Source organism: Dyella japonica, assembly GCF_040545895.1.
Lineage (GTDB): Bacteria > Pseudomonadota > Gammaproteobacteria > Xanthomonadales > Rhodanobacteraceae > Dyella > Dyella japonica_D.
Map to the genome: position 1 here is coordinate 342,089 of NZ_JBEPMU010000004.1, position 56,033 is coordinate 398,121.

Annotated in this window: 52 protein-coding genes and 1 riboswitch (2 of these 53 running past the window's edge); of the genes, 22 read left to right on the top strand and 30 right to left on the bottom strand. The window is 64.7% G+C overall.

Features of this window, described 5'->3' with window-relative positions:
- A protein-coding gene (locus tag ABIC75_RS14815; protein ID WP_354014647.1) for a hypothetical protein crosses the window boundary here: on the bottom strand, positions 1-297 show its beginning. Its footprint begins 1,386 nt before the window's first position; only the first 297 of its 1,683 coding nucleotides appear in the window; the start codon lies at positions 295-297; its stop codon lies off the left edge, out of view.
- Positions 298-605: 308 nt separating this feature from the next.
- Between ABIC75_RS14815 and ABIC75_RS14820 the strand changes: the two genes are divergently transcribed.
- The 10 genes from ABIC75_RS14820 (at position 606) to ABIC75_RS14865 (ending at position 10,868) form a co-directional block, all read left to right on the top strand.
- The gene (locus ABIC75_RS14820; RefSeq protein ID WP_354014648.1) at positions 606-2,813 is read left to right on the top strand and encodes a toll/interleukin-1 receptor domain-containing protein; all 2,208 of its coding nucleotides are present in this window, start codon (positions 606-608) and stop codon (positions 2,811-2,813) included.
- A gap of 79 nt (positions 2,814-2,892) precedes the next feature.
- Complete coding sequence (locus ABIC75_RS14825; protein ID WP_354014649.1) at positions 2,893-3,336, top strand: hypothetical protein; 444 nt, start codon at positions 2,893-2,895, stop codon at positions 3,334-3,336.
- 247 nt (positions 3,337-3,583) lie between these two features.
- Positions 3,584-3,730 (top strand): hypothetical protein, encoded by a 147-nt coding sequence (locus ABIC75_RS14830; RefSeq protein WP_354014650.1) that lies wholly within the window; start codon positions 3,584-3,586, stop codon positions 3,728-3,730.
- Between the two features lie 17 nt (positions 3,731-3,747).
- A complete protein-coding gene (locus ABIC75_RS14835; RefSeq protein WP_354014651.1) occupies positions 3,748-4,572 on the top strand; it encodes a hypothetical protein in 825 nt (274 codons plus the stop codon).
- A gap of 145 nt (positions 4,573-4,717) precedes the next feature.
- Positions 4,718-4,870, top strand: coding sequence for a DUF3309 family protein (locus ABIC75_RS14840; protein ID WP_204636844.1), 153 nt, complete (start codon positions 4,718-4,720; stop codon positions 4,868-4,870).
- Between the two features lie 126 nt (positions 4,871-4,996).
- Positions 4,997-7,099: a catalase gene (locus tag ABIC75_RS14845; RefSeq protein ID WP_354014652.1), complete on the top strand. Its 2,103-nt coding sequence runs from the start codon at positions 4,997-4,999 to the stop codon at positions 7,097-7,099.
- Between the two features lie 203 nt (positions 7,100-7,302).
- Positions 7,303-8,484: a glycosyltransferase family A protein gene (locus ABIC75_RS14850; RefSeq protein WP_354014653.1), complete on the top strand. Its 1,182-nt coding sequence runs from the start codon at positions 7,303-7,305 to the stop codon at positions 8,482-8,484.
- On the top strand, positions 8,481-9,605 hold the full coding sequence (locus ABIC75_RS14855; protein ID WP_354014654.1) for an acyl-CoA dehydrogenase family protein: 1,125 nt from the start codon (positions 8,481-8,483) through the stop codon (positions 9,603-9,605). Before ABIC75_RS14850 ends, ABIC75_RS14855 begins: the two co-directional genes overlap by 4 nt.
- On the top strand, positions 9,602-10,309 hold the full coding sequence (locus ABIC75_RS14860) for a PIG-L deacetylase family protein (RefSeq protein WP_354014655.1): 708 nt from the start codon (positions 9,602-9,604) through the stop codon (positions 10,307-10,309). Before ABIC75_RS14855 ends, ABIC75_RS14860 begins: the two co-directional genes overlap by 4 nt.
- Positions 10,266-10,868 (top strand): class I SAM-dependent methyltransferase, encoded by a 603-nt coding sequence (locus ABIC75_RS14865; protein WP_354014656.1) that lies wholly within the window; start codon positions 10,266-10,268, stop codon positions 10,866-10,868. The genes ABIC75_RS14860 and ABIC75_RS14865 overlap by 44 nt, the downstream gene beginning before the upstream one ends.
- A gap of 25 nt (positions 10,869-10,893) precedes the next feature.
- On the opposite strand, the gene ABIC75_RS14870 is transcribed toward ABIC75_RS14865, so the two are convergent.
- The 8 genes from ABIC75_RS14870 to ABIC75_RS14905 all read right to left on the bottom strand — a co-directional run bounded on the left by ABIC75_RS14870 (position 10,894) and on the right by ABIC75_RS14905 (position 17,015).
- Positions 10,894-12,834 (bottom strand): hybrid sensor histidine kinase/response regulator, encoded by a 1,941-nt coding sequence (locus ABIC75_RS14870; RefSeq protein ID WP_354014657.1) that lies wholly within the window; start codon positions 12,832-12,834, stop codon positions 10,894-10,896.
- A 181-nt stretch (positions 12,835-13,015) separates the two neighbouring features.
- Entirely contained in the window at positions 13,016-13,768 is a 753-nt protein-coding gene (locus ABIC75_RS14875) for a DNA-binding domain-containing protein (protein ID WP_354014658.1), read from the bottom strand.
- Positions 13,765-14,610, bottom strand: coding sequence for an MNIO family bufferin maturase (gene bufB / locus ABIC75_RS14880; protein WP_354014659.1), 846 nt, complete (start codon positions 14,608-14,610; stop codon positions 13,765-13,767). The genes ABIC75_RS14875 and bufB overlap by 4 nt, the downstream gene beginning before the upstream one ends.
- A 58-nt stretch (positions 14,611-14,668) precedes the next feature.
- On the bottom strand, positions 14,669-14,950 hold the full coding sequence (gene bufA2, locus ABIC75_RS14885; protein WP_354014660.1) for a BufA2 family periplasmic bufferin-type metallophore: 282 nt from the start codon (positions 14,948-14,950) through the stop codon (positions 14,669-14,671).
- Between the two features lie 38 nt (positions 14,951-14,988).
- Positions 14,989-15,771, bottom strand: coding sequence for an alpha/beta fold hydrolase (locus tag ABIC75_RS14890; RefSeq protein WP_354014661.1), 783 nt, complete (start codon positions 15,769-15,771; stop codon positions 14,989-14,991).
- 45 nt (positions 15,772-15,816) lie between these two features.
- A complete protein-coding gene (locus ABIC75_RS14895) occupies positions 15,817-16,296 on the bottom strand; it encodes a DoxX family protein (RefSeq protein ID WP_354014662.1) in 480 nt (159 codons plus the stop codon).
- Positions 16,293-16,568 carry a BufA1 family periplasmic bufferin-type metallophore gene (locus tag ABIC75_RS14900; RefSeq protein WP_354014663.1) on the bottom strand — a complete coding sequence of 92 codons (276 nt, stop codon included), beginning with the start codon at positions 16,566-16,568 and terminating at the stop codon, positions 16,293-16,295. The genes ABIC75_RS14895 and ABIC75_RS14900 overlap by 4 nt, the downstream gene beginning before the upstream one ends.
- Before the next feature lie 33 nt (positions 16,569-16,601).
- On the bottom strand, positions 16,602-17,015 hold the full coding sequence (locus tag ABIC75_RS14905) for an organic hydroperoxide resistance protein (protein WP_354014664.1): 414 nt from the start codon (positions 17,013-17,015) through the stop codon (positions 16,602-16,604).
- Between the two features lie 299 nt (positions 17,016-17,314).
- Between ABIC75_RS14905 and ABIC75_RS14910 the strand changes: the two genes are divergently transcribed.
- The 3 genes from ABIC75_RS14910 to ABIC75_RS14920 are packed head-to-tail and all read left to right on the top strand — an operon-like array spanning position 17,315 to position 19,947.
- Positions 17,315-17,857, top strand: a complete 543-nt coding sequence (locus ABIC75_RS14910; RefSeq protein ID WP_354014665.1) for a redoxin domain-containing protein — start codon at positions 17,315-17,317, stop codon at positions 17,855-17,857.
- A gap of 36 nt (positions 17,858-17,893) precedes the next feature.
- On the top strand, positions 17,894-18,634 hold the full coding sequence (locus tag ABIC75_RS14915; protein WP_354014666.1) for a response regulator: 741 nt from the start codon (positions 17,894-17,896) through the stop codon (positions 18,632-18,634).
- A complete protein-coding gene (locus ABIC75_RS14920) occupies positions 18,631-19,947 on the top strand; it encodes a sensor histidine kinase (protein WP_354014667.1) in 1,317 nt (438 codons plus the stop codon). The genes ABIC75_RS14915 and ABIC75_RS14920 overlap by 4 nt, the downstream gene beginning before the upstream one ends.
- A gap of 79 nt (positions 19,948-20,026) precedes the next feature.
- On the opposite strand, the gene ABIC75_RS14925 is transcribed toward ABIC75_RS14920, so the two are convergent.
- The 6 genes from ABIC75_RS14925 to ABIC75_RS14950 form a co-directional block, all read right to left on the bottom strand.
- The gene (locus ABIC75_RS14925) at positions 20,027-20,512 is read right to left on the bottom strand and encodes a hypothetical protein (protein ID WP_354014668.1); all 486 of its coding nucleotides are present in this window, start codon (positions 20,510-20,512) and stop codon (positions 20,027-20,029) included.
- A 198-nt stretch (positions 20,513-20,710) separates the two neighbouring features.
- Entirely contained in the window at positions 20,711-22,102 is a 1,392-nt protein-coding gene (locus ABIC75_RS14930) for a sensor histidine kinase (protein ID WP_354014669.1), read from the bottom strand.
- Complete coding sequence (locus ABIC75_RS14935; protein WP_354014670.1) at positions 22,099-22,764, bottom strand: response regulator; 666 nt, start codon at positions 22,762-22,764, stop codon at positions 22,099-22,101. The genes ABIC75_RS14930 and ABIC75_RS14935 overlap by 4 nt, the downstream gene beginning before the upstream one ends.
- Before the next feature lie 147 nt (positions 22,765-22,911).
- Entirely contained in the window at positions 22,912-23,634 is a 723-nt protein-coding gene (locus ABIC75_RS14940; protein ID WP_354014671.1) for a phosphatase PAP2 family protein, read from the bottom strand.
- A gap of 17 nt (positions 23,635-23,651) precedes the next feature.
- Positions 23,652-25,961: a TonB-dependent receptor gene (locus tag ABIC75_RS14945; RefSeq protein WP_354014672.1), complete on the bottom strand. Its 2,310-nt coding sequence runs from the start codon at positions 25,959-25,961 to the stop codon at positions 23,652-23,654.
- A gap of 160 nt (positions 25,962-26,121) precedes the next feature.
- Complete coding sequence (locus ABIC75_RS14950; RefSeq protein ID WP_354014673.1) at positions 26,122-26,541, bottom strand: cupin domain-containing protein; 420 nt, start codon at positions 26,539-26,541, stop codon at positions 26,122-26,124.
- 134 nt (positions 26,542-26,675) lie between these two features.
- Here ABIC75_RS14950 and ABIC75_RS14955 point away from each other — a divergent pair, with 134 nt between their 5' ends.
- A complete protein-coding gene (locus tag ABIC75_RS14955) occupies positions 26,676-27,758 on the top strand; it encodes an oxidoreductase (RefSeq protein WP_354014674.1) in 1,083 nt (360 codons plus the stop codon).
- A gap of 223 nt (positions 27,759-27,981) precedes the next feature.
- Here the strand turns inward: ABIC75_RS14955 and ABIC75_RS14960 are convergent, their stop codons facing one another.
- Positions 27,982-28,977 carry an aldo/keto reductase gene (locus ABIC75_RS14960; RefSeq protein ID WP_354014675.1) on the bottom strand — a complete coding sequence of 332 codons (996 nt, stop codon included), beginning with the start codon at positions 28,975-28,977 and terminating at the stop codon, positions 27,982-27,984.
- Between the two features lie 108 nt (positions 28,978-29,085).
- On the opposite strand from ABIC75_RS14960, the gene ABIC75_RS14965 reads away from it, so the two are divergent.
- Positions 29,086-29,985, top strand: a complete 900-nt coding sequence (locus ABIC75_RS14965) for a LysR family transcriptional regulator (protein WP_354014676.1) — start codon at positions 29,086-29,088, stop codon at positions 29,983-29,985.
- Between the two features lie 3 nt (positions 29,986-29,988).
- Here ABIC75_RS14965 and ABIC75_RS14970 read toward each other — a convergent pair whose 3' ends face one another.
- Positions 29,989-30,753, bottom strand: a complete 765-nt coding sequence (locus tag ABIC75_RS14970; RefSeq protein WP_354014677.1) for a hypothetical protein — start codon at positions 30,751-30,753, stop codon at positions 29,989-29,991.
- 10 nt (positions 30,754-30,763) lie between these two features.
- Positions 30,764-32,806 (bottom strand): amidohydrolase family protein, encoded by a 2,043-nt coding sequence (locus tag ABIC75_RS14975; RefSeq protein ID WP_354014678.1) that lies wholly within the window; start codon positions 32,804-32,806, stop codon positions 30,764-30,766.
- A 164-nt stretch (positions 32,807-32,970) separates the two neighbouring features.
- Here ABIC75_RS14975 and ABIC75_RS14980 point away from each other — a divergent pair, with 164 nt between their 5' ends.
- Positions 32,971-34,098 (top strand): FAD-dependent oxidoreductase, encoded by a 1,128-nt coding sequence (locus ABIC75_RS14980; protein WP_354014679.1) that lies wholly within the window; start codon positions 32,971-32,973, stop codon positions 34,096-34,098.
- Positions 34,099-34,243: 145 nt separating this feature from the next.
- Positions 34,244-34,612 (top strand): hypothetical protein, encoded by a 369-nt coding sequence (locus tag ABIC75_RS14985; protein WP_354014680.1) that lies wholly within the window; start codon positions 34,244-34,246, stop codon positions 34,610-34,612.
- 14 nt (positions 34,613-34,626) lie between these two features.
- Here the strand turns inward: ABIC75_RS14985 and ABIC75_RS14990 are convergent, their stop codons facing one another.
- Both ABIC75_RS14990 and ABIC75_RS14995 read right to left on the bottom strand, forming a co-directional pair.
- Entirely contained in the window at positions 34,627-35,379 is a 753-nt protein-coding gene (locus tag ABIC75_RS14990) for a glutathione S-transferase family protein (RefSeq protein ID WP_354014681.1), read from the bottom strand.
- A 110-nt stretch (positions 35,380-35,489) separates the two neighbouring features.
- Entirely contained in the window at positions 35,490-35,906 is a 417-nt protein-coding gene (locus ABIC75_RS14995) for an acyl-CoA thioesterase (RefSeq protein WP_354014682.1), read from the bottom strand.
- Between the two features lie 195 nt (positions 35,907-36,101).
- Here ABIC75_RS14995 and ABIC75_RS15000 point away from each other — a divergent pair, with 195 nt between their 5' ends.
- Positions 36,102-38,438, top strand: coding sequence for a S9 family peptidase (locus tag ABIC75_RS15000; protein WP_354014683.1), 2,337 nt, complete (start codon positions 36,102-36,104; stop codon positions 38,436-38,438).
- Positions 38,439-39,381: 943 nt separating this feature from the next.
- Here the strand turns inward: ABIC75_RS15000 and ABIC75_RS15005 are convergent.
- The 4 genes from ABIC75_RS15005 to ABIC75_RS15020 form a co-directional block, all read right to left on the bottom strand.
- Positions 39,382-40,593 (bottom strand): ABC transporter permease, encoded by a 1,212-nt coding sequence (locus ABIC75_RS15005; protein ID WP_354014684.1) that lies wholly within the window; start codon positions 40,591-40,593, stop codon positions 39,382-39,384.
- An 8-nt stretch (positions 40,594-40,601) separates the two neighbouring features.
- A complete protein-coding gene (locus ABIC75_RS15010) occupies positions 40,602-41,903 on the bottom strand; it encodes an ABC transporter permease (protein ID WP_354014685.1) in 1,302 nt (433 codons plus the stop codon).
- A gap of 133 nt (positions 41,904-42,036) precedes the next feature.
- Positions 42,037-43,956, bottom strand: a complete 1,920-nt coding sequence (locus ABIC75_RS15015; protein ID WP_354014686.1) for a M56 family metallopeptidase — start codon at positions 43,954-43,956, stop codon at positions 42,037-42,039.
- 1 nt (position 43,957) lies between these two features.
- Complete coding sequence (locus ABIC75_RS15020) at positions 43,958-44,344, bottom strand: BlaI/MecI/CopY family transcriptional regulator (RefSeq protein ID WP_354014687.1); 387 nt, start codon at positions 44,342-44,344, stop codon at positions 43,958-43,960.
- A 355-nt stretch (positions 44,345-44,699) separates the two neighbouring features.
- On the opposite strand from ABIC75_RS15020, the gene ABIC75_RS15025 reads away from it, so the two are divergent.
- Positions 44,700-44,897, top strand: coding sequence for a hypothetical protein (locus ABIC75_RS15025; RefSeq protein ID WP_354014688.1), 198 nt, complete (start codon positions 44,700-44,702; stop codon positions 44,895-44,897).
- Between the two features lie 5 nt (positions 44,898-44,902).
- A complete protein-coding gene (locus ABIC75_RS15030) occupies positions 44,903-45,769 on the top strand; it encodes an SPFH domain-containing protein (RefSeq protein ID WP_354014689.1) in 867 nt (288 codons plus the stop codon).
- A 101-nt stretch (positions 45,770-45,870) separates the two neighbouring features.
- Here the strand turns inward: ABIC75_RS15030 and ABIC75_RS15035 are convergent, their stop codons facing one another.
- On the bottom strand, positions 45,871-46,830 hold the full coding sequence (locus tag ABIC75_RS15035) for a ribonucleotide-diphosphate reductase subunit beta (RefSeq protein ID WP_354014860.1): 960 nt from the start codon (positions 46,828-46,830) through the stop codon (positions 45,871-45,873).
- A 102-nt stretch (positions 46,831-46,932) separates the two neighbouring features.
- Here ABIC75_RS15035 and ABIC75_RS15040 point away from each other — a divergent pair, with 102 nt between their 5' ends.
- Positions 46,933-47,286, top strand: a complete 354-nt coding sequence (locus ABIC75_RS15040) for a four helix bundle protein (protein ID WP_354014690.1) — start codon at positions 46,933-46,935, stop codon at positions 47,284-47,286.
- Positions 47,287-47,330: 44 nt separating this feature from the next.
- Here the strand turns inward: ABIC75_RS15040 and ABIC75_RS15045 are convergent, their stop codons facing one another.
- Both ABIC75_RS15045 and ABIC75_RS15050 read right to left on the bottom strand, forming a co-directional pair.
- Positions 47,331-49,817, bottom strand: coding sequence for a ribonucleoside-diphosphate reductase subunit alpha (locus tag ABIC75_RS15045; protein WP_354014691.1), 2,487 nt, complete (start codon positions 49,815-49,817; stop codon positions 47,331-47,333).
- 150 nt (positions 49,818-49,967) lie between these two features.
- Positions 49,968-50,186, bottom strand: a riboswitch (cobalamin riboswitch).
- Positions 50,187-50,355: 169 nt separating this feature from the next.
- Positions 50,356-51,228: a type 1 glutamine amidotransferase domain-containing protein gene (locus tag ABIC75_RS15050; RefSeq protein ID WP_354014692.1), complete on the bottom strand. Its 873-nt coding sequence runs from the start codon at positions 51,226-51,228 to the stop codon at positions 50,356-50,358.
- A gap of 140 nt (positions 51,229-51,368) precedes the next feature.
- Here ABIC75_RS15050 and ABIC75_RS15055 point away from each other — a divergent pair, with 140 nt between their 5' ends.
- Positions 51,369-52,616, top strand: a complete 1,248-nt coding sequence (locus ABIC75_RS15055) for a cation:proton antiporter (RefSeq protein ID WP_354014693.1) — start codon at positions 51,369-51,371, stop codon at positions 52,614-52,616.
- 53 nt (positions 52,617-52,669) lie between these two features.
- Here the strand turns inward: ABIC75_RS15055 and ABIC75_RS15060 are convergent, their stop codons facing one another.
- The 3 genes from ABIC75_RS15060 to ABIC75_RS15070 all read right to left on the bottom strand — a co-directional run.
- Positions 52,670-53,524, bottom strand: a complete 855-nt coding sequence (locus ABIC75_RS15060; RefSeq protein WP_354014694.1) for a hypothetical protein — start codon at positions 53,522-53,524, stop codon at positions 52,670-52,672.
- A gap of 72 nt (positions 53,525-53,596) precedes the next feature.
- Positions 53,597-55,669 carry a M13 family metallopeptidase gene (locus ABIC75_RS15065; protein ID WP_354014695.1) on the bottom strand — a complete coding sequence of 691 codons (2,073 nt, stop codon included), beginning with the start codon at positions 55,667-55,669 and terminating at the stop codon, positions 53,597-53,599.
- Between the two features lie 134 nt (positions 55,670-55,803).
- Positions 55,804-56,033 carry the 3' portion of a hypothetical protein gene (locus ABIC75_RS15070; protein WP_354014696.1) on the bottom strand. Its footprint extends 127 nt past the window's final position, so only the last 230 of its 357 coding nucleotides appear in the window; its start codon lies beyond the right edge, outside the window; its stop codon occupies positions 55,804-55,806.

The following is a 56,033-nucleotide window of genomic DNA, read 5'->3' on the forward strand; positions in this document are numbered from 1 at the left end:
GTCGGCGCGCTGCAATAGTTCCTCGAAGCGCGCGCGCACGGCGGGATCGTGGAAGTCGTCCACGTACATGTCGCGGGGCAATGGCAAGGGAACGATCAGGCGCGCACCGGCGGCGAGCGCCTCGGTGGCGAACAATTGGTCGCCGCCCTCGGCCAGCGCGGACAGCGCGACGAGCGGCAGCGACGGGTATTCGGTCTTGAGCCAGGCGAAGAACGCGCGCAGGCGTTCCCGGATCGGTTCGATCTCGGCGGCCGCAATGTTGCGATGGCTGGTGACGCCGACCACCAAAGGTGTCATGGCAACCTCCGCGCAATGGCAGGAACCGGCATCGAACGCCTCGCGCACCTTTCGCAGGGATGCCGCACCGAACGATGGGACGAGCCTCGCGGGCAGGATGTGCGGGACCCTGGCGCGCTCCCCGCGTCGCCAGGCTGGGCCAGCCTAGCATCAAAAATGTGATGTACATCACATTTTGGTACCATCCGCGGAACGGCAGAGGGGGATGCCACGGTTGCCGGGCCGGGCCATCACGCGCCGGAGAACCCGACGTCACGGAACGTTCCTGGCCAGGAAGGCCTCAGCCTTCTTCGGGAGTGCGAGGCGTCATGAGGCAGCCCCCGGCCACGCCGGAATTTCGGTATCGCGCCTTTATCAGCTATAGCCACCGGGACGCGGCCTGGGCCGGCTGGCTGCACCGGACGCTGGAAACCTACCGCGTGCCCGCACGCCTGGTGGGCCGGCAGACCACGGCCGGCGTGGTGCCGCGGCGTCTGGCACCGATCTTCCGCGACCGCGACGAACTGGCCAGTGCTATCGATCTTGGCAGCAAGGTTCGCGAGGCGCTCGCGCAATCGGCCAACCTGATCGTGATCTGTTCGCCGGCATCGGCCACGTCGCACTGGGTGCAGGAAGAAGTGCTGGCGTACAAGCGCCTCGGCCGCAGCGGCAACATCTTCTGCCTGATCGTGGAAGGCGAACCGCATGCCAGCGGGATCGCCGGCATGGAGGATCAGGAATGCTTCGCGCCCGCCCTGCGCTTTCAGCTCGCCGCGAACGGAGAGCCCAGCGCCGAACCCACCGAACCCATCGCCGCCGATGCGCGCGCGAACAAGGACGGGCGCCGCAACGCGAAACTCAAACTCATCGCCGGCATGCTCGACGTGAGTTTCGACAGCCTCAAGCAGCGCGAGCTGCAGCGACGCAATCGACGACTCACCGTGATCACTGCCGCAGCCTTGCTCATCGCCGCCGTGACGGCATCGCTGGCCATCGTGGCCATGCGTGCACGACACGAAGCCGACGTGGCGCGCGTGGCGGCGGAGCGTCGACAGCGACAGGCGGAAGACCTGATCGACTTCATGCTGGGCGACCTCAACGACAAGCTGCATCGCGTCGAGCACCTGAACATCATGGAGGAGGTCGACAACAAGGCGATGAAGTATTTCGCCGCCATGCCCACCACCGACGTCACGGAACAGGCGCTGGCGCAGCGGGCGAAAGCGCTGGAACGCATCGGTGCCGTGCGCGAGGAACAAGGACATCTTGCCGATGCCATAGCGTCGTACCAGGCGGCCGCCACACTCGCATCGTCCCTCGCCAGGAAATCGCCCACCGATGCGGCGAAACAGCTGCAATACGCGCGCATCCTGGAGTTCATCGGCCGTGCGCATTGGTATGAGGGCGAACTCGACGCGGCCCAGGCCAGCTTTGAGGAAGCGCAGCGCGTGCTGCTGCGCGCCGAGCCGTATGCCCGGCAGGACCTCGAACTGCTGTTCGAGTTAGAGATCGTCGACAACAACATGGGCCACGTACTCGAAGCGCGCGGCCGCCTCGACGAAGCACTGGTCAGCTACCGAAGCGCGCTTGCGCTGTCGGGCAAGCTCGTGGCGGCCAAGCCTGATCGGGCGGATTGGGCCGCCGAACTGGGCGGCGCGCACAACAACATCGGAAAGCTGGCGTTGCTGCACGGCGACCTGGCGAGTGCCATTGCCGAATACGGTTCGGACAATGCCATCGAATCGGCGTTGGCCGCGCGTGATCCCAAGGATTTCAGCCAGCGCGATTCGATGCTCACGGTGCGCGCCATTCTCGGCCGCACCATGGCCCTGGTCGGCGAGGACGAGACCGGCATGCATCACATGCAACAGGCCGTGGACATGGCTGACGGCCTGGTGAAGAGCAATCCGGACAACAGCGGCTTCCAGGGCGACCTGGCCCGCTATTCGGCGCAACTGGCACGGCTCAAGCGCATCAATAGCGACCTGCCCGCCGCAGGCGCGCTCATCGCACGCTCGCTTTCCATCGTCGGCGCGATGGTGGAGCAGAATCCCACCGAAAACGACTCGCGGCGTCTTCAGGCCGAAGCCCAGACCGAGCGCGCGGCACAGCTTCTCGCCGCAGGGCAGGTGGAGAGCGCGCACGCGCAAGTGCTCGTGGCGATGGAGGCGCTCCGTCCCATGCTGGCCAAGCAGCCGCACGAACGCGCCACCGTGCTGGCGAACATGGCCGCGCAACTGTTGCTCGCCACTACGACCACCGACAAGGAAAGGGCCGCGGAACTGCTGCGCGGCGTGGTGGCGATCGCGCAGGCACAACCCAGCGGCCAGGCCGATCCACGCCTGTTGTCGATGCAGGCGCGGGCGCTGCTTGCGCTGGGCAACGACGCGAGCGCGCAGCCGCTCATACAACAACTGTGGAGCAGCGGCTATCGCGATGCGGAATGGCTGGCGGTGCTGCGCCGCGAGCACGTGGCCTATCCCATCAACACCGACTTCCAGAAAAAGCTGCTGGCGCAGAACAGCGGCGATCACTGATCAGGCTGACCGGGGCAGTCCAGAGCAAGGGAGCACCATCGAGTAGGGAACCGCAACCTGTTACCGACGGGAGATCATCATGAAGCACAGCGACCCCAAGAACATCGAGATCGAGGTGGAGCTTTATCGCGACCCCAAGCCAGGACGGGAGGAAAACCTGCTGGTGGTCAATGCCGGAAAACATCACCACGCCTTCGACAAGGTAGCGAACGACCACCAGCCCCACACGATCACCTGGAAGCTGACAGGCAACGCCAGCCACGGCGAATTCTGCGGGCCCGACGACGCGGATAGCCCCGGTTTCAGCTGGCTGGTGCGCAGGCCGAGCGAAAAGGTCTTTCGTAACCTGCGCTACGAAGGAAAGAACAAGATCAGCATCGAGAACTATCACTGCGACAAGAACAGCGAAGGCACCTGGCATTACCAACTGTTCGCCCGCTTTGGCAACAAGGTCTACGGCGTTCCGCTCACCTTCGTCTGCGGCGATTCGAACAGCCCTCATCCGTCCATCAAGAACACCTGAATCAGGTGCAGACAGGCTGCGCAAGGTCGCACAGGGACGTGGCGACCTTGGCCGCAGCGACAACGCTGGCGATGCGATCACCGCGCCTGAAGGCGGTCCCCCTGTCGTCATGACGACAGGGAAGGCCAGTTAACTCGTGGCACGCCAACCACGTCGAACTCTCGCATTTCTCACATGTTGCACACGGAATCGGTCGCATGGTCGGCCCACTTGCGGCATGCCCGCATTCGACCTGCAGGAACCGACCATGAGCGACATTCTCGAAAGTCAGGCCAAGAAAACGGCCGAACCTTCCCAGCGACAACGGGGCGGCATCGGCTATGTGCTCTTGTGGATCCTCGGCGTACCCATTCCGGTGTTGATCCTCATCGCGCTGGTTCGTGGCTGCGCCTGACTCCAGGGAGAATCCTCATGGCTACGACCGCATACAGCAGTGCCATCGAAAACGACCCGTTCGCGCAGATGCGCTGGAGTGCCGTTTTCGCAGGCTGGTTCGTCGCGACGGGCATCGCCATTCTTCTCTACGGCGCCGGCCTTGCGCTCGGTTTTACCGCATTCGATCCGCACAACGTGCCGGCCGCCGCGAAGGGCATCGGCATCGGTACCTTCATCTGGATGATCCTCACCTGGGCGGCATCGCTCTACGTGGGCGGCCTGTTTGCAAGCTGGTTCGACGGGCGCGCGGACGAGACCATGGGCAGCCTGCACGGCATCGCCGTATGGGGCCTGGCCATCACTGCCAGCGCGCTCTGGCTTGCGCTCGCGCTGGGGCACATGAGCCATGAGCACAAGCCCATGCATGACGACGCTTCCGACGGTGGCATGGTGGCAGTCAGCAATGAACCGCTGGCCATCTTGCGCGCTGACGTACATCGCACACTCGCCATGCAGCGCGACAGCCGGTCCGACAGCCAGACGGAAAAGGCGCTGATTGCTGCACTGTTGGCGGGCCACACCGACACCGCACGCGCCATGCTGATTGCGCAAACCGAGATGCCCGCCGATGTGGCCACCGCGCGCGTCACGACCTGGCTTCCCATCGTCAATGCCGCGAGCGACCAGCTCAAGAGCGATGCCGAACGCGCGAAGCATTACGCAGCGGCGGGCATGCTCGGCTTGTTGCTGAGCGGGTTGGCCGGCCTCATCGCCGCGGCGTTGGGCGGCTGGAACGGTGCGCGGCACATCCATCGCGTGTACCACTTGCGGCGCTATGAAGGGCGTCCCTACCGCGAATAAGCCGAGCAAGTGAATGCGGGCGGCAGCAGCGGGAAGTTGCTGTCGCCTGCTGTTCGTGGATCAGGGCGCCGTCGGAATGCCATGCGCGCGGCAACCAGAGTCAACCATTTCATTGCCGGCACAGCGGTGCCGAGACGGAGCAACCATGTCACTCATTCTTCTGATCATTGTGCTCGTGCTGGTCATCGGTGCCTTGCCGTCCTGGCCGTACAGTCGCGGTTGGGGCTATTACCCCAGCGGCGGCCTGGGACTCATTTTGCTGATCCTGCTGATCCTGTTGTTGATGGGCCGCATCTGACCGACCGGATCGCGGCTGGGTGCGAATGGCGAACGCAAGTACGACAGCGGGTTCACGTCGTGCGGAACAGCATGACTCTCCCATTCGTCATTCGACACCCAGCCGAGTTCTGCCGGAGGTACCACCATGGCTTCGAAAAAGCCCACACCCAAGCCCGCCAAGGCAAGGTCATCGGACGAGTGCCGGGAAGCAGAACGCGGTTCGGGCGACGAACTCCATGAGCATGCCGGTGGCAAGCATCCGGCGTTGACCACCAACCAGGGCATTCCTGTTTCGGACAACCAGAACTCGCTGCGCGCGTCGCCGCGCGGGCCGACGCTGCTGGAAGATTTCGTCCTCCGCGAGAAGATCACCCACTTCGATCACGAACGCATTCCCGAGCGCATCGTGCATGCACGCGGCACGGCGGCGCACGGCTATTTCGAACTGACGACGTCGCTGGCGAAGTACACGAAGGCACGCATACTCACCGAAGTGGGCGAGAAAACGCCCGTTTTCACGCGATTCTCGACCGTGGCCGGAGGCGCCGGTTCGGTCGATACGCCGCGCGACGTGCGGGGATTTGCCGTGAAGTTCTACACCAAGGAAGGCAACTGGGATCTGGTGGGAAACAACATTCCGGTGTTCTTCATCCAGGACGCGATCAAGTTCCCCGACCTTGTCCACTCGGTGAAGATGGAGCCCGACCGTGCGTTTCCGCAGGCGGCCTCGGCGCATGACACCTTCTGGGATTTCATCTCGCTCACGCCCGAAGCCATGCACATGATCATGTGGGCGATGAGCGATCGCACCATTCCCCGCTCGCTGCGCATGATCGAGGGTTTCGGCGTGCACAGCTTCCGCCTCGTGAATGCCGATGGTGCCTCCACCTTCGTCAAGTTCCACTGGCGCCCCAAGCTCGGCATCCAGTCCACGGTGTGGGACGAGGCCGTGAAGCTGCAGGCGGCGGACAACGATTTCCATCGACGCGACTTGTTCGAAGCCATCGAAAGCGGCCGCTACCCCGAGTGGAACCTGGCCGTGCAGCTCTTTACGGAAGAAGACGCGGCGGCGTTTCCGTTCGATCACCTCGACCCGACCAAGCTGATTCCCGAGGAGTTGGTGCCGCTCAAGGTGATCGGTCGCATGGTGCTCGATCGGTGGCCGGACAATTTCTTCGCCGAGACGGAGCAGGTGGCGTACTGCCCAGCGAACGTACCGCCAGGCATCGATTTCTCCAACGATCCGTTGCTGCAGGGACGGCTGTTCTCGTATCTCGATACGCAGCTGTCGCGCCTGGGATCGCCCAATTTCCACCAGATTCCCGTCAATGCGCCCAAGTGTCCGTTCGCCAATATGCAACGCGATGGCCATATGCAGATGCAGGTGCCGAAGGGGCGCGTGAATTACGAACCAAGTTCGTTGCAGGAGGATTCGCCTCGCGAAACGCGCGCGGGCTTTCGCAGTGCGGCAGTGACAGGCGACGATAGTGCCAAGGGTCGCGTACGCGCGGAGAGCTTTGCCGATCACTACAGCCAGGCGCGGCTGTTCTTCCGCAGCCAGAGCAAGCCGGAGCAGGCGCATATGGCTTCCGCCCTGACGTTTGAGTTGTCCAAGGTGGCCACGATGCATGTGCGCGAAGCCATCGTGGGTCATCTTCGTCACATCGATGCGGATCTCGCGCAGCGCGTTGCGAATGGACTGGGGCTCGCGTCGCTGCCGCCGGCACCGCCCGCGGCCGTGTCTCCCATCGACATGCCGCCATCGCCGGCGCTGCAGATCATTGGCAAGATGAAGGACACGCTGGAAGGCCGCGCCGTGGGCATTCTCGTCGACGACGGCTCCGATGCCGCCACGATCAGGGCGCTGCGCAAGGCGGCCTTGGATGCCGGCGCTTCCGTGAAACTGGTGGCGCCCAGGCTGGGCATCGCGTTGAGCGATGGCAAGCCCATGTACGCCGATGGTCAGCTCGCCGGCACGCCTTCGACGGTGTTCGACGCCGTGGCGCTCGTGCTTACCGAAGAAGCCGGCAAGCGCCTCGCCAGGAACGGCTCCGCCGTGGATTTTGCCCGCGATGCGTTTGGTCATCTCAAGGGCATCGCCGTCGATGGGGGAGGGCAAGCGATCCTCAAGGCCGGCCATGTGGGCAGGGACGCGGGCGTTGTCGACGCGAGCGATGTGAAAGCCTTCATCAAGGCCGCCAAGACGCGCCAGTGGGACCGCGAGCCAAAGGTGCGGCTGCTTGCGTGATGCCGAACGCGGCGGAACCACGGCGCCGCGCACGGGCCGCCGCGATGCGCAGGCCAGTACATGGGACGTGATGCTGTTTTGTCGGCACATCACCTCCTGATCTCAACGGTTCGACAGGCGGTTCACTGCGCGGCACGCAGGATCGTTTTGCACACATGGCGAAGTTCCGTCGCTTGGGGTGCGATGCGATGAACGAGGTTTGCATGCCGGTCGAGATAACCCTTGGCGAGATCCCCGCGGGAGTGAGCACGCTTCGCTCCTGGAGCAACGCCGCGTGGACGGACGCGGCCTTGCGCTGCGTGGTTGCGATTCCCGCCCGCAACGAGGCCCATCGCATCGGCCGCTGCCTCGACGGCCTGGCGCGACAACAGACATGGCTGCCATTCGGCGTGCTGGTGCTGGTCAACGATTCCACCGACGACACCTTCGTCGAAGTCGTGAGTCGTGGTCGTCGCCGGGGTTGCGGGCCGCTGATGGCGGTGGAGGCGGCGCTTCCCGCGGGGCGTTGCGATGCCGGCGCCGCTCGTTGCGTGGCGATGCATCTGGCCGGCCGCGAGCTGCGAGGTGAGGGCGCAGTTTTCACCACCGATGCGGACAGCGTGCCGCCGCCGCATTGGATCGCACGCTACAGCGCCCTGATCGACGCTGGCTACGATGCCGTGGCTGGTCTGGCGCGCCTGCTGCCAGCCGATATGGAAGATATCCCGCGCTCGCTGTTGCATCGGCGCATGTGTGAAGACCGCTATGAGATCTGCCTGGACGCGATCGAGTCGTGGCTCGATCCGGTGGACCACAATCCCTGGCCGCGTCATTACCAGGCGAGTGGCGCCAACCTCGCCCTGAGCTTGGCCGCGATGCGCCGCGTAAGCAGCATGGCTTGGCCGGCATGCGGGGAGGACAAGGCGTTGGTGCGCGCACTCGAAGCAAGCGACTGTCGTGTGCGGCACGACACGGCGCAACCGGTGCTGACGTCAGGGCGTCTGTTCGGACGTGCGCGTGGCGGCATGGCCGATACCATGCGAAAGCGGATACTCGAGCCGGACTCGCCGTGCGACGAGCGCCTGGAAACCGTGGAGCGGGCGTATTTCCGCGCCCGCACACGACGCCTGCTGCGTGAGCTTCATGCGGGGCCTCGCCACGCCGAACATCTGCACGCCTGTTCCGCACGTCTTCGCCTCACGCTGCGCATGCTTGGCGATGCCCTGGATGCGGGCGGGTTCGGCGCCGCCTGGCGCGTGATCGAGAGTGCATCGCCACGACTTGCCCGGCAGCCCATCCTTCCGTCGCAACTGCTCGCCCAGTGTGCCCGTGGCGAAGCCTTGCTGGCGCGCATGCATATTCCCTCCGCATGGCGCGCCGACCTTTCCACCGGGACCACGCCATGAACGCCATTCCCCTGAGACGCCACACATCGCGACAGCACCCGATGGTGGCGATACCTGCCGAACTCGAAGCCACGCTCGACGCATTCGCCATGGAGGACGATCGCGTCGATGGCGCGCCGCTCGATGCGTTGAAGTACCTGGTGCGTTGCGGTGCATCCACCGCCGTGCTGCCGGCGTCGCTGGGCGGCGCGGAGTTTGGCTGGTCGCCTGGCGCATCGCGCAGCCTCTGCGAGTGGCTGCGTCGTCTCGGCGCCTCGCATCTTTCGGTGGCTCGCCTGTATGAGGGACACGTCAACGCCTTCCAGTTGATATGGACCTGTGGCGATGCGGCACAGCGCGAGGCGCTATGCCGTTACGTGGCCGAAGGTGGCTGGCTGGGCGTGTGGAATGCGCCGCATCCGTCGGGGCCGCTTGCGCTGCACGACGCGCACGTTGGGTATGTGCTCGACGGAAGCAAGGCGTATGCGTCGGGAGCGGGTTTGATCAATCGGCCGCTGGTGACGGCGCAACACGCGCGACTCGGCTACGTGATGGTCTGGCCTTCCACCGGCTGTGAGGTGGGTGCGAGAAGCGAGTGGGAAATGCATGGCATGCGCGCCTCGGTGACGTTGCCGGTTCATTACCGCGGGGCGCACGTCGATGCGTCGGAAATCATCGGCGCCGACAACGCGTACCACAGCGAACCACAGTTCACCGCCGGCGCCTGGCGCTTTCTCGCCGCTCAGCTCGGTGCGGGCCAGCGCCTGGGGCAACTGGCGTCGAGTGCCCTGGTTCGTGCGGGGCGCGATGGCGATGCGCATCAACGGGCGCGCATGGCCGATATCGCCATCGCCCTGGAAACGGCGGCGATGTGGGTCGAGCACGCGCGACGCGCGGCGGACGGCGGTGGCGAGTGCACGCAGGTCATCCATGTGGTTCGCATGGCGCGGCTGGCGGTGGAACAGCAACTGCTGGCCGTGATGCAGTGGGTGCATCGCTCGGTGGGTCTTTCCGCGTTTCGCCGCGACCATCCCATCGAGCGCATCACGCGTGATCTGGAAACCTATCTGCGGCAACCCGTGCCGGATCTGGTGAGGGACAAGGTGGGCGAACACATGCTCGCCTCGGCGGTGCGCGCATGACTTACGCCCAGGCCATGCGGCAACTGCCCCTCGCTACGCCCGAGACCTTGCTGGCCCATCGCGGCCTGATCATCGTCGCGCCGCATCCCGATGACGAGACACTCGGTTGCGGCGGACTGCTGGCATGGGCGGCACGTGGCGATGTGCTCAGGCATGTGGTGTTCCTCACCAACGGGGAGGGTTCGCATCCCGATACCACGCGCGACATCGCCGCCATTCGACGTGGCGAGGCCATGCTTGCCGCCTCTCACCTGGGCCTGACGCCGGCGCACCTGAGCTTCATGGGCTTGCCCGATACCGGCCTGCCCGCGCTGGGAGGCGAGCAGCGCCTGTGGGCGACGCATTGGCTGCGCTGCCTCGCTGCCGAACGCAGCCCGTGCCTGATCGTGGTCACGGCCGACACCGATCCCCACGGTGATCACCGCGCCGCCTGCGCATTGATCCAGGAGTCCACGCGCGGACTGCCCGGCGTAGAAGTGATGACCTATCCGATCTGGAGCTGGCTGCTGCTCGACGAGCCCGTGGCGGTGAACGGCATGCGTATCGACATCACGGCACAACGTTCCATCAAGGCATCGGCGATCGAGGCTTACGCCAGTCAACAGGGCCGCCTCTCGCTCGATGTCGACGGTTTCAGAATACCCGAGGAGTTATTGCGTCATGTCCATGCCGACACCGAAGTTTTCCTCCGCCCCGCAGTATGACCACGAGTTCTTCGAGCGGCTCTACACCGGACAGGTCGATCCGTGGTCCGTGCTGACCAGCAGCTACGAGCGCGACAAATACGAGGCGACCATGCAGGCGCTTGCGCGGCAGCGCTATCGCCACGCCCTGGAACTTGGCTGCTCCATCGGGGGGCTCACGCGCCTGCTTGCCGGACGTTGCGATGCCGTCACCGCCATCGACACCAGCACCATGGCGCTGCAGCGCGCCAGGGAGTTGTGCACGGCCTCCAACGTCACGTTCGTGCAGGCCCATCTGCCCGATGGCGATTGGGATGGCCCCTTCGATCTCGTCGTATTGTCCGAAGTGCTCTACTACTTCTCCATACCCGCGCTGGTGCGTCTGGCCGACCGGCTCTCGAAAGTGGTGACTGAGGGCACCGAATTCATCGTCGTGCATTGGACTGGCGAAACGAACTATCCGCTCACCGGCGATCGCGCCACCGAACTGTTCCAATGCCTGATGCGGGCCGATCTGCGCACACGCACCCGCCATCCGCAGTATCGGTTGGAGAGCTGGACCTCAGGCGGCATGTCCTGAGTTCGCAGGCAGGTGGGCGACGTGTTCAGACGGTGGTCTTGCGGCTCGCCGACCACGCGACCGCGGCTTCGACGACGCGCACCAGATCCGCACGGCCGAATGGCTTGGGCAGGCGAAGGACGTCCCTCGCCGAGCCCCCGGGCAGCTCCGCATAACCGGAAGCGAGAATGATCGGCAGATCCGGCCAGCGCGCCTGCACTTCCTCGATCAACTGCAGGCCATTCATGACGGGCATGGCGTAGTCGGTGATCATCAGGTCGAAAAACGTCTTCTGCGAAAGTTGCTCAAGCGCTTCCTGTGCCGAGTTCGCTTCGACGGTGACGTGACCCAGGTCGTTGAGGACGGCGGTCATCGTCATGGCGATCAACGGATCGTCATCGACCACCAGGATGCTTTGCGCACTCGACGCTTCAGCCTCTGGTGCGGCCTGTTCCGGCGCGCGCGAAGGCGCGACCTGTTCCGTGAAGGCCATCGGCAGCCACAACTCCGCGGTGGTGCCGCGTCCGGCTTCGCTGCGCAATACGAGACGACCACCCGATTGCTCGGCCAGGCCGTGCACCATCGAGAGGCCAAGGCCGGTGCCCTTGCCGATGCCCTTGGTGGTGAAGAATGGTTCGGTGGCGCGTTCGAGTGTGGCAGCGTCCATGCCCTGGCCGTTGTCGGTGATCGACAGGCTCACGTAGTCACCCGGCGGCAGCGCGGTTCGATGCCCGGATAGTTCGATCGATTCGTTCTTCGCCGTGATGATGATGTGCCCGCCATCGGGCATCGCATCGCGTGCATTCATGACCAGATTGAGCAAGGCCAGTTCCAGCTGGTTGCCGTCGACCAGGGTGTGATGCAGCGTGAGCGGAAATACGGTGTCGATGGTGATCGTGGGCCCCGCTGAACGCTGCAGCAGGCTGCTGATGCCGTGCACCAGAACGCGCACATCGATCGCGGTGGGCTGAAGTTCCTGCTTGCGTGCAAAGGCCAGCATGCGCTTGGTCAGCGCGGCGCCACGACGTGCGCCGGCCAGCGCATTGCCAAGCAGGTTCAATGCGTGCGGATCGTGCGACAGCCGCGGCTCGAGCAATTCGAGGCTGCCGATCACCGCCATCAGCAGATTGTTGAAGTCGTGCGCCACGCCGCCGGTGAGCTGGCCCACGGCTTCGAGCTTCTGCGACTGGAACAACGCCTCGCGTGCATCGGCAAGCGCGGCATCGGCATCGCGTCGCGCGGTGATGTCGCGCGTGACCTTGGCAAAGCCCACGTGCCGGCCATCGTCGTCGGTGATGCGGTCGATGATCACATGCGCCCAGAACGACGAACCATCTTTGCGTACGCGCCAGCCTTCCGCCTCGAAGCGCCCCGTGCTGGCGGCCAGGCCCAGGGCGCGCTGCGGCTCGCCGGCGGCACGGTCTTCCAGCGTGTAGAACGTGGACAGGTGCTTGCCGAGGATCTCCTCGCGCGTATAGCCCTTGATGCGCTGCGCGCCGGTGTTCCAGCTGGTGATGAAGCCGTTGGGGTCGAGCATGTAGATGGCGCAATCGCCCACGCCCTGCAGCAGCAACCGGAATTGTTCCTCGCTGTGGCGCAGGCGGTCGTCCGCCTGCTTGCGCTCGGTGAGATCGCGCGTGACCGAGGCATAACCGATGGCCATGCCATCCGGCGTCCTCACCAGATCGAGAACGACGTTTACCCAATACTGCGAGCCGTCCTTGCGACACCGCCAGCCTTCGGCTTCCATGCGGCCTTCGTCATGGGCGGTGACGAGCGCGGCAGCGGGTTCGCCGGCTGCCTGCGCCTCGTCGGTATAGAACATCGCAATGTGCTTACCCAGCACTTCGGACGCGCTGTATCCCGTGCTTCGCTCGCAACCCAGGTTCCAGCTGGCGATGGTGCCATCCAGATTGATCAGGCAAATGGCATAGTCGACAACGGAGTCGACCAGCAGCTCATACCGGTTTATCCCCGTGGTATTCACGCGCCCCTCGATCGCACCGCGTTTCCTGAAGCCGCATTGTTTGTCTACGAAACGTGTAGGGCGCGTCAAAGCCGAAGGGACACGGGCTGGCCGGGCGAGGGCTGGAACGGGTTGCGGCTGCCGCGTGTGATGGTGGATCAGGGCGGCCGGTAGGACTGCCGAGACGTGCAGCAAGGTTCTATCAGCCCGAGGTGACGCCCGTGACGACGCCTGCGCCGATCCAGCTGGCGAGCAGTTCGCCGGCTCGGGTGACGCCGGTGTCTTCGCCAAGTCGTGCGACCAGCTCATCGCACAGCGAGGCGAAGCGGTTGTCGTGGTGCAGCGACTGCAGGGCGGCGTATTCGTCTGTATCGACCTGTTTGAGCTGGCACGTGTAGCCCTGCCGCCATGTGATGAGTGCGCGAGGTGCATCGAGCATTTCGCTCTCGGGGACTTCGACGTCCTGCTGCAGGGCAGACCACAGTGCGGCTGCATTGGTGATTGCGGGTCGATGGCGCAGGCTCGGCGAGAACTGCAGGCGCGCGGTGTCCCAGTCGATCTGCGCGAGCTGCTCGGGAGACACGCCTGCCGCATCAGGCGCCACGAACGATTCGGACAGCGACCATTCGATCCACGCCAGTTCGTGGACGTCCGGATTGTGCGGAAGCATGGCGCGCAGGGTCGCTTCGAAGTCCGCGCCGTAGGCATCGAGTGTCCACGCATGGGGCGGGTGGCGATCGATGTGGGTGATGGCGGCGTCGAGGAACAGTTCGGAACCGAGCCGCGCGTGCAGCTGCGGATAACTCGCTTCGAGCACGCTCACGAGCTGGGCGCGGTAGTTGTTCTGGTAGACGGTCATGCCGAACGACGAGCGCGGGTCGAGGCGTTGCGAGGCATCGGCCGAGGCGGTGGTCAGCCAGTCGCGAAAGTCCCGCTGGAGTTCGGCGAGCGTCATGCGGCCTCCGCCACGTGCTGTGCGCGCTGGCCGATGGTGCGCGCGATGGCCAGTTCGTCCAGCAACTCGGCGAGCGGAGGAATCGCATCGTCGCGTTCGATCATGGTGGCGACGGGGCCGAGCAGCGACATCGCTTCGGCATACAGCGACCACACGTCGTCGCACACCGGCTGGTCGTGGGTGTCGATCAACAGATCGGTGACTTCGGTGTGGCCTGCCAGATGGATCTGCCGCACGCGATCGGCGGGAATGCCGCGCAGAAAGGCATGCGCGTCCAGGCCATGATTGCGCGCGCTCACGTAGACGTTGTTCACGTCCAGCAACAGCCCGCAGCCGGTGCGCCGCGACATGGCGGCGAGGAATTCCCATTCGGTCATCTCGCTGTCGGCAAAGGCCACGTAGCTGGACGGGTTCTCGAACAGCATCGCGCGGCCCAGCGCATCCTGCGCGATGTCGATGTGGCGGCACACCAGGTCGAGTGCTTCCCGGGTATAGGGCAGCGGCAGCAGGTCGTGCGAGTTGAACCCGCCGAAGCGCGACCAGCTCAGGTGGTCGGATACGAACAGGGGTTCGATGTCATCAGCGAGCGTACGCAGTCGGCGCAGGTAGTCGCGGTCCAGCCCATCGACCGAACCGATCGACATCGACACGCCATGCAGCGCCACCGGATGGCGTTCGCGTACTCGGCGCAGGATGTGGCGCGGCTGGCCACCGTCGACCATGAAGTTCTCGGAGATCACCTCGACGAAATCGACCGGCACGTCGGTCTCGAGAAAATCGCGGTAGTGCTCCTTGCGCAGGCCGAGGCCGAAACCGGAAAACGTCGGAGGTGGCGTGAACATGTCGATGCTCCTGCTGAGGAAAAGTGCGGAGCCTGCGTAATGCAGGCTCCGCGAGGCATTACTTCGGTTCGGTCAGCGTGCCGCCTTCGGCAAGGCAGGCGCTCTTGGTCTTCACGACCACGCCCTGGCCCTTGCACGTGTTCAAGCCCTTGCAGTCGTTCTTGGCAGTGGCGCAGAGGCTGGTGCCCTTGCAGGTGTTGACGCCGTAGCAACGCACGGGTTCTTCCTTGGCGCCCGCCTGGTCGGCGGCACGCACGGGCGAGGCGATGGAGGCCACGGCGAGGGCCACGAGGGCGGCGGCGGAAGCGAAGCTGGTGCGCTTGATGGCGATCGGGGTCATGTCGAAGTTCCTTGTTGGAGTGCGATGGTGGGGTGTGCTCAATGCACGCTGGTGGCGGCTTCCTCGATCACCTTCGCCACCGCTTCGGGCTGCGAGATGTAGACGAGGTGGCTGGCCTTGATCTCGGTGACCTTCGAGCCCGCACGCTGGTACATCCAGCGCTGCAGGTCGGGGCTGAGGGCGTGGTCTTCGGTGGTCAGCACGGCCCAGGTCGGCTTGGTATGCCAGGCCGCGGAAGACACCGTGGCGTTGAATGCAGCCGTGGTGGCCTGCGGCTGCGATACGGCGAAGAAGTTGGTGCGGTTCGGCGTGAGGTCGGCGGCAAAATCCGCAGCGAACTTGTCCGGATTGACGTAGAGATGACCATCGCGGGTGGCGACGACGTCGTTGCTCGGCGACGGCATGGAACCGAGCAGCTGGCTCAGGCTTTCGCCTTCGCTCGGTTGCACGCTGGCCACGTAGACGAGCGCCTTGACCTTGTCGCGATTGCCGGCCACGGTGATCACCGCGCCGCCATAGCTGTGGCCAACCAGCACCACGGGACCATCCTGCTGGCGGATCAGTTCGCGGGTGAGGTCGATATCGTCGGCCAGCGTTTCGATGCGCGGCTGTTCCACCGTCACGTGATAACCCTTGTGGATCAGGATGTCGTGCACGACGCGCCAGCCGGAACCGTCGACGAAGGCGCCGGGCACGATCACGATGTTCTTCACGCCGATGGGCGCGGTGGTTGGTGTGGGCGCTGCTTTGGGCGCGTCGTCGGCGAGGGCCGGGCCCATCGATGCCATCAACGCGATGGCGATGCTCAGCAAGGTACGCATGGGTGTGTCCTTTCGGTAATCAGGGATGGAAGTGCGTGGTTGTTTTCAGTGCGTCGCGCGTGGCTGGCGCAAGCGATGGTCGAGCGACCACTTGCCACCACCGCGCGCCGCCAGCGGCAGCAGCAGGGCGGCCCAGCTGAGGTGCGTCGGCCATGCGTCGGGGTAGACGAAGATCTCGATCACCGTGGTCATGCCCAGCAGTGCCAGTGCGGAGATCCGCGTGCACAGGCCCAGCACCAGCAGGATCGGGAACAGGTGTTCCGCACCCGTGGCCAGTCGCGCCGCCCAATCGGAGGGAATCAGCGGCAGGTGGTATTCCGAGGCGAACAGTTCGTACGTGGAGGGCTTGATCGAGAGCCACCCCTCGACCTTGGTGCGTCCCGACTGGAAGAACACTGCCGCGATGCCCAGGCGTGCGATCAACAGCAGCAGTGCGTCGGGCAGCCGTCGCGTCAGCGTGGTGGACGATGGATGCGTGGCATCCATCGTCACCGGCCGCAGCGCGGCTACTTCCGTGCTGCTCACGACTTGGCCTCGAGCGAGCCGTAGCCTTTCGGGGTCTTGAGGGTGGTGCAGGTCCCTTTGTCGACCAGCACCCAGGCATTGCCCTGGTAGTCGGCTTTCGACGTGCCGGCGCAGGTGGTGCCCGGGCCGGCGGCGCAATCGTTCTTGCCGGCGAGTGCCACGCCGTAGCACTTTTCCATGGGCTTCTTCGCTTCCTCGGCGTGGCCGCTCACGGCGAACGCGGCAAGGCTCAGGGCGAAAGTGGCGGCGAGGGTGGCGCGGGTGCGATTCATCGGGGAATTCCTTGTGTCGATGGGTGCGGTGGCTCAGGCGAGCGAGAACGCGACGTCGATGTTTCCGCGCGTCGCCTTGGAGTATGGGCAGGTCTGATGCGCCGCTTCGATGAGCGATTGCGCCACCTCGCGATCAAGACCCGGCAGCGACACGTGGAGACGCGCCTGCAGTGCATAGCCGTCGCTGCCCTGCGTGAGGTCGATCTCGGCTGAAACGCGGGTGTCGGCGGGCAGCACGATCTTTCGTGCACGGGCGGCGTGGCCCATGGCGCCGATGAAGCAGGCCGACCAGCCCGCGCCGAACAGCTGCTCGGGATTGGTGCCAGCCTTGCCGGAACCCGGGGGCGACAGCTTGATGTCGAGCTGGCCGTCGTCGCTGTGCGACTGGCCATCGCGGCCGCCAGTGGTGGTGGTCTTGCCGGTGTAGAGAACGGTGCGGTCGGACATGGGAAGTTTCCTTTGGCTGGGTGATGGACGTTGGCTGTGGATCAGCCGGTGTGGCCATGAAACCGCCGCCGCGTATCCCCGATGTGTCGCGTTTCCTGCGCAAAGGCATCGAAATGTGTAACGGCGCCCCGTCGATACATTCGGATACAAAGCCGCTTGGCCGGCCCCGGAGGCGTCCCCGCGCCGGATACAAAGCGATACAAAAAGCCGGTGCGGGCGACATGCCCGATACAAATGGGCTTGCTCTAATGGCTACCGTTCCGGCGCGTGCGCCGTCACCTCAGTCCCTGGAGTTCCCCATGAAAATCCTGCGTCTCGCCGCCGCCGTCGCGGCCTTCAGTGCAGCCCTGGTCGCCGCGTGGCCGGGCGTATCGGGCATCGCCAGCGCCCAAACGCCGGCCACGAACGTGTCGGCACCCGATTTCGACGGCGGCACCCGCTGGTTCAATTCCGCGCCGCTGACCATGTCGTCGCTGCGCGGCAAGGTGGTGCTGGTGGAGTTCTGGACGCGCGAATGCATCAACTGCGTGCACGTGCTGCCGCACACCAAGGCGCTCTACGACCGTTATGCGGCCGATGGCCTGGTGGTGGTCGGCGTGCACACGCCCGAATACGACGAGGAGCGCGACCTGGGCGCCCTGAAGGACGCCATTGGCGCGCTGGACATCAAGTATCCGGTAGTGGCGGACAACGACAACCGTATCTGGAACGCCTATAACAACCGCTTCTGGCCGGCCATCTACCTGATCGACCGCGACGGGCACGTGGTCTATCGCCACGTTGGCGAAGGCGACTACGATCGCACTGAAGAACGTATCCGCCAGTTGCTCGGCAAAGCCTGAGGCAGGGCGATACGGCGCCAGATCATGGGAGACAGCATGGAACACATCGACCAGATCCTCGTCGTCGACGACGACTACGGGATCCGCACAGGTATCGTGGACTACCTGCGCAAGAACGGCTTGCGCGCCACCGGCGCCGCCGATGGCCGCGAGATGTTCGCGCAGCTCGATACCTCGGCGTTTGACCTGGTCGTGCTCGACATCATGATGCCCGGCGACGACGGGCTGGTGCTCTGCCGCACGCTGCGCGGCGGCAAGCACAAGCACCTGCCGGTGGTGCTGCTCACCGCGCGCGACGACGAGACCGACCGCATCATCGGCCTGGAGATGGGCGCAGACGATTACGTCACCAAGCCGTTCTCGCCACGCGAACTGCTGGCGCGCATCAAGGCGGTGATCCGCCGCACGCGCATGCTGCCGCCCAACCTGCGCGTGACCGAAAGCAGCGACAGCATCGCCTTCGGGCGCTGGCGCCTGGACACGACAGCGCGCCATCTGCTCGACGAGAACGGCACGGTGGTGTCGCTGAGCGGCGCCGAGTTCCGCTTGCTGCGTGTGTTCCTCGACCACCCGCAACGCGTGCTGTCGCGCGACCAGCTGCTCAACCTCACCCAGGGCCGTGACGCCGAACTGTTCGACCGCTCCATCGACCTGCTGGTAAGCCGCCTGCGCCAGCGTCTGCAGGACGGCGCGCGCGATCAGACCTACATCAAGACCGTGCGCAGCGAAGGCTACGTGTTCTCGATGCCGGTGGTGCTCAACGGCCAGGATTCATGAGCGACGTGTCCACCAGCAGGCGTTCCTGGCTGCCGCGCAGCATGGCCTCGCGGCTGTACCTGATCATCTTCGCAGGCCTGATGCTGGCGCAGGGACTGTCGTTCGCGCTGCTCTACATGGAGCGCATGCAGAGCGCCACGGCGGTGATGTTCAACACGCTGGAGCACGACGTGGGCACCTCGGTCGCGGTGATCGACCGGTTACCGGCGGCGGAGCGTTCGCGCTGGCTCAACCGGCTGGAGCGCGACAATTATTTCTACATCCTTGGGCCCGGCGAGCCCGGGAAGCATCTGGCGACGGATCGCTCGGCCTACGTCGTCAGCCTGATCGCCAAGGAAGTCGGGCCCGATTTCCATGTGTACGGCAACACCATCGCGATGTCGCCGGAGCAATACCAGGTGCATTTCACGCTGCACGATGGCTCGCCGCTCACGTTGCAGGTGACGCCGCGCATGAAGCCGGTGGCGTCGTGGCTGCCGTTCGTGTTCATCCTGCAGGTGATCCTGCTGTTGATCTGCACCTGGCTGGCGGTGCGGCTGGCCACGCGTCCGTTGAGTACGCTGGCAAAAGCCGCCGATGCGATGACGCCGACCGCCGATGGTCCGCGCGTGTCGCAGGAAGGCCCCACCGAAGTGGCGCGTGCGGCCAAGGCGTTCAACACCATGCAGGATCGCATCGCGCGTCACCTGAAGGAGCGCCTGCATATCCTGGCCGCCATCTCGCATGATCTGCAGACGCCGATCACCCGCATGCGCCTGCGCGTGGAAGCGCTGGACGCGTCGCCCGAGCAGCAGCGCATCATCGACGACCTGCACGAACTCGAACACCTGGTGCGCGAAGGCGTGGCCTACGCGCGCAGCGCGCACGGCGGATCGGAATCACCGGTGCGGCTCGACCTCAGCGCCTTCGTGGAAAGCCTGGTGTTCGACTACCAGGACATGGGCCAACCGGTGACGATGAGCGAGAGCGTGGCCGCCACCACCACGGTGCGCGCACAGGCGCTGCGCCGTGTGCTGGCCAACCTGATCGACAACGCGATCAAGTACGGCGGCGCCGCCGAGGTGCAGGTGCAGCGCGTAGCGCCCGACGTGCTTACCGTGACCGTCTCCGATCGTGGCCCCGGCATTCCCGAGGGCGAACTGGAACAGGTGCTGCAGCCGTTCTATCGGCTGGAATCGTCTCGCAACCGCGACACCGGCGGCGCGGGTCTTGGGTTGGCCATTGCCGCGCAGCTCATCAGCTCCATTGGCGGCGAGTTGCGCCTCGCCAATCGCGAGGGCGGCGGCCTGCAGGCGATCATCACCTTGCCCTGAGCCACCTCGGTCAGCTCCACCAACGAAAGAGCCCGGCACGTGCCGGGCTCTCTTTGAGCAAGGTGGACGAGCTTCCCGCTCAGTAGCCGTCATCCTGGTAGCCATTCTGATAGCCGCCGGTCGGCTGCTCGTAGATGACCTGGCCATCATCCTGCGGCGGCTGTTGATACACCACCGGCGCGGACTGGCGATACACCACGGTCGGCGGCTGCTGGTAGTACGTGGTGGCCGGTTGGTAGTAAGTGGGCGCGGGTTGGTAATACACGGGAGCCGGCGCGGTCGCCTGCTGCACGATGCCGGCGACCGCCGCCACCGCAATGGCGCCGGCGATCCAGGCGCCTGCATTGCCGTGGCCGCCGTGATGGCCGCCACCGTAATAACCGCCACCGTAGTAGCCACCACCTCGATGCCAATCGCCACGATCACGGTGCCAGTCGCCATGGCCTCGGCCATAGCCGCCGTCATGACCCCAGCCATCGCGTGCGGACGCGGCCATGGGTGCTGCAGCGGTCGCGGCGACCGCCAGGCCAAGCACGACACGTTGAGCAAGTACGAACCTTTTCATGGCACACCTCCGTTGAACTGGAGTCGATGCTCGGGCTGCGGGGCTTAATGACTACTGAGTTCTTGCGATCGCGATGGCACCCGCCTGCATGTCGGTTGCCTGCCGTTGTGCTTATCGCTAAGAAATCGTCAGGCCGCGCTTAGTGGTGGCTTAGTGGTCCCATGAAAGCGCGCCAGCGTGCAGCCTCGCGGCGGGCGCTCAAAGGCTCAGCCGCGGAATCGACACGCGCACGCGCAAGCCGCGACCGAAGGGCGAGTCCAGCAACTCGATGGTGGCGCGATGCAGGCTGGCGGCGCGGGCCACGATGGAAAGCCCCAGGCCATAGCCTTCGCCACGGCTGCCCGCCTCGCGATGAAAGCGCGCGAACACCGCGTGGCGTCGTTCCACGGGAATGCCGGGGCCGTTGTCGATCACTTCCAGGGTGGCTTCCTGCCGGTTCTGCACCACGGCGAGCTGGATGCGCCCGCCCGCAGGCACGTAGCGCAGGGAGTTCTCCAGCAGGTTGCGCAACAGCGCCACCAGGGCCGGCGCGTACCCTTGCACCAACACGCGGTTGTCCTGCAAGACGAAGCCCAGTTCGACGCCGCGGCGCTGGATGGTTGGGGCGAGTTCCTTCACCACGCCGCCGGCCACATCGACCAGGTCCACGGGCTCGAAGCGGGTGGATGCGGCGCCCGCCTCGAGCTTGGCCAATGCAAGCAACTGCTCGATGCGGCGGCCGAGCGTCGCCACGCTGCCGTGCGCGCCGGCGAGGCTGTCCTGGATCTCATCCGGGTCGATGGTCTCCATGGCGCTTTCGAGGTTGAGCAGGATGGATGCCAGCGGCGTACGCAGTTCGTGCGCCACGTCGGCGCTGAAGCGGCGCTCGCGTTCGAGTGCATCCTCTTGTCGGTCGAGTTGTTCGTTGAGCGCGTTGAGCACCGGACGCAACTCGCGCGGTGCATCGGGCAGCACGATGCGTTCGCGGCTGCCGGGTTCGCGCGCGGACAGCGCGGTGGTGAGGCTCGCGAGCGGACGCAGCCCGCGCCCCACCGCCCAGCCCACCAGCAGCGCGAGCACCGGCAGGCCGAACAGGAAGGGCAGGCCGTGGTCCAGCCACAGCGTATGCACGATGTCCTCGCGGCTGTCGTAGCGATCGGCCACGCGTATCACGTAGGCGCTGTTGGGGTCGACGTAGTTGAACACGCGCCACACGTGGTGCTGCTTCTTCAGGTCGTGGTACGCGGAGCGATCATCCGGCGTGGCCGGCAAGGTCATCAGGTTGATCGTGCCGAGCACCAGCTTGCCCTGGCGGTCGAACACCTGGAAACCCACTTCCGATTCGTGCGTGGCGACTTCGCCCTGTGCGGCCAGTACGCCTTTCTTCTGCACGGGAACCAGCAAGCCTTCGTGTCCCGCGAAGGTCTGCACGCCGGCCTGCCTGATGAGCGTGGCGATGGTATGCGCCGCCTCGGCGAGGCGGGCGTCCGACAGCACGGCCATTTCCGAACTGGTGCGGCGAAAGCTGTAGAACGCCAGCGGCAACAGGAACAACAGCAGCAGCGCGATGATCATCCATCGCAGGCGGCCGCGCAGGCTGGTGGGTTTCACCGCGGTTCCCGCGGAATCATGTAGCCGAACGCGCGCACGTTCTGGATGGTGTCGAAGCTCAGCTTGCGCCGCAGCGAATGCACCAGCACGTCGAGCGCGCCATCGGTGACCACGCGATCGCTGCCGTAGAGCGAGCTTTCCAGCGTGTCGCGGCGAACCACGCGCCCGCTGCGCTCCATCAGCGTCTGCAGCAGCGACATCTCGCGCCGCGTCAGGTCCACGCGGTTGCCGCGGAAGGTGACTTCCAGCGTGGCCAGGTCCAGGCACAGCGCGCCGGCTTCGATGCGGTTGGCGGCCAGCCCTTGCATGCGACGCGTGAGCGAACGGATGCGCGCGCCGAGTTCGTCGAGATGGAAGGGCTTGGTGAGGTAATCGTCGGCACCGGCATCGAGCCCATGCACGCGTGCCTGCACCGCGTCGCGCGCTGTGAGGATGAGCACCGGCGTGCGGATGTCGTTGCGACGCGCCTCGGTGAGGATGTCCAGGCCGTCCTTGCCGGGCAGGCCGAGGTCGAGCAGCACCAGGTCGGCGGTCTGCTCCTGCATGGCGGCGATGGCCTCGGTGCCGTCGGTGATCCACGTCACCGTGTACGACAGGCGGTCGAGCGCGCGCTGGATGGCCGCGCCGAGTTCCAGATCGTCTTCCACCAGGATGATGTGCATCGCGTTTCCCGCCAGCAAGTACGGCGGCCATGTGGCCGCCGGGTCAGCGTTCGATTGTCTTTCCGTTTTGTTACGGTCCCGGGAAAAATTGCCCGTCCATGGGCGAGGGCACCTGCCTGCGGGCCATGCGGAGCCCGCAGGCAGGCATCACGGAGCCTTGGGCGCGATGGAAACCAGGCCAGCGGAGCGCAATTCCTCACGAGCGGCCGCCAGATCGTGCTGCATGGCCGGCGAGGCGAGCATGTCGGTGGCAAGCGCCTGGCCGAACTGGCGGCCGGCGTAGATGTCCTGCAAGGTGTGCACGCCCTTCACCACGCGGCGCCAACCGATGTCGCGCGCATGCTGCATCAGCGCGTCGGCATCCTGCGGGAACAGTTGCGCGAGCAGGATGGCGTCCACCGTGGCTCGGCTGGAATGACCGCTGGGATAGCCGAAACTCTTCTTCGCCAACTCCTCGGGATGCATCGCGCAGTCCGATGCCGGCGGACAGGGGCGCACGCGCTTCCAGTGGTTCTTGGAAAGGTCGACGGCTTCCTTGGTCTCGTGCTCGGCTTCCTTGAACAGCGCGGCCACATGCGGAAGCTTGTCGGCACGAAAGTCAGCGCCGATCACGGGGGCGAAGTCGAATGCGTTGAACTTCTCTTCCTGCTTCGCCTGGGCGAAATCTGATGAAGAGCGCGCGGCGAAGGCGCGATCGGTGGTGGCGCGGTCGGCCTGGTCTTCCGCGCTGCCCGGCGCACTCGGCGCGGGCAGCGCCGCCATGACCGTGTCGATCTGCGCGTCGCTGAGGTAGGCGTTGGCATGCGAGTCCTTCGCAGCGGCCAGCGTCGGTGCGATCAACAGCAGCGCAAGGAGGGTGTGCTTGAACATGATGATGGCCCCCTTCGTTACAGCGCCAGCGATACGGAAGCGAACCAGCTGCGGCCCGGCAACACGTAGTACGAACCCACGTTGCCGCTCACCGAGTTGATCACCAGGTTGTGCGCATCGAACAGGTTGTCCACCTGCAGGCGCACCTTGTAGCTCTTGATCACCGAGCCGGTGAGGTTCTGGCCGTAGCCCACGCTCATCGCCGCCTGCCAGTAGCCGCCGGTGCCGATGGTGGAGGTGACCGAGGAGGCGACGTCTGGATTGAAGCTGGAGTTGTACGCCTTCTGGCTGCCCGAGTACTTGTCGTACAGCGAGGCGAAGAAGCCTTCGTTCTCGTACATCACGCCCAGCGCGGCAGTGCGATCGGGCACGTTGGGAATGTCGAGCTTGGAGCCCTTGAACGTGGCGTCCTGCAGGGAGCCGTTGGCGAACACGCTGGCGCCGCCACCGACGTAATACGTCAGCTCGCCTTCGATGCCCTTGATGTACGCGCCCTTGGCCAGGTAATACACCGCGTCGGTGGTGCCGGGCACGGTGGTGGAGAACTGGTAGTTCTTGAAGTTGATGAAGTAGACGTCGGCGTCGGCGTTGAAGCGCTCGGTCTTGTAGACCGTGCCGAACTGGTAGTTCGTCGTCTGCTCGGGCTTGGTGTTGTTGAGCGTCGGATCGGGTACGTAGAACTCGTTGAGGTTGGGCGTGAGCATGCCCTGCGCCGCCGTGGCATAGATGCTCCAGTCGTCGCGCAGCAGGTAGTTCGCCGTGAGGTAACCCAGCGTCTTGTTCCAGCTCTGGCTGTAGTACAGCGGCGTCTTGGTGGTCTGGTTGATCGGCGCCTCGATGTCGCGGCTCACGTCGAAGTACTTCACGCCCGGCGTGATGCTCAGGCCGTCGTACGCGTACCACTCGTATTCGGCGTAGAGCTGGCCGGTGTGCAGCTGGTCCTTCATCGTGTACTTGTACGGGCCGCTGTACACGCCCTTGCTGTTGAACGTGCCGAAGGTGGACGCACCCGGCTTCACGTCGATGGCGCCGCCGCGGCCGTAGTCGATGGCGATGCTGCTGCGGTCGTTGTTGGTGTACTCGTACCAGCCGCCGGTGCGGAACTGACCGTGGTCGTCGGCGTGCACCAGCTGGAACGTGTCACCCCAGGCGCGGTAATTGTTGATCTTCACGTAGCCGCCCATGTTGGTGGGCGACGCCTTGGTGCCCACGTAGGGACTCTCGTGGCTGGTGTTGTCGTAGGCGTAGGTATAGACCTTGTTGTCCACCGACCAGGTGTCCGACAGCAGGCTGTGGATGCCCAGGTATTCCAGGTCGGTCTGCTTGGTCTGGAAGTTGTAGCAGGCGCAGTTGGTGCTGGTGGGGTCGTTGTTGAGGCCGAAGTTGCGGCCCAACTGGTCGATCTGCTGCAGCGTCAGCGAACTCAGGTTCGGGTTGTTGAACTTGATGTAGTTGTAGTTGCTGAGGAAGGTGATCTCGGTGTTCGCGCCGATGGGCTGCACATACTTGATGTAGCCCGTCTTGCGCGAGGTGTCGCCATCCGTCTTCGCGGTATCGGTGCTGATGTACTGCGCGCTGGCGATCAGCTTGCCGCCGCCCAGGTCGTCGAGCTTGCCCGAGTTGATTTCAAGGTGCGTCAGCGAGGTGTCGTAGGTGCCAAAACTTTGCGTGGGAATGAACGAGAACGTATCGGTCGGGTCCTTGGAACTCAGCGCCACGGTGCCGCCAAAGGTCGCCTCGCCGATGGTGCTTGCGCTACCCGGGCCACGATCAATAAGCACCTGGCCGATCATCTTGGCCGGGAAATAGCTGCTGGTGTGATGGCTGAAGTCGTTGGTGTCGCCGAACGGAATGCCGTCGTAGGTGACGTTGAAGGAGTTGTCGTTGAAGCCACGCAGCGTCATCTGCTTGGATTCGCCCAGGCCCGGACCGGCCGTGCTCACATTGGTCACGCCGGGTGCGATGGCGGCAATGGTGGCGTAGTCGGCGGTGGGAGCGACGTGGTTGCTGATCCAATCCAGGCCGATCACCGACTGCGGCTGGGTGATGTTGAGATCCGCCTGCGTCGGCGCCTGCGTGATCGCCGAGGTGGCCGACGAGCCCTGCACTTCGACTTCTTCCAGTTCCTTCGGCGCCTTCAATGCACCCGGATTGGCCTTGGACGAAGCCGCATCCACCGCCGTGCCGGCGGGCGTCGTATCGGCATCGGCGGCGTGAGCCGTCATGCCCATGGACAGGCCGACGAGCAGTGCCAGGGCAACGGCATGGGAAATCGGACGCAAGACAGGATGCGACGCGTCGAGGCGTCGACGGGAAGAGGAAGACATGGCGGCCTGAGTAGTGGCTGGATTCAGCGCACTAGCGTGGATTGGCCATTTGACAGTTCTGTTTCACAAGGGTGATGCGCAGCGGCGGTTTGCTTAGCGCCGGCTTAGGCGGCGCCTGCCCCTGCCGCCGGGCCTGCCTTGTTGGAGTCAGGTGGAGCGCTTACTTGACGGGCTCGGCAAGCGGCTTGCCCTTGTCGATGATCCAGGTCGACAGTGCCACGCCGCCATCACCGCCGGGCGCGGCGGCGAGACTGTGCACGGCGCCGCGCGGATTGAAGAAGTGATCGCCTGCCTTCAACACCTGGTCGGGTTTGCCGCGCGTCTTGAGCACGAGATTGCCCTTGAGCACGTAACCCGATTCGTCTCCATTGTGCGTGTGCCAACCCACCGCGCCGCCCGCGGGAATATCGGCGGTGCCCAGGACGATCTCCGTGCCCGGCACGCCGCTTTGTTCGTGTTGGTCGAGGATGGTGCGCTTGGCCTGCGGCGCGTTGGCGGCGGGAGCGTCTTGCGCTGAAAGGCTGCTGCTCACGCCGGCGGTCGCGAGCATGGCAGCCATCAGCATAGGGCGAAGGGACATGGCGGCGTCCTTGATGCGGAGAGAAGGGCAGCGCATGGTGCGCGCCAAAACGTTATCGCCGCGCGAAGCCAAATCCCACGGGCCGTCGACGGGCATGGCCTATCATGAGACTCCCCGTGCCGCCCGAGTTGTCCATGACTGATGTTTCCGCTCCGTTGCGCGTGGCGCTGATCGGCTATGGCTTTGCCGGCAAGACGTTCCACGCGCCCCTGATCCGCAGCGTGCCTGGCCTTGCCCTGGACACTGTCGTGTCGCGCGATGCCGGCAAGGTCCACGCCGATCTGCCCGATGTCGACGTGATCGCCGATGCCGCCGATGTCTTTGCCGATCCCGAACTCGATGTGGTGGTGATCGCCTCGCCGAACGACACGCATGCCCCGTTGGCGCGTGCTGCGCTCGAAGCGGGCAAACACGTGGTGGTGGACAAGCCGTTCGCGCTCGATCTTGCGCAGGCGCGCGAGCTGGCGGCCGTCGCGGCACGGCAGTCGCGCGTGTTGTCCGTGTTCCAGAATCGTCGCTGGGACAGCGATTTCCTCGGCGTTCGGCAGGTCATGTCGCAGGGCGCACTGGGCGAGGTGACGCATTTCGAATCGCACATCGATCGGTTTCGTCCGCAAGTTCGTGCACGCTGGCGCGAGCAGGCCGGGGCGGGCTCCGGCTTGTGGTTTGATCTCGGTCCCCATCTGGTGGATCAGGCCTTGTGCCTGTTCGGTTTGCCCGATCGGGTATGGGCCAGCCTGGCGACGCAGCGCGAAGGTGCCGAGGTGACGGACTGGGCGCACGCGGTGCTCGAATACGGCGCTCGGCGCGTCATCCTGCATGCAGGCATGCTGGTGGCCGGCGGCAGCGCGCGCTTCACCGTGCACGGCACGCAGGGCAGCCTGGTGAAGGCGAGCATCGATCAGCAGGAAGCACAGCTGATTGCCGGTGTGCGACCGGGCGACGCGGAGTGGGGCGATGATCCGGACGATCTGGTTCTCCATGACGGCCATGGGCAGGTCACGCGCGTGCCTGCACCGCGCGGTGATCAGAGTCGCTACTACGCGGCGTTCCGCGATGCGGTGCTGGGACGGGGCGCCAATCCGGTGACGCCGCGGCAGGCCATCACGGTGATGGCAGTGATCGAAGCGGCCGTCGCATCCGCGGCGCAGGGGCGGGCGGTTGCACTGGAACTGGATGCCGGGGAGCGTTCCGCCTGGCAATCGGCGTCGAACTGAGCGGACGTCCACTCCACGGCGCGGCTGGCGACTTAGGCACAAAAAAAGGCCCCCTTTCGGGGGCCTCGTGGACCGGTACTAGGGGGGCGACCGGTCCGGGGTCGTCGTAGTTCGTGGAAACTCCGACCTGGGTAGATTGCCTGAGGCATCCAGGATCGGATGTAAGTCAAATCCTACTCAATCGGTAAGGCTGCGGATCGACAGGTGTCGGGCCAGTGAGAGATCAGCGATTCACCATCTGCATCATCGGCCCCGCGTAACGCGCACCGGCGGCGACATCCGGCGGGAATACCGCATCGATGGCCTTCAGTTCCGCCGCGCTGAGCGTGACGTCGATGGCGCCAAGGTTCTCGTCCAGGCGCGTGCGCTTGGTGGTGCCGGGAATGGCGAATACGTCGTTGCCCTGTGCCAGTACCCATGCCAGCGCGAGCTGCGCCGGCGTGCAGCCCTTGTCGGCGGCAATCGCTTTCACCTTGTCCACCAGTTCCAGGTTGCGGAAGAAATTCTCGCCCTGGAAACGCGGGCTCTGGCGACGGTAATCGTCGGTGTCGAAATCTTCGGGACTGCGGAAGGCGCCGGTGAGGAAGCCGCGGCCCAGCGGCGAATACGCCACGATGCTGGTGCCCGTCTTCGCGCAGGATTCCACCATGCCGTTCTCCTGCGGATCACGCGTCCACAGCGAGAACTCCACCTGCAGCGCGGCGATGGGATGCACCTTGGCCGCGCGCTCCAGCGTGGCGCCGGAGGCTTCGGAGAGACCCAGGTGGCGCACCTTGCCGGCCTTCACCAGCTCGGCCATGGCGCCCACGGTGTCCTCGATGGGCACGTTGGTGTCCACGCGGTGCTGGTAGTACAGGTCGATGTGGTCCACGCCCAGCCGCTTGAGGCTGGCGTCGCAGCAGGCGCGCACGTATTCGGGACTGCCGCTCACGCCGCGCTTGGACGGGTCGTTCGGGTCGCGCACGATGCCGAACTTGGTGGCGAGGAAGGCCTGGTCGCGACGGTCCTTGATGGCCTTGCCCACCAGCACTTCATTGGTGTGCGGGCCGTACACGTCGGCGGTATCGAGGAAGTTGAAGCCTCGCTCCAGCGCGTGATGGATGGTGGCGATGGATTCGGCGTCGTCCCGGTGGCTGCCGTAGAAGTCGCTCATGCCCATGCAGCCAAGGCCGAGGGCGGAGACGGAGGGACCATTCTTGCCGAGCTGTCGCATGTGCATGGGTGTTCCTTGGTCGGGTGGGGAAGCTGACCAGGCATTCTTGGCCATGACGGTCTGGCGATAAATGCACAATAATCGCCATGTCTGTTGTCGAAATGGTCAACAATCATGGATCGTCTGGAAGCCATGCGGGTGTTCACGCGCATCGTCGAGCTGGGCAGCTTCACCCGTGCCGCCGACGACCTCAGCCTGCCGCGCGCCACGCTCACCCACACCATCAAGCGGCTGGAGGAACGCGTGGGCGCGCACCTGCTCCAGCGCACCACGCGCCGCGTGCGTCCCACCCGCGACGGCGAGGTCTACTACAACCACTGCGTGCGCCTGCTGGCCGACCTCGATGCGGTCGAGGCGGATTTCCGCGAAGCCGCCGTGGTGCCCAAGGGACGGCTGCGCATCGACCTTGCCTCGTCGCTCGCGCGCAAGGTGGTGATTCCGGCGCTGCCAGCGTTCTTTGCTCGCTATCCGCAGATCGAGCTGGACATCGGCACCAGCGACCGCTTCATCGATCTCGTGCAGGAAGGCGTGGACTGCGTGCTGCGCGGCGGCGACCTGCCCGATTCCATGATGGTGGGGCGGCGCGTGGCCACGCTTTCGCAGGTTACCGTGGCGAGCGCGGCCTATGTGAAGCGCCACGGCCTGCCGCAGACCTTGGCGGAGCTGAAGGACGGCCACCTCGCGGTGAACTGGACCTCGCCCACCACGCGCCGTGCCTCACCGCTGGAATTCATGGTGGGCAAGCGCCTGCGCGAAGTGCCGTTGCCGGCGCCCGTGGCAGTGAGCGGCACCGAGGCCTATCTCGCCTGTTGCGAGGCCGGGCTCGGCATTGCGCAATTCCCGCGCTATCGCGTGGAAGAAGAGCTGGCGCGCGGCACGCTGGTGGAGTTGCTTCCCGCCACGCCGCCACCGCCGTTTCCGATCAGCGTGGTGTACCAGTCGCAGCGACAACTGCCGCTGCGACTGCGCGTGTTCATCGACTGGATCGTCGACGTGATGGAGGACGTGCATTGAGTATCACTGGCCCATCTGGCTGATCGCCTCCCGCATCGGCGCCACCGACACGCGCACGATGCCGGTGAGCGGCGTGTCCATTTCCAGTATCACGAAGATTGCGCCGGAGGCGGACAACGCACACACCAGGAAAAAGAACAGCACTGTGTGGTTGCGTGGGGCAAACAAGCCGAACGTGCCGAAGATCACACACAGCCACGCCGCCAACACCAGCAACAGCGTCATGGGGATGGTGCCGTTCTTCTGCATCAGCGCCAGCCAGCGTGCAGCGAACACCTCGTCGGAAATATCGAGCGCGCGATCCTGCAGTTGATGCTGCACCGGTGTGGACGGCGCGAGTCCCGCAATGTGGTGCTGGAATTGGCTGATGTGGCGCAGGATCTCCGGGCTGTCGAGTTCGGCGATCCGTTCGCGGTCACCCGAGGACAACAGGTCCACCCAGTTGGCGTAGCTGTGCTTGAGTTCGTCGCGTAGCGGCCTGGCTTCGGGCCCGTACTGCGCCAGCGCGCGATCAAGGCGGAGCATGTTGACCGCGTTGCGCTGCAGGTCGCCGTTCACCGCGTCGTACGAGGATTTGGCCGACGAGATCAACAAGCCCAGCACCAGCGCGGCGATGGTGGCGATGAGGCCGGCCGCCAGTTTGATGGACGAGGCGGAATCCTCGTCGAGATGGTGATTGGGCAGGCGCGTGCGCGCATACATGCCCAGCAGCGCGCAAACGAACACGCTGGCGAAAATGAGCAGGAAGATCAGGAAGTGCTCCATCACTGGCGCCTCCTCATTCTTCCCATGCGGGTCGCTTGCTGATGCCGCCTTCGGTGCGCAGCGCGCTGGCGTCCATCAGCTTGCCGTCCATCATCACCATCTCGGTGTGGCGCAGGTCGCCGATGTTCACGGATGGGTTGCCATCCACCAGCACGAGATCGGCGTTCTTGCCTTTCTGGATGCTGCCCGTATGCGCATCCGCGCCGACCAGGTGCGCGGTGGCGATGGTGGCGCTGGCCAGTGCCTCGGCGTTGGTGAAGCCGGCCTGCACGTAAAGCTCAAGCTCGCGCACCAGTTCCAATCCGGTGCCATCGGTACCGGCCACGATCGGCACGCCCGCCTTGTGCATCGCGCCCACCAGCGCCTGCAGCTTGGCGAAGCTCGCGCGGTAGTCGGCACGCGTGAGATCCTTGGGCACGGTGAAGCCGCCCTGGCGGAAGCCGCGTTCCACCGCCGGCGGCAACGCGCCGACGAAGGGCGCGTACGACGGTGAAAGATCGCCGTTCTCGGGCACGTACAGGCTTTCGGCAATCACCAGCGTGGGATCGGACGTGATGTGCTTCTGGGCCATGGTGGCGATCAGCGACTTCATCGGCTCCTTGTCGAGATCCACGTTGCGTGCGTAGCGGCCCGGGCCTTCGAAGCGGCCCATGCCGTTCGATGCCTTCACCACGTCATCGGGCATCGCCTGCATCATCACGAAGTAGATGTGCGTGATCTCGTCGTAGCCATCGTCGATGGCTTCTTTCGGACGCATGCCGGCAGGCAGGTGGCCATGCACGTGCAGGCCCTGCTTGTGCGCCTCGGCTGCGGTGGCCTTCACCCAGTCGGGGTTGAACGTGCCGTAGAGCTTGATGGCGGTGAAGCCGTCGGCCTTGGCCTTGTCCGCCAGCTTGATGGCTTCGGCTTGCGAGGTGGCCACCGTCGCGACCTGCGCCGTGTTCGGGCCCTTGCCGTCGATCAGCATCGAGGGATAGACGTGCGGCCCCAGCAATTCGCCCTTGGCGCGTCGTTGTGCGCGCGAGATCGTCTGTTCGTTGATGTTGCCCGGGTCGCGCACCGAGGTGATGCCCAGCGACAGCAGCATCGGGCCGCTGGCGTCGTCCGATACGTGCTGATGCGAATCCCACAGGCCGGGTACCAGCGTCTTGCCCTTGCCGTCGATCACCTGCGCATTCTTCGGTACGGTGATCGACGCGGTGTCGCCCACGGCCGTGATCACGCCTTTTTCCACCACCACCGTTTGGCCGTCCGCAAAGCGCGAACCGTCCACGAAAGCGCGTACGTTGGTGAATGCCACCGGGCCGGCCGGCGTCTTCAGCAGCTGCGGCACGATGGCCTTGGCATGCTGCGCGAGCGCGTCGGCCTGGGCCTTTTCGAGCACGGGCAGCGCCGACTCATAACCTTCGGGCAGCCACGCCAGGCCGTTCACGAAACCGAAGAAATGGCCCGATGCATCCACCCACACAGGCACCGGCGTATTGCTGAGGCCGGTGACCGAATACGCGGTCACCTGCTTTTTCTTGGCGCCATCACCCACGGTGGCATCGGTGAGCTTCTCGGCGCGTGCTTTTCCGCCCGGCAGCAGCGCGAGCATCTTGTCCGGCGCTGCCAGCAGCTTTTCGACGAGTTCGGCATTGAGGTCGAAGGGACCGCCGAAGGCGACGTATTCGGCGGGTGTGCGGTAGGGCGCAGAACCCGCGTCCACCGGACTCTTCCATTGCGCCGTGCCGTCCTTCACGGTGAACGTCTCGCCCGCATCGCCGTTGGGTGTGTGGCCGCGCACCACCAGGCGCTGGAGCAAACCGTCGCTGCCCACGGTGGCGCTGCTGTCCACTTCGGTCACCATGCCTCGCAGCAGGATGCTTTCGCGGCCCATGTGCGTGCCGTCGGCAGTCACCCATCGCGCCGACGTGCCGTGCTTGCCGGCCGTGGACACGATGGAAAAGCGCTGGGCCTGTGCCGATGGCGTGGCCAGCGATTCGGTGGAAGCAGGGGTATCGGCGAGACAGGGTAGCGCCAGGCAAAGAGCGAACACGACGAACGGGGCACGCATAGGAAAGCCTCCGATGGGTTCGCGGCGCAGTATGGCGCGGCGGACGGACCGCGCCATAGTGCTGGGCAGGGGTGCCAGATGGACTAGATGGCATCCACGGCCTTTGACGCGGGCACCACGCCGGTTGGCGGCACACTCCGATCGCTGGGTCCGGGAGGGCGGCCATGACATCGATGCATCCCGGCGTGCTCGTGGTGGGCGCCGGTCCCACGGGGCTGGCCGCGGCGCTGTTCCTCGCGCAGCGGCGCATACCGGTGCGCATCATCGATACGGCCCTAGCCCCCGCCACGACGTCGAAGGCATTGGCCGTGAACAGCCGCACGCTGGAGGTCTTGCATGGCACCGGCGTCGACGAGCAGATCGTCGCCGAAGGATGGCCCGTGCATGGCGCCACCTTGCACGAGGGCGGACACGATGTGCTGGCGTTCGATCTGCCGCCCGCGGGAGAAGCGCGCCCCATGATGACCGTGCTGCCGCAGGCGCGCACCGAAGCACTGCTCGCCAAGGCGTTGGTCGCGCGAGGCGTCACGGTGGAGCGCGGCGTGACGCTCGAGTCGCTCTCGCAGGATCTCGCCGAGGTGAAGGCAACGCTCGCTCATGCCGACGGTCGCACCGAACAGGTCGCCAGTCGCCTTCTGTTGGGTGCCGACGGTGCGCGCAGTGCCACGCGAGCGGCGCTCTCGCTCGATTTTCCCGGCAGCACCTTGCCGGAACCGTGGCAGCTGTGGGACATCGCGATGGCGTCCTCGTTGGATGCGACTCGCGCACACATCCTGTTCGAACCCGATGGCTTCATCTTCGTGCTGCGCCTTTCGGGACAGGTCTGGCGAGTGATCGGCAACACGCGCGATCCCTTGGCGACACTGCGCCGCTACGGCACGCTGGGCCAGGTGTCGTGGGCATCCGAATTCCATATCGGCCATCGCGTGGCCGCGCAAACCGGCATCGGTCGCGTGGCCCTGGCGGGCGATGCGGCGCATATCCACTCGCCCATCGGTGCGCGCGGCATGAACCTGGGCATCGAGGATGCCTACGTCTACGCCCACTGCGCCGCCGATGCGTTGGCCGGCGACATGGGCCGCATGAACGACTACGCGACGTTGCGCCACGCCGTGCACAAGGCCGTCGTGCGGCGCATCGGTGCGTTGACGCGCATGGTGCATGGCAGGCCGCCATGGCTGCGCTGGATTCGCGACGAAGTGGTGCCGGTCGCAGGCCATCTTTCGTTCGCGCGCCATCTCATGATGCGCACGGCCGGCGGCCTCGATCACCCGCTGAAAACGCGCCCCTAGGCGAGCGCGCCTCGCCCTCAAGTTCACCGCCGCACCGCCGATAACCGGCCATACGCGTCATCTATCCATGGCGATGGCGCGGTGTCCTGTCGTGGCGCCAGACGCCGCGACGCAGCCGTATCGTCCGATGGGATGTGTCAACCGCATGAACGCACACAAGCCGCAAGTGAAGGGGAATCGCGTGGATTGGAGCGACCCGCGCCTGCAGGAGTTGTTGCGTCGGTCCGAGAGCTGGAAGCTCGACAACCGCGGCACCTACACACCGAAGGACGTGCAGATCCACCTGGGCTGGGGCGCCAACACCGGTCGTCCGGCCATCCTCGTGTGGGAGCGCGACCAGGTCATGATGCTGGAAACCCGCTTCCCCATCGCATTGGGCGAGCAGGTGCGCGTGGACGAGCCGCAGGGCGAAAAGATGCGCGCCGTGTGGGGCATCGTGGTGGAAGGCCGCGAAGGCTTCCGCGCGGAAGATCGCGAGAACGGCATCCACCTGCACTGGCTGCATCTGCGCTGAGACGGCGCCGAGCGTCAGTCCACGCGCGCAAGGCCCTTGCGCGGCGTCAGCGTGGCCAAGCTCCATGAAGTGAGCGGTGCTCCCGCGGCCTGCAGGGCCGCGCGCTGCTCAGTGATCGGCCGGCGCAGCATGGTGTCTTCCCAGTGCGTCAGTCGGTGAAATGCCGGCAAGGCCTGCGTGCGTTCCACCAGCGCTGCCGCGCGCGGCCATCGCGCCGCATCGATCGCATAGCGCACGAAAGCGGCCGTGCGGAAATACGCGGCGATGCTGATGTCGGCAATGGACAGCTCACCGAACACGAAACCTTGTGCCGGCAACTGGCTTTCCAGGTAATCGAGCGCCGCGGGAATCTCCACCTCATGCGCCTGCTTCACGATGGCATCGTCCGTTTCCTCGCCGAAGACGTGGCGACGAACGGCCTTCTGGTAAAACAGTTTCCACACCAGCAGTCCAGCCAGGTGCGTGTCGCAATATTCCTCCAGCCAGCGGGCCTTGGCGCGCTGCGCGATGTCGGCGGGGTAGAGCGCCGGCGTGGGAAAGCGATCTTCTAGGTACTGGCAGATCACCGACGAATCGTTGAGCACCAGGTCGCCTTCGATCAGCAGCGGAATGCGCCGCAGCGGACTGAGTTCGCTGAAGCGATCGTCACCGATGAAAGGCGTGATCGGATCGATGTCGTAAGCCAGTCCCTTGAGGTCCATGCACACCAGGACCTTGCGCACATAGGGCGAAAGATAGTTGCCGACGATGCTGAAGCGAGGCGACATCGAGGATCTCCGAAGCGGATGCGCCTTCACGCGGACGCGGGAACCAACTTATGCGCTGGGCGAGCGCCGTGTCATGACGCGCCTGGACGCGCCGCGCAGACAGGAAATGCCTACTCGCTGATGACCGGCAGCGGCGGCACCGTGGCGGGCGTGCCATTGGAATCGAGCGCGACCATCACGAAGCGGCCCGTGGTGCACACGCGGCGGTCGCCAGTGAGCGGATCTTCCGCCGTCAGTTCCACTTCCACCGTCATCGAACTGTGGCCCACGTGCACGATGCGCGCGACCAGTTCGGCCAGTTGGCCCTTGCGCACGGGTACGCGGAAATTCACTTCCTCGGAGCGCGCGGTGACCACCGTGCGGCGCGCATGGCGCGAGGCGACGATGAACGCGGCCTTGTCCATCCATGCCAACGCCTGGCCGCCGAACAGCGTGCCCAGGTGATTGGTGTGATCGGGAAACACCATCTCGAGCATGCGTGCTTCGGGCAGCGTCGAAAGCGTGGTGGCGGCGTTGGCTGGGTTCATGGCGTGGTCGGGGAAGGTTGCGCTCTGGCTATTGTCGCCGAAGTTGCCCGCACGTTGGGGGCAGCCCGTCGCTCGCACGAATCACCCGCGCCCAGTACCAATGGCCACTGTCCGCCACCCCAAGTCGCACTAGAATCAAAATTCGGGCCGCCAGAACACACGCGGCCGTATGCAACGATTGACCGGGGAACCAGCATGGCATCGAAGACACATGGCGCGCGCCTTCTGGGTGCGGCGGCACTCATCGTTCTATCCACGGGCGTGGCGGCAGAAGGGCGCACGCTCACCAACGACGACTACGCGGGCGCCGAGCGATACGTGGGCTACAACGTCACACCCCTGGTCGATCACGCCGTGCAGACGGTCACCTGGATCGACGACGCGCATTTCTGGTATCGCGACCATGATGCCTCCGGCGATCACTTCGTGCGTTTCGACACGGGCACCGGCAAGGCCGAGCCCGCGTTCGACCATGCACGCCTCGCTGCGGCACTGAGCAAGGCGCTGGGCAAGACCATCAGCGCTGACAAGTTGGGCATCACCACGTTCACCACGGCAGCGGACGGCCGGCTCGACGTGAACCTGCATGGCAAGCATTACCTGTGCGACATGAAGGATGCCGCCACATGCGCGGCCGGTCGCGACGAAAGCGTCGAAGGCATCGGCAACGAACCGGGCGTGCTCTCGCCGGACAAGCGCAGCGAAGCCTTCGTGCGCAACTGGAATCTCTGGGTGCGCGACGTGGCCACCGGCAAGGAGGCGCAGCTCACCATCGACGGCATCGAAAACTACGGCTACGCCACCGACAACGCGGGGTGGAAGCATTCCAACAAGGCCATCGTCGTGTGGTCGCCGGATTCCAAGCGCATCGCCACGTTTCAGCAGGACCAGCGCAAGACCGGCGACATGGTGATCGTGGGCACCAACGTGGGGCATCCCAAGGTCGAGCAGTGGAAGTATCCGCTGGTCGGCGACAAGGACGTGACCATGATCGAGCGCGTGATCGTCGATGTGGGCGCACGGAAGGTGCTGCGCCTGAAGATGGAGCCCGACCAGCATCGTTCCACCTTGTGCGACGACGTGAGCTGCGGTCGCGATGGCGGCTGGGATGACGTGCAGTGGGCGCCGGATGCCAGCTCGCTGGCGTTCGTGTCGTCCTCGCGCGACCACAAGCAGGCCTGGTTCCGCGTGGCCGACATCCACACCGGTGACGTGCGCACGGTGTTCAACGAAAGCGTGCCCACGTATTACGAAAGCGGTACCGGCAAGGTCAATTGGCAGTATCTGCCGGCGAGTCACGAAGTGGTGTGGTTCAGCGAGCGCAACAACTGGGGCAACCTGTACCTGTACGACCTGGACAGCGGCAAGCTCAAGCACGCCATCACGAAGGGCGAGGGCAACGTCACCGAGGTGCTCAAGCTGGATGCGGCGTCGCGCACGCTGTGGTTCCGCGGCGTGGGTCGGCAGCAGGGCGTCAATCCGTACTACCAGCAGTTCTACAAGGTCAGCCTCGATGGCGGCGCACCGGCGCTGCTGGCGCCGGAGCCGGCCGATCACACGATTACGCTTTCCCCGGATGGACGTCTGTTTGCCGATGCCTATTCGACGCCGACCACGCCGTCCATCACCGTGCTGCGCAGTGCGCAGGATGGCCACGTGATGAACACCATCGCCAGGGCGGACATCACGCGCCTGCTGGCGTCGGGCTGGAAGGCGCCCGAACCGTTCACCGTGAAGGCACGTGACGGCAAGACCGAGCTGTACGGGCTGATGTTCAAGCCCACGCATTTCGATGCGGCGAAGAAGTACCCGATCGTCGACTACGTCTATCCCGGTCCGCAGACCGGTTCCGTGGGTTCGCGCAGTTTCAATCCGGCTCGCGCGGATCACCAGGCGCTGGCGGAGCTGGGCTTTATCGTGGTCGCTATCGACGGCATGGGCACGCCGTGGCGTTCCAAGGCGTTCCACGACGCGTACTTCGGCAACATCGGCGACAACACCATGCCCGACCAGGTGGCCGGCCTGAAGGAACTGGGCAAGCGTTACGCCTGGATCGACATGGACCGCGTGGGCATCTGGGGCCATTCCGGCGGCGGCAACGCCACGGCCACGGCGATGTTCCGCTATGCGGACCTGTTCAAGGTAGGCATCGCCGAAAGCGGCAACCACGATAACCGCAATTACGAAGACGACTGGGCCGAGAAGTGGCAGGGCCTGCTGACGACCGACAAGGATGGCAAGAGCAACTACGACGACCAGGCCAACCAGAACCACGTCGCCGGCCTCAAGGGCCACCTGCTGCTCGCCCACGGCACCATGGACGACAACGTGCCGCCGTACGAAACACTGTTGGTGGTGGATGCGCTGATCAAGGCGAACAAGGATTTCGATCTCTTGCTGATCCCCAACGCGCATCATGCTTACGGTGCTGCGGCGAACTACATGATGCGCAAGCGGTGGGATTACTTCGTGCGGAATCTCGCGGGTGATGTGCCGCCGAAGGAGTATGAGATGAAGCCGCCGAAGGATTGAGGGTTGTCTTACTTCTTTCTCGTTGTGTTTTGAGATGAGGGGACGATTGGATGAAGCCGCTCCAGATGGGGCGGCTTTTTTTGTTTTAGCTCGTCATCCCGGCGTAGGCCGGAGGCGCCTTACAACAGCCGAATGGCTGGTCATCCAGTTTCTGTATCGCTCGGTTGTCGCGATATGGCTAACTGGCTCGCCTGCGGCGGGCTTCCGAACCGCTGCCGCGGCCCGGGTCACTTTTCTTTGCTTGCCCAAAGAAAAGTAACCACCGAGATGGTGGCAATGCCAAAAGAAACGGCACCCCGGATGACGCGCCTTCCGGGCTCCGCCCGGAAGGTACGCGGGCGGGTTACGGGGTTTTTCGACAGGACGTCCCTGTCCTGTCGAAAAACTGGCCGCATCCATGCGGCCACCCTGCGGGCTTTCCTCCACCCGCCCGCCGCTGTCATACGGGGACCCCGAAGAGCCAAGAGCCAAAGCGCGAAGTAGCAACCCTTTCGCGAGCACCCGCCCCTCACCCCAGCCCTCTCCCACAAGGGGAGAGGGGGAGGTGCGGTACGCGGAGAAGGCGTGAAGAGCGAAGCCAAAGCAAGAACCGATGCGAAGCGAGGCTCCGCTTTAAGTCCTCTGCGATTCGGGCGCGTTGCGCAACGCTGCGGGGTACCCGCTGTGTGGCCTCCCATGGGTGTCCCGCCACAACCATCCTCGAGCGCTCGGGCTTATCCCAACACGATGCTGCGAGCCCTTGCTCTGAAGGCCATTCTCTTTGGGTTACTTTTCTCTTGGGCCAGCAAGAGAAAAGTGACTCGAGCGGCGGCAGCCGATCGAAACGCCCGCTGCGTAAGCGGCCAGGTCGCGGAAGCGCTGCAGAAGAACAGTCAGCGGTGCCGCGGCAACCAAATGCAAAGTCACTGGATTCCTGCTTTCGCAGGAATGACGGGCAAAAAACCTACCCTCGAGTCGCCACCACCGGCGGCACCCCACTAGCCCGCAACGCCGGCCCCAACACCGCCAACTGCCCCAGCAAACACAACGCCGCCCCACCCACCGGCACATACACCCAAGGCAACCGCTGCAACGCGTAATGCTGCATCAACAGCATGTTCAACGCATACGCCAGCACCACACCTAGGACGACGCCCGCGCCCACGATCACCCCATTCTCCGTCTGGAAGTAACGCAGGATGTCGCGCCGCGTGGCGCCCACCGCGCGGCGGATGCCAATGGAGCGGCGACGCTGTTGCACCCAGAAGCTCGCGAGCCCGGCAATGCCAGCGGCAGTCACCAGCAGCAGCCCCAGCGCGGCAGACAACAGCAGCGTGATCATGGTGCGATCACGACGAAAATAGTCCTCGCGCATCTGCGTGAAACTCTGTGGACGTCGCAGCACGCGATTGCTGTCGAGGCCGGCGAGCACTTTCTGCGCCTGCTTCAGCACACGCTCGCGATCCTGCGGCGTCGTGCGCATCACATAGGTCACGTCGGTGGTGTCGGGCAGCATGGGGAAGAGCGTGGAGTAATCGCTGGCCTCGGACTCGTCCAGCGTCGGGCGCAGCAAGTGATCCACCACGCCGACGATGCGCACAGGGCCGTCGCCGGGATAGATCACCTTGCCCAGCGGGTCCTGCCCAGGAAACAGCTTGGCGGCCAGCGCACGCGTGACGATGGTGGAGGGCACATGGTTGATGCCGGCCCAGTCGTGCGCAGCATCGAGCGGAACATATTCTTCCGGCAAGAACTGGCGGCCGGCTACCAGATGCAGGCCGAGCACGCGCATGCGGTCGGGCGTGCCGTTGTAGGCCGTGGCGGTCGTCAGCGCGGGACCGTTGGGAACGAGCGAGATGCCGTTGCTCCAATTGTTGCCGCTGAAGGGCAGTGCATCCACCGCCGCGACCATGCTCACGCCGGGAATGGTGCGCAGTGCGGCCAGATCAGCGTCATGTTTGGCCAATTGGTTGGCGGTTTCGTCCACGCTGATGCTTTCGATCAGGGCGAGTTCGTTCTCCGCCACACCACTGGGCAACTGCATCTGCGCCATCCGATGGCCGATGATGGAGGCCACGTTGCACACGATGGCGCAGGTAAGGGCCACCTGCATCACCAGCAGGCATACAGTGAGCTTGTGGCGCGAGAGACTGGCGATCAACGGCGAATGCGACATGACAGGCCTCATTGCGTCTTCAGTTGCAGGGCGGGTGGAATGCGGCACGCGCGCCACGCCGGCAGCAGTCCGGCGATGACGCTGGCCACGAGGGCGAGCACGAAGGTGCCGAACAACATGCTGGCGTCCATCTGCGCGAGTTGCGCATAGCCGTCAGGGCGTTGGCGCACGCTCCACAAGCCGAGGCATGCAATGCCCAGTCCGAGCAGGCCACCTGCCAGGCCAATCACGCACGATTCCACGCCCAGTTGCAGGAAGATGTCCCAGCGTCGTGCGCCCAGTGCGCGGCGCACGCTGATCTCGCCACCGCGGCGCAGGAAGGTGGCCAGCAACAGGCCCACCACGTTGAGCATGCACACGGCGAGGAAACCCAACGATAGCGAGAGCTGCAGGCGCAGGTCGTCGGGAATGGCGTGTTGCCGTGTCAACCAGTCCATCAGGCCATACAACTGCGCGTTCGCCGGGCGCGGCATGCGTCCGTGTGACTGCTGGTCGCGCCAATAGCTGGCGAGGAACTGGCGATAGGCTTGCGCCTTGGCCGTGTTGTCGAGCTGCACCCAGACTTGCAGCCACACGCAGTGATCGCTGGTGCGCGCATCGCCGCCGCTGTCCCAGCAGGAAAAGCGGCCGTTGAAATCCAGCCCGAGATCCTGCGCCGTCTGCAGCGGCAGGAAGAACTGGTCGGTCTTGCCAAACACGCGGCCGTTGAGCTGCGCGTAGAACTGCGGTTGCGGACGCCAGTCGTCGAGCACGCCGACCACGCGGAAATCGGCATTCTTCAAGCGCACCGTGCGGCCGATACTCGGCGTGGTGCCGAACAGCTTGCGATTGAGTTCGCTGTTGAGCACCACGATGCGCGCGTGGCTTTCGTCATCCTCGCTGCGCCACCCGCTGCCCGTGGCAAAGGGCACCTTGAACATGCTGAAGAAATCGGCCGTCACGTAGCGGCCGGTTTCATAGAACGGCAGCTCGCCACTTTGCATGGGACGCACGGGCACCGCGCCGCCGGCCATCGCTGCCTGGCGGTCGGCGCGGCGCGCATGCAGCAGGTTCATGGCGTCCGGCCAGGTGAAATTGCCGTCCGGCTCGGCGGGTTCGTTGTGGTCACGCGCGAGCGGACGCGGATCGATCACGGGCGCATAGAGCTGGTCACTGCGTCCCGGCAGCGGATCGCCTGAGAGCACGTGGAAGATGGTGATCATCGTCATGCTGGCACCGATGCCCAGCCCGATCACCAGCACCATCAGTGCCGCCAGCGCCTTGCTTCGGCGCAGGCTGCTGATCGCGGTCGTCGCGTAATAACCGAGCATGTCTTCTCCCCTCCATGCGTGAATCGGATCTGCGTGGGCAAGCGCCACCCGTCGCCCCGGTGCTTGCCGGGGCGTTTGGCGATTCAATGAAACCGGGTGCGTGGTGGCGTGCGGCGCGCGCCACCACGATGCGCTAGCGGTTGCTCAGCGGTTGGGCGATACCCTTCGCCAGCGCTTCATCCACTAGGCGGCTCATCTTCTGGGTGGCCTGTTCGACGGCTTGTTCCTCGCGATGGGCGAGCGCTTCCTGCTGCTTTGCCAACGCTTCCTGCTGTTGTTCGAGATCCTGCTGTTCGTGTTCCAGGCCGGCGCGCTCGCGATCGATCTCGGCACGCTCGGCATCGAACGAAGCGTGTTGAGAATCAGCGCCGTCGGACAATGGATGCTGTGCCTGTCGAGCGGCGACCGCGGCCTCGCGCTCGGCGATGCGTGCCATCCGTTCGCCCAATGCGCCCTGGCGTGCACCGATGCCGCTCTCCTGGCCGCTGACGCGACCCTGTTCACCACTCAGCCGGCCCTGTTCGTTGGACAGTTCGGTCACCGACGCATAGGCGGCCTTGGCCCGTTCCACATAGGCTTCGTCGCGGATCACGTACGAATCCTTGCCGCGACGGAACAACACCAGCGGTTCGCCGTTGCCGCGCATGCTGCGCGCCGTGGCCACATCGATGTCGCCGCCGTTGATGATCACCGAATCCTTGTCGAGCAAGGCGAAGCCGTACTGCGCACCGGTATGCGTGTCGATATCGATATGGTGGGCGGAGAAGCCGGTTGAATGCGGCGCGGGCGGAGCAGGAGGTGCCGGCGGCGGAGGCGGCGGTGTCGGCGCCTTGGGTGCCGGCGGCACCGGTGGAGCAGGCGGTGGCGTCACGGTGCCGCGCGTCGATGGTTTCGTCACCGGTGCAGCAGGCGTCGACGGTGTTGATGGCGTGACAGGCGTGGCTGGTGTCGCGGGCACCGACTGCACGCTCGACGTAATCGCCGTTGCCGTATCGCCCTTGGCTTCGGTCACACGATACGGCAGCACGCCGATGGCAGCGACCAGCGCCACCAGCAACCAGCTGCGCAGGCGTGAGGTGGTGTCTTGATCGCTGAGCTGCAGCATGGTCAGTCGCCTCTTGAGGTTGTGGAAGGTCGGCGATGCACCGGCAAGGCCCGCGTGCAGCGGATGCGCCACGCCCAGGCGCAGCAACAGACGGCCATAGTCCTGCGGTGCCGCATCGTGCTGGTGAACCACCTGCGCATCGCACGCCGCCTCGCGGTTCAACGCGTATTCGCGCATCGCCCACGACACCATGGGATGGAAGAAGAACAACCGCTGCGCGATGCCGGGAATCCAGCCCATCCACAGGTCGCCACGACGCAGATGCGTGAGTTCGTGGGCGAGCGCCAGCGCACTCTCTTCGGAAGACAGGTTCTGGCTGGCCGGCAACAGCACCACCGGTCGCCACAACCCGCTCACCTGTGGCGAACGAATGGCATCGGAGACACGCAATGAGGGACAACGACGCAGGCCCATCGCATGCGCCTGCTCGGCGCACAGTGCCTGCAATGCCGCATCATCGAGCGGTCGCGATGCACGAACCACTGTGCGCGCTTCGCGCCAGTGACGCAGCGTGATGATCATCTGCACGATCAGGCCGGCGAGCCACAGCGCGAACACCGCCGGCAGCCATGACGTCCAGGCGTGCGGCGTCGATGTGGTGGAGCGCACGATCACGGTCGGTGCGTCGTTTTCGGGTACCGCAGAGAAGGATGCAGAGCCTTGGCCGACGCTGGCGATGTGGTGCTCGGTCGGCGCCGCCGACGTGGTGATGACGGTGGTTTCGGCGGAGGAGGGCGACAGCAGCGGCAACGCCACGGGCGTCGGCAACAGCAGGCCCAGCAACAGCTGCACGCCGAGCAGCCACCACAACAGCGAACGCGTGGCAGCGGAGAGACGCGGCAACTGGCGGTTGAGCAGCCACACGGCACTGACCAGCAGCGCCGCCTGCAGCGATGTCCAGGCGAGGCGGGCGATCACTTCCTGCGCGAGAGGGGCCATGGCGCTCATGTCAGGTCTCCTTGCGGCGCGACTGCAGTTGATGCACGAGGGCTTCGAGTTCGGCCAGTTCGTTGTCGCTCACGTCCGTGCGTTCGGACATCCAGGCGACGAACGGCGACACCGAACCGCTGAGCGTCTTCTCCACGAACTGGCCCACCGCGCTGCGCATCACTTCGCCCGGGCCGGTGGCCGGGCTGTAGCGATACACGCCTTGCACCTGCTTGCGGCGCAGGTACGCCTTGCCGCGCAGGCGTTCCATCATGGTCAATACGGTCGAGCGCGCGAGGCTGCGCGGTTCGCCGAAGCCGGTGGCCACTTCGCCCACCGATGCGTTGTTGTGTTCGGCGAGGTACTGCAGGAGCGCCAGCTCCTGATCGCCAATGGTTGGCTTGCCCATGTGTACGGTCCTGGTGACTACAGCTGTAGTCAAGCTACGCCGTGACTACAGCTGTAGTCAATAGGCCGATCGGGCGAAATATCCGTCAGCACTGACTTGTTGCAACGCATCAAAATCGGAGTAGAGTGCGCGCCGTCCTCATCCTGCAGCGCGCCTGGAGTGCGCTTACATGAAGGCTCGTACGCTTCGCACCGCCGACCCGTCCCGCCGCACACGGCGAGTCATCGCACCCACGGGTTAGCAGCACCCTTCGTTCGTCGCAGATCGGTTCGGCACGGTGATCGTGCCGAAGCGAGCGTTTGCGAATGGACGTCCATATGGCATCCGCCAACGAAACATCACACGGGGAAAAACCATGAAGACGCTTGTCGACTGGCTGGCGCAGCGGCTGTGGCCGTTCGTCTTTTGCCTGCTGTTGTACGTCGCTGTGATCGGGCCGGAACTGGTCTCGGCCGCCAGCACGCTTGCCGTGCTGGTCGGGCTGGCACTGCTGGTCTTGCTACTGGCGTGGGGCTATCTGCTGCTGCGCCGCGGTTTTACTCACAAGGAATGATCACCATGAAACGCGTATTGACGCTGTCGTTGTCGCTCTGTGCCCTGCTGCTGGCCGCCTGCTCGAAAGTGCCGGCGGGCAACGTGGGCGTGAAGTTCCAGATGTACGGCGATGACAAGGGCGCGCTGCAGGAACTGCCGCCTGGCCGCTATTGGGTGGGCTGGGGCTACGAGATGTACACGTTCCCCACCTTCACGCAGACATACACCTTCACCCGCTCGATGTCCGAAGGCCGTGCGGTCGACGAGTCGATCAGCTTCCAGACCGCGCAAGGCCTCACGGTGAATGCGGACGTAGGCATCACGTACCACATCGACCCGAGCAAGGTGACGCTGATCTTCCAGAAATATCGCAAGGGCATCGACGAGATCACGGACGTCTACCTGCGCAACATGATCCGCGATGCGCTGGTGAAGGAAGCCTCCAGCCTGGAGATCGAATCGGTGTACGGCAAAGGCAAGGCCAGCCTGATCGACTCGGTGCAGAAGGACGTGAGCGAGGAAGTATCGGCCGTGGGCATCGAGGTGGAAAAGATCTACTGGATCGGCGAGCTGCGCCTGCCGGAGAACGTGGTGCAGTCGATCAACGCCAAGATCCAGGCCACGCAGATGGCCGAGCAGCGCCAGAACGAAGTGGCGCAGGCGCGGGCCGAAGCGGAAAAGGTGGAAGCCGAAGCACAGGGACGTGCCCAGGCGCAGATCACGATAGCCACGGCGGAAGCCAAGGCGATCGAACTGAAGGGTAATGCGTTGCGCGAAAACCCGAACATCGTGCAGATGTCGGCGATCGAGAAGTGGGATGGGCACTTGCCCACTTACACCGGGAGCAGTGCGTTGCCGTTCGTGAGCCTGGGAAGCGTGCAGAACAAGTAAGTGTGCACTCATGTTCCCTCACCCTCGCAGGGGAGGGAGCATGCGGTCCTTTTTCCTACTCGTCATGCCGGCCTGCGCCGGAATGACGAGCAAAGCGTCGATCAAAACGCCATGTCGAACGCCACATCACCCTGCACGCCCACCTGGTAGGCGGACACGCGACGCTCGAAGAAGTTGGTCACTTCCTGCACGTCCTGCAGGTCCATGAAGTCGAACGGGTTCTTCGAGCCGTACTTCTTCGGCAGATCGAGCTGCACCAGGCGCTGGTCGGCGCAGTATTCGAGGTACTGGCGCATGTCCTTCACCGACAGGCCGGCCACGCCGCCCGAGAGCACGTCTTCGGCGAACTGCGTTTCGCAGGCGATGGCTTCTTCCAGCATCTCTTCGATCTGCGTGCGCATGGCGTCGTCGAAAAGGTCGGGTTCTTCGGAGCGAACGGTGCGCACCACGTCGAAGGCAAAGGCCATATGACCGGACTCGTCGCGGAACACCCAGTTCGTGCCCGAGGCCAGGCCGTGCAGCAGGCCGCGCGAGCGCAGGAAGTACACGTAGGCGAAGGCGGCGTAGAAGAACAGGCCTTCGATGCACGCGGCGAAACAGATCAGGTTGAGCAGGAACTGGCGGCGATGCTCACGCGTTTCCAGGCGCTGCAGACCCTGGATCGAATCAATCCACTTGAAGCAGAACTCGCCCTTCTGACGGATCGAGGGAATGCTTTCGATTGCATCGAACGCCTTGTTGCGCTCGGTGGGGTCGGGAATGTAAGTGTCCAGCAGCGTCAGGTAGAACTGCACGTGCAGCGCCTCTTCGTACAGCTGGCGCGAGAGGTACATGCGCGCTTCGGGCGCATTGATGTGCTGGTACAGGTTCAGCACCAGGTTGTTCGACACGATGGTGTCGCCTGTCGCAAAGAACGCCACGAGGCGATGGATCAGGTGGCGATCCGCGTCGGACATCTTCGACTTCAGATCGGTCACGTCCAGCGAGAAATCCACTTCCTCCACCGTCCACGTGTTCTTGATCGCGTTGCGATACATCTCGTAGAACTCGGGGTAGCGCATGGGGCGCAGGGTGAGTTCGAAGCCGGGATCAAGGATCTTAGGAGCGAGAGAAGAGGAGCGGGAAGTGAGAGGGTTGGCTTCGTTGATGACAGAGGAGGTCATATGCATTACCGGAATACTGTGGTGTGGGGCAAGGCGATGGAAATGGCCTGCGAGATCTATCGTTTGGCGAAGCTACTTCCCAACGAGGAGAAATATGGATTGCGAAGTCAGATAACACGCGCCGCCGTGTCAGTGCCAAGCAACATAGCGGAAGGTTGGACGCGGGAATCAAAGAAGGAGAAATCCCAATTTCTTTCCATTGCCCAAGGGTCACTGGCGGAACTCGAAACACAGGTCACGCTTTGCGAGCGAATCGGCCAGTTCAGCGAGGCCGAAACAATCCATGTGCGAGCGCGAATGGAGGAAGTGAGCCGGATACTGACAACCATGCGACGAAATCTGCGATCGCATTGACTGCTTTTTCTCACTACTCACTTCTCTCCACTCACTTCTCGTCCTTACTGACAAGCCTCGCAATACTCCGGATTCTCCAGCGAGCAGAACACCGCCGCTTCGGCCTGTTCCTGCTCGACCACCGGCACCGGCTTTGCGGTTGGAGCGGCCGACACTGTCGTCTTGGCAATCTTCGTTGCCGGACGCGAGCGCAGGTAATACGTGGTCTTGATGCCGGCTTTCCACGCGTACATGTACATGGAGCTGAGCTGGCCGATGTTCGGGTTTTCCATGAACAGGTTCAGCGACTGGCTCTGGTCGATGTACGCGCCGCGGGCGGCGCCCAGGTCGATCAGCGCCTTCTGCGGAAGTTCCCACACCGTGCGGTAGATCAGGCGCAGGCGTTCCGGAATGGCTGCGATACCCTGGATCGAACCTTCCGCCAGCTTGATGGCGTCGCGGATTTCGCTCGTCCACAGGCCCAGCGTCTTCAGCTCTTCGACCAGGTAGCGGTTCACCACCAGGAAGTCGCCCGACAACGTTTCGCGCTTGAACAGGTTGCTCACCTGCGGCTCGATGCATTCGTAGCAGCCGGCGATCGAGGCGATGGTGGCGGTCGGCGCAATGGCGATCAGCAGCGAATTGCGCAGGCCCTTGGCCTTGATCGACTCGCGCAGCGCATCCCAGCGTGCCGCGTCGTTCGGCTTGGCGTTGGTCCAGTAGTCGAACTGCAACTCGCCATTGGCCGCACGGCTTTCGGCGAAGCCCGGATGCGCGCCGTGTTCCATCGCCAGTTCGTTCGATTGCGACAGCGCGTTGAAGTAGATCTCTTCCGCGATGCGCGTGGACAGCGCCAGCGCTTCAGCCGAATCGAACGGCAGGCGCAGCTTGAAGAACACGTCCTGCAGGCCCATCACGCCCAGGCCCACCGGGCGCCACTTGTTGTTGGCGACCTTGGCGGTGTCGATCGGATAGAAGTTCAGGTCGATCACGCGATCGAGCTGGCGCACGGCGGTACGCACCGTGCTCGCGAGCTTGTCGAAATCGAAGCGGCCGTCCACCACGTGGCGTGACAGGTTCACCGAACCGAGGTTGCACACCGCCGTTTCGTCGGCGTTGGTCACTTCCAGGATTTCGGTGCACAGGTTCGACAGGTGGATGACGTTTTCCGCCTTCGCCGTCTGATTGCTGGTGGCGTTGCTGCGATCCTTGAAGGTCATCCAGCCGTTGCCGGTCTGCGCCAGCGTGCGCAGCATGCGGGCGTAGAGCTCGCGTGCCTTCACCGTCTTCACGGCAAGGCCCGCGGCTTCCGCTTCGCGATAGGCCTTCTCGAACGTTTCGCCCCAGCTGTCGACGAAGTGCGGCACCACCTTGGGATCGAACAGCGACCAGTCGCCGTCGCTCTCCACGCGGCGCATGAATTCGTCGGGAATCCAGTTGGCCAGGTTGAGGTTGTGCGTGCGGCGGGCGTCGTCGCCGGTGTTGTCGCGCAGCTCGAGGAATTCCTCGATGTCGCCGTGCCACGGCTCCAGGTACACGCAGGCCGCGCCCTTGCGCTTGCCACCCTGGTTCACGGCGGCGACGGAGGCGTCCAGCGTCTTCAGCCACGGCACCAGGCCGTTGGAATGGCCGTTGGTGCCCTTGATCAGCGAACCGCGCGAACGCACGCGCGAGTAGGCCAGGCCGATGCCGCCGGCGAACTTGCTGAGCTTGGCGACGTCGCCGTACTTCTCGTAGATGGATTCAAGCGAATCCAGCGGCGAATCGAGCAGGAAGCAGGAGCTGAGCTGTTCGTGCGCGGTGCCGGCGTTGAACAGCGTCGGCGAGCTGGCGATGTATTCCAGCGAGGACAGCAGGCGGTACAGCTCCAGCGTCTCGCCGATCTCGTTGCCGCCCAGCGCGCAGGCGATGCGCATGAAGAAGTGCTGCGGCGTCTCGATCACTTTGCGCAGCTGCGGATGGCGCAGCAGGTAGCGGTCGTACACCGTGCGCAGGCCGAAGTATTCGAAGCGGCGCGTGGCCAGCGGATCGATCGCATCGTTGAGCTTGCGCGCATTGGTGGCGACGAAATCGCGCAGGCGTTCGTTGAGGATGCCCAGTTCCGCGCCGCGTGCGATCGACTGCGAGAAGCTCTGGATTTCCTGACCGCTCACTTCCTTGTCGATGAACGCGCCCAGCAGGCGCGCGGCGAGCTGGCCGTATTCGGGTTCTTCGGCGGTGAGCGCAGCGGCCGTGCGGATGGACAGCTGGTCCAGTTCCTGCGTGGTGGCGCCGTCATACAGACCGCCGATGGTCTTGAGCGCCACGCGCATCGGATCGACCCCGTGCAGGCCTTCGCTGCTGCGGGTGACGGCGCGGACGATCTTGTTCACGTCCACCACTTCCTGGCGGCCGCTGCGCTTGGTCACGCGCATCTGGCCGGGGTTGTGCGGCGGGGTCAGCGCGAACGGCGCGTCCGTGCGTGGCGCGTCGGCCACGGCGGTGTCGGTGGAAAAAGCAGTGTCGGCGCGATCGTCTTCACGTTCGCGGCCGGTGGTATCGATAGGTTCCATGGCGACTTCGCTCCAAGCTTGGTCATCAACCGCCTGCTCCCGCGCGCAGGGCTGAAAAAAACGTGACGCTTCGCGGACGGTCGAGCAGCAGGGCAGCGCCCCGCGCATCGACGCGCTTCCCCGCGGAAGCCGTCACTACGCACCAGGGCGTTGGGCCCTGATGTGCCGGCAGGTCTTCGGACTCGTGGACGTGGGCGGTGAGGCCCGACCTACTTGCTCCCGCTTCCCAGCCGCCGAGGGCCAGTGCGATGGGTGCTTTCGTTTCCACTTACCGCTGCGGGGCAGTCCCGGATTTGCACCGGAGTTCCCTTTTAAGCCATTCCGACCGTGGGTCTGAGAGTGGCACCGACCGGCACAACATATCGGGCTGCATGGGGGCGGTCAACCCAATAGATTGTGGATTGGGGGTGGATAACTGGGAAAACTCCAAGATGGGGGCGGAGTTAGGAAATGCTAGGAAATTTTCGCGGGGAAGCGGTCGTCGCACACGGCTGGCGACATCGGAGCGGGCGCAAGTGCCAGCGCGCTGGCCCGCGTCTCACTGGCGCGTGTCGGCTGCCGTCTCAAGCAGCGCTGCGAATTCGCGGGCAAAGCGATGCACGTCGCCCGGCCAGCGGGCGGACACGTAGTTGCCGTCGCGTATGACGAAGGCGGGCGTGTCGTCGCTATCGCTGTCGCGCACTAGGCCGGAGGTCTTGCGGCGATGGTGGCTGGCGTCGCCAGGCACGTCGAGGAAATGGTTCGGATCGGCCAGCGCGCGCGTCACTTCCTGCTGCACCGACATATAGCCCGCCGGCTGGCCCGCACCGTCGGGATAGGTGCGGTAGTAATGCGGATCCCAGAAACGCGTGATGCGCGTGAGCGACCACGCGGACTTTTCCAGTGCCCAGGTGAGCGCCGTGGTGCGACGGCCGTGCAATACGGAGCGACCATCAACGCCACGACTGCGCGCGGCCAGCACCACGCCATGGCAGATCGCGGCCACCGGCTTGTCCGCGGCGAAGAAGGCCGCCACCACGCGTTGCAGTGATTCGCTCTCCAGGTATTCGCGCACGCCACGCGCGCAATGTCCGCCGGGCAACAGCAACCCGTCGAACCGATCCGGATCGATGGCTTCCCACGCGATGGGCGCATGGAACGACACCGCCTTTTCAAGCGCCGCGTAGTCGCGCCTTGCGTTGGCGTTGGCGCGCAACATCAAGCCGAACACGCGCAGCTTGCGCAGGCCGGGCACGAAGCCCCACGGATCCAACCCTTCGCCGCTGAGCATGATGGGATCGGCGCTTGCCACGCGGCCGTCGGGCGTGGCGAACGTCACCTGATGCCCCGCCTCGGTAAGGATGCGCCACGGCACCGCCACTTCGCTGGGGTCGACGTCCTGATGGGGAAGCGGGATCAGTACATGCGCCATGCTGCAGGTGTCCTTCGATGTGCACCGCATCCTAGCGTGTCGTGGGAACACGCGGCCGAAGGAAGTTGCGGGTCGCCAGCGATACAAGGCAAGCTCGGCGCTTGGCCGTTCGGCCATGCAGATATTTCGAGACACGACACATGGGTCATCCGCTGCTGCTCGTCCAACTGTTGGTGATCATCGTGGTGTCGCGCCTGATCGCGTCGCTGGCGCGTCGCATCGGCCAGCCTGCGGTGGTGGGCGAGATGCTGGCCGGTCTCGCGCTGGGGCCCATCGTCTTTGGTGCCATCGCGCCCGAGTGGCAGCAGCAACTGTTTCCCGCCGAGAGCCTCGGCAACCTGCAAAGCCTCAGCACCTTGGGCCTGGTGCTGTTCATGACGGTAGTGGGTGCGGAGTTGCGCGTGCCGGCGAATGCGCAGGGCGGCTTGCTGCGTCCAGCGGCATGGATCGGCGGACTGGCCATCGTGGTTCCGGTGGTGCTCGCACTGGGCCTCGCGCCCTGGTTATATGCCGACTATGCGCCGCCCGGCATCAGCCGCCTCGGCTTCACCCTGTTCTTCGTCACCGCGTGCGCCATCACGGCGCTGCCAGTGATGGCGCGCATCGTGAAGGAGCGTGGCATCACGGATAGTCTTCCCGGTCGTCTGGGCATCGCCGCAGCGGCGGTGGCCGATGTGCTCGCATGGATCATGCTCGCCTTCGTGGTGGCGCTGATCAGCGCCCACGGCGACTGGGTGCCGTTCTGGCGCACCATGATCGGCCTCGTCGTGCTGCTCGCGTTGACGTGGTTCGTGCTGCGTCCGCTGTGCGCGCGTTTGCTCGCGCGTCATGCACCGGATGGCAATGCGGACGGTGCCGTGCTCGCGTTCCTGTTGGCCGGCGCCTTTGGCTGCGCAGCGATCACCGAATGGCTCAATCTGCACGCCGTATTCGGCGCGTTCCTGTTCGGCGCATGCCTGCCGCGCGATGATCGTCTGCTGGAAAACCTCATCGATCGCGTCGAGCGCGTCACCATCGCCGCCTTGTTGCCGGTGTTCTTCGTGCTCGCGGGCCTGAGCACCAGCTCGAACCTGCTGACGGGTGGCGCAGGTATCGCGCTGCTGTTGGTGCTCGCCGTGTCGGTGGCCGGCAAGCTGCTGGGTGGCACCGCGGGCGCGCGAATCTCCGGTCAAAGCTGGCGCGACAGCTTCACCATCGGCTCGCTGATGAATGCGCGCGGCATGATGGAACTCATCGTCATCAAGGTCGGCCTCGATGCCGGCGTGATCAACAGCGCGATGTTCACCATCTTGTTGGTGATGGCGATCGTCACCACGATGATGACGACGCCGATGGTTGGCTTGGTCCGTCGTGAGCATGCCAAGCCAGTGCTCACGATGAAGCGATAAGCGCGACTGTTACTAGCTTTCCCTAAGGACACGGTGCCGCATGGCGGCAAGACTTAATTGGAGTCGAGGGTCGTCGCAAGGTGGGGGCCCGTACCCAATTGCTCCAGCATGCCCTGGGCTAGTGAGTCCGGTCGATCGGACACCAGCCTGCGGTTGCCGCCCCAGGGAGCTTTTTGGACTACGCCTGGCATGTATTCGTCCCATTTGCCGTAGGCATCAGGGTCGGGGACACCTACTTCGTGCAAGGTGAAAGTTACCGGGACTCGGACTAGCCAAGAATTGTCCTTCGCATTCGGACCTGTCGACGGTGGCTCGAACGTCCAATTCTTAGTGCCCTCAATCGCGGCCTTGGCCAAGTCGTGTTCATAGACTTCGTTTCGGGTCTGTGCCGGATACTGTCGGAGGTTTACCTGTTCGGCAAACGCCTGTTGCACGCGACCGTCTTGTCCGATCTGAAGCAACAAATACACCGTGCCCGACACCCGATCCTCTAGTGAGATTCGTGGGTAGTGGATGGCTGTCGTGGTCTTGCGATGGACGTAACGCGTGGATTCGCCGCTGTTGTCCTCAAACGAAGCGCCAGCGACGACCAGTCTGGCGTGGGTTTCGTCGACGGCGCGGGCCACCACGCGAATACTCATGGTCTCTTTCACCGGCTCCGAAACGTGATCCTCGAACTCGAATATCCAGTTCGGGACATTCGTTTTGACGACATCGAGCACGGCGGGAGGAATGCGTTCGGGTCGGTCGACCGTATAGCTGACCACCTTGCCATCCGGGCCGATGACAATGCTGCCTTTGACCAACATGCTGGCCTCGGAAACAGGTTGCTTGTCCGCCGCGAGCAACGGCGTTGAGACAAGGCAAAGACCGATACCCACTGCCATGGCGCGAGACAGAACGTTCATGCATTCCCCCTTGGAAGAAGACTCAGTGTAAGGGCTCGCAACGAGCCCAAACCAGTGGCCTCTTTGCCGCTGTCACCAGATCCGCACCCGATCTTTCGGATCCAGATACAAGGCATCGCCCGGCTTCACGCCGAACGCCTGGTACCACGCATCGATGTTGTGCACCGGCCCATTCACGCGGAACTTGCGCGGCGAATGCGGATCGCTGGTGACCTGGCGGCGGATGGCGTCGTCGGTGAGCTTGCCGCGCCATGCCTGGGCCCAGCCGAGGAAGACGCGCTGGTCGCCGGTGAGGCCGTCGATCACCGGCGCGGGCTTGCCGTGCAGCGATGCGTGGTAGGCATCGAGCGCCAGCGTGAGGCCGCCGAGGTCGGCGATGTTCTCGCCCATGGTGAGGTTGCCGTTGATGTGCACGCCCTTGAGCGGTTCGAACGCGTCGTATTGCGCACCGAGTTGCTTCGCGCGCTCGTCGAACGCCTTGGCATCAGCGGCGGTCCACCAGTCGCGCAGGGCGCCGCTGGCGTCGATCTTGCGGCCCTGGTCGTCGAAGCCGTGCGTCAGTTCGTGGCCGATCACGCCGCCGATGGCGCCGTAGTTGATGGCCGGATCGGCGTTGGGATCGAAGATCGGCGGCTGCAGGATGGCGGCGGGGAACACGATGTCGCGCAGCGAGCCGTTGTAGGCATCGTTGGTTTGCGGCGTCATGATCCAGTCGCTGCGGTCGACCGGTTTGTCGAGGCGACCGACATTGAACGACCAGTCGGCCTGCGCGGCGCGCAGCACGTTGCCGGTGAGGTCGTCGCTGCGCATGGTGACCTTCGAGTAGTCACGCGGATGATCGGGATAGCCCACCTTGATGGTGTAGGTGTCGAGTTTCTTCAGGGCTTCTTTGCGCGTTTCCGGACCCATCCAGTCGAGCTTCTCGATACGCACGCGGTAAGCGGCTTTCAGGTTGGCGACGAGCTCTTCGATCTTGGCCTTGGACGACGCCGGGAAATACTTGTCGGTGTAGAGCTGGCCCACCGCCCAGCCGAGATTGCCGAAACAGGAAAGCCGCTCGCCCACGCCGCAATCGCCACCGGAAACAGCGTGCACGCCGCGCTTCCACAGCACTTCCATCTGCTGCTGGCCAGCGAGTGTCTTGTCGTGCATCTCGAAGTACGCCTGCTGGAACGGCGTGGAGAGGTAGTACGCGGCGTTGTCCGCGATGCGCGCCGCCTGCCATGCCTGGATGGTGGCGATGGGCGTCTTCGCGTACAGCGCCGCGAGCTTGGGAAACGCAGTCTTTTCCATCGCCACGACATGGTTGAGCTGGCCTAGCTGCGCGGACTTGAGGAAGTCGTTCCAGGCAAACCCGGGCGCGAGCTTCTGCAGGTCGCTCACGCTCATGGGGTTGTACATCGCCACCGGGTCGCGCTGCTCGACCTTGCTGATGCTCGCCTGCGCAATGGCCGTTTCGAAGGCCACCACCTCTTTGGCGGCCGCTTCCGGTTGTGGCCAGCCGCTCAACGTGAGCAGCTGCGTCACATAAGCCTGGTAGGCCGCCTTCTGCTTGGCGAATTCGGGCTTGAGGTAGTAGTCGCGATCGGGAAGGCCCAGGCCCGCCTGCGATACATACACGGCGTAGCGGTTGGTGTCCTTCAGGTCCACGTCGAAGTAGACGTTGAACAGCGAGCCTTCGAAATCGAAGCCGGTGCGGCCCATCAAGGCAGCCTGCGCCTCGCGCGTGGTGGCCTGCTTCACGGCATCCAGTTGCGGCGCGATGGGTTTGGCGCCCAGTGCATCCACATGGGCCTGGTCCATGAACGATTGATAGAACGCGCCCACCTTGCCTTCGATCGCCGTGTCGCTGGCCTTGTCGTGCGCGGCCGCTTCCAGCAGATCGTGCAGTCGTTGTTCGGTGAGGTCGGTCATGGCCAGTCGAAGGCTCACGGCCGGTTTGTCGGCAGGGATCGGCGTGTGATCCAGCCAGGTACCGTTGGCGTAGCGGAAGAAGTCGTTGCCGGGTTTGACCGCCGTATCGGCGCCCGCCTGGTCGAAACCCCATGCGCCGTATTGCGGCTTGCCTGTAGTGGAATCGGCCGCGTGGGCCACGCCAAGGCTCAGTGCGCACGCGCACGCTGCCGCCAGAATCCTGCTGACCATACGACCCTCCCGCCCGAATGATGGTCCCCGGATACTGGCACGACGGCGGGGTGCAGCCAGTGCTGGAAGTTGTGGTGCCCGCAACGCGAACGGCCCGGCTGGGCCGGGCCGTTGCGACAAGCGTGGCGCGCGGATCAGCCGCCGGTGCGCTGCTTGTGGATGCGGTTGCTGTCGTGGTTCAGCGACTTGTTGAGGTTCCTCTGTTCCTGCTTGGTCAGGTGGCCGCCGTGCTCGGCTTCGTCGTGGCTCTCGCGCTGGGCGATATTGGCGTCCTGCTTTTCATCGCGCGCAGCCTGTTTGGCATTCATCTGGCCATCGGCGACGCCGTTCTGGATGCGGTTCTGCTGGTTGTCCAGGCGCTGGT

Excerpts from the sequence above, each read along its gene's own strand:
- ABIC75_RS14820 (WP_354014648.1), top strand. The coding sequence starts at position 606 with ATGAGGCAGCCCCCGGCCACGCCGGAATTTCGGTATCGCGCCTTTATC.
- ABIC75_RS14825 (WP_354014649.1), top strand. The coding sequence starts at position 2,893 with ATGAAGCACAGCGACCCCAAGAACATCGAGATCGAGGTGGAGCTTTAT.
- ABIC75_RS14830 (WP_354014650.1), top strand. The coding sequence starts at position 3,584 with ATGAGCGACATTCTCGAAAGTCAGGCCAAGAAAACGGCCGAACCTTCC.
- ABIC75_RS14835 (WP_354014651.1), top strand. The coding sequence starts at position 3,748 with ATGGCTACGACCGCATACAGCAGTGCCATCGAAAACGACCCGTTCGCG.
- ABIC75_RS14840 (WP_204636844.1), top strand. The coding sequence starts at position 4,718 with ATGTCACTCATTCTTCTGATCATTGTGCTCGTGCTGGTCATCGGTGCC.
- ABIC75_RS14845 (WP_354014652.1), top strand. The coding sequence starts at position 4,997 with ATGGCTTCGAAAAAGCCCACACCCAAGCCCGCCAAGGCAAGGTCATCG.
- ABIC75_RS14850 (WP_354014653.1), top strand. The coding sequence starts at position 7,303 with ATGCCGGTCGAGATAACCCTTGGCGAGATCCCCGCGGGAGTGAGCACG.
- ABIC75_RS14855 (WP_354014654.1), top strand. The coding sequence starts at position 8,481 with ATGAACGCCATTCCCCTGAGACGCCACACATCGCGACAGCACCCGATG.
- ABIC75_RS14860 (WP_354014655.1), top strand. The coding sequence starts at position 9,602 with ATGACTTACGCCCAGGCCATGCGGCAACTGCCCCTCGCTACGCCCGAG.
- ABIC75_RS14865 (WP_354014656.1), top strand. The coding sequence starts at position 10,266 with ATGTCCATGCCGACACCGAAGTTTTCCTCCGCCCCGCAGTATGACCAC.
- ABIC75_RS14875 (WP_354014658.1), bottom strand. The coding sequence starts at position 13,768 with ATGACGCTCGCCGAACTCCAGCGGGACTTTCGCGACTGGCTGACCACC.
- bufB (WP_354014659.1), bottom strand. The coding sequence starts at position 14,610 with ATGTTCACGCCACCTCCGACGTTTTCCGGTTTCGGCCTCGGCCTGCGC.
- bufA2 (WP_354014660.1), bottom strand. The coding sequence starts at position 14,950 with ATGACCCCGATCGCCATCAAGCGCACCAGCTTCGCTTCCGCCGCCGCC.
- ABIC75_RS14890 (WP_354014661.1), bottom strand. The coding sequence starts at position 15,771 with ATGCGTACCTTGCTGAGCATCGCCATCGCGTTGATGGCATCGATGGGC.
- ABIC75_RS14900 (WP_354014663.1), bottom strand. The coding sequence starts at position 16,568 with ATGAATCGCACCCGCGCCACCCTCGCCGCCACTTTCGCCCTGAGCCTT.
- ABIC75_RS14905 (WP_354014664.1), bottom strand. The coding sequence starts at position 17,015 with ATGTCCGACCGCACCGTTCTCTACACCGGCAAGACCACCACCACTGGC.
- ABIC75_RS14910 (WP_354014665.1), top strand. The coding sequence starts at position 17,315 with ATGAAAATCCTGCGTCTCGCCGCCGCCGTCGCGGCCTTCAGTGCAGCC.
- ABIC75_RS14915 (WP_354014666.1), top strand. The coding sequence starts at position 17,894 with ATGGAACACATCGACCAGATCCTCGTCGTCGACGACGACTACGGGATC.
- ABIC75_RS14920 (WP_354014667.1), top strand. The coding sequence starts at position 18,631 with ATGAGCGACGTGTCCACCAGCAGGCGTTCCTGGCTGCCGCGCAGCATG.
- ABIC75_RS14925 (WP_354014668.1), bottom strand. The coding sequence starts at position 20,512 with ATGAAAAGGTTCGTACTTGCTCAACGTGTCGTGCTTGGCCTGGCGGTC.
- ABIC75_RS14935 (WP_354014670.1), bottom strand. The coding sequence starts at position 22,764 with ATGCACATCATCCTGGTGGAAGACGATCTGGAACTCGGCGCGGCCATC.
- ABIC75_RS14940 (WP_354014671.1), bottom strand. The coding sequence starts at position 23,634 with ATGTTCAAGCACACCCTCCTTGCGCTGCTGTTGATCGCACCGACGCTG.
- ABIC75_RS14945 (WP_354014672.1), bottom strand. The coding sequence starts at position 25,961 with ATGTCTTCCTCTTCCCGTCGACGCCTCGACGCGTCGCATCCTGTCTTG.
- ABIC75_RS14950 (WP_354014673.1), bottom strand. The coding sequence starts at position 26,541 with ATGTCCCTTCGCCCTATGCTGATGGCTGCCATGCTCGCGACCGCCGGC.
- ABIC75_RS14955 (WP_354014674.1), top strand. The coding sequence starts at position 26,676 with ATGACTGATGTTTCCGCTCCGTTGCGCGTGGCGCTGATCGGCTATGGC.
- ABIC75_RS14960 (WP_354014675.1), bottom strand. The coding sequence starts at position 28,977 with ATGCACATGCGACAGCTCGGCAAGAATGGTCCCTCCGTCTCCGCCCTC.
- ABIC75_RS14965 (WP_354014676.1), top strand. The coding sequence starts at position 29,086 with ATGGATCGTCTGGAAGCCATGCGGGTGTTCACGCGCATCGTCGAGCTG.
- ABIC75_RS14975 (WP_354014678.1), bottom strand. The coding sequence starts at position 32,806 with ATGCGTGCCCCGTTCGTCGTGTTCGCTCTTTGCCTGGCGCTACCCTGT.
- ABIC75_RS14980 (WP_354014679.1), top strand. The coding sequence starts at position 32,971 with ATGACATCGATGCATCCCGGCGTGCTCGTGGTGGGCGCCGGTCCCACG.
- ABIC75_RS14985 (WP_354014680.1), top strand. The coding sequence starts at position 34,244 with ATGAACGCACACAAGCCGCAAGTGAAGGGGAATCGCGTGGATTGGAGC.
- ABIC75_RS14990 (WP_354014681.1), bottom strand. The coding sequence starts at position 35,379 with ATGTCGCCTCGCTTCAGCATCGTCGGCAACTATCTTTCGCCCTATGTG.
- ABIC75_RS14995 (WP_354014682.1), bottom strand. The coding sequence starts at position 35,906 with ATGAACCCAGCCAACGCCGCCACCACGCTTTCGACGCTGCCCGAAGCA.
- ABIC75_RS15000 (WP_354014683.1), top strand. The coding sequence starts at position 36,102 with ATGGCATCGAAGACACATGGCGCGCGCCTTCTGGGTGCGGCGGCACTC.
- ABIC75_RS15005 (WP_354014684.1), bottom strand. The coding sequence starts at position 40,593 with ATGTCGCATTCGCCGTTGATCGCCAGTCTCTCGCGCCACAAGCTCACT.
- ABIC75_RS15010 (WP_354014685.1), bottom strand. The coding sequence starts at position 41,903 with ATGCTCGGTTATTACGCGACGACCGCGATCAGCAGCCTGCGCCGAAGC.
- ABIC75_RS15015 (WP_354014686.1), bottom strand. The coding sequence starts at position 43,956 with ATGAGCGCCATGGCCCCTCTCGCGCAGGAAGTGATCGCCCGCCTCGCC.
- ABIC75_RS15020 (WP_354014687.1), bottom strand. The coding sequence starts at position 44,344 with ATGGGCAAGCCAACCATTGGCGATCAGGAGCTGGCGCTCCTGCAGTAC.
- ABIC75_RS15025 (WP_354014688.1), top strand. The coding sequence starts at position 44,700 with ATGAAGACGCTTGTCGACTGGCTGGCGCAGCGGCTGTGGCCGTTCGTC.
- ABIC75_RS15030 (WP_354014689.1), top strand. The coding sequence starts at position 44,903 with ATGAAACGCGTATTGACGCTGTCGTTGTCGCTCTGTGCCCTGCTGCTG.
- ABIC75_RS15035 (WP_354014860.1), bottom strand. The coding sequence starts at position 46,830 with ATGCGCTACCCCGAGTTCTACGAGATGTATCGCAACGCGATCAAGAAC.
- ABIC75_RS15040 (WP_354014690.1), top strand. The coding sequence starts at position 46,933 with ATGCATTACCGGAATACTGTGGTGTGGGGCAAGGCGATGGAAATGGCC.
- ABIC75_RS15045 (WP_354014691.1), bottom strand. The coding sequence starts at position 49,817 with ATGGAACCTATCGATACCACCGGCCGCGAACGTGAAGACGATCGCGCC.
- ABIC75_RS15050 (WP_354014692.1), bottom strand. The coding sequence starts at position 51,228 with ATGGCGCATGTACTGATCCCGCTTCCCCATCAGGACGTCGACCCCAGC.
- ABIC75_RS15055 (WP_354014693.1), top strand. The coding sequence starts at position 51,369 with ATGGGTCATCCGCTGCTGCTCGTCCAACTGTTGGTGATCATCGTGGTG.
- ABIC75_RS15060 (WP_354014694.1), bottom strand. The coding sequence starts at position 53,524 with ATGAACGTTCTGTCTCGCGCCATGGCAGTGGGTATCGGTCTTTGCCTT.
- ABIC75_RS15065 (WP_354014695.1), bottom strand. The coding sequence starts at position 55,669 with ATGGTCAGCAGGATTCTGGCGGCAGCGTGCGCGTGCGCACTGAGCCTT.